The sequence below is a fragment of the Paractinoplanes durhamensis genome, assembly GCF_016862175.1.
Lineage (GTDB): Bacteria > Actinomycetota > Actinomycetes > Mycobacteriales > Micromonosporaceae > Actinoplanes > Actinoplanes durhamensis.
On sequence record NZ_BOML01000066.1, the window covers coordinates 56,476 to 112,226 of the forward strand.

Consider the following 55,751-nt stretch of genomic DNA (forward strand, 5'->3'; position numbering starts at 1 on the left):
TGGCGGTGGCCGCGGCGGTGGCGGGCGGCGTGGGGTACGAGTTCGGCTGGCGCGCCCAGCTGCGCCCGCGGCTGCGCTGGCATGCGGGCGGGGTGGCCGCGCTCGGTTTCCGCGGCCCGGACCGGCAGCCGTGGGCGAACGACAGCGCGGTGGTGCACGACGACGCCGGCACGGTGCTGCTGACCGCGGGCGAGTCGGTGCTGACCGTCCCGGTGCCCCCGCCGTGGCCGAAACCGGCCAGCCAGCGCAGCGCCGACCAGCTGGTGGCGGCCCTGCGGGTGGCCCGCAACCAGTCGTTCGCGATCAGCCCGCTCCCCCCACCCCCGGACGTCGAGGTGCCGAGCAGACCGATCAAGCTCTACGGCGCTTGGTTGCTCTCTGTTGTGCTCACCGTGCTCATCCTCGGGTGAGTGCGAAGATCTGAAACACAATCCGCGTAGCGTACGTGCGTGGATCTGAACACTGTCGCCGAAGTGATCAGCCCCGCCGGACCGGGTCAGTGGCGGCCCGGGGACGCCTGGCTGGGCGGCGGCACGGCGTTGTTCGCCGAGCCACGGCCACACCTGAGCCGGCTGCTCGACCTCACCGCGGCCGGCTGGCCGGCCCTCACGCTGAGCGACGAATCGCTGGAGATCGCGGCCACCTGCACGATCGCCGAGCTGGCCGCGAGCGGCCACGAGATCGCCACGAAGTGCTGCCAGGCGTTCCTGGCCTCGTTCAAGATCTGGAATGTGGCGACGGTCGGCGGGAACCTGTGCGCGGCGCTGCCGGCCGGGCCGATGATCGCGCTCGGAGCCGCCCTCGACGGCACCTGCCTGCTGCTCGGCCCGGGCACCCGCCGCGAGGTGCCGGTGGCCGACTTCGTGACCGGCGACGGCGTCACCGTGCTGGCCGACGGCGAGTTGCTGCGCTCGATCACGGTGCCGGTGGCGGCGCTGACCGCGCGCTTCGCCCTGCGGCAGGGCTCGCTCCACCCGTACGGCCGCTCGGGTGTGCTTTTGATCGGACGGGTGACCGAGACCGGTGGGCTGGTGCTGACCGTGACGGCGGCGACGAAACGGCCGTATGTTCTGCGCTTCCGCGGCATGCCGGACGCCGAGGTCGTGCAGATCGCGCTGAGCGAGCGGATCCCGCACGAGGCCTACATGTCCGACATCCACGGGCTACCGGCCTGGCGGCGCCACATGACCAGGCTTTATGCGGAGGAGATCCGGCGGGAGTTGGCGGCATGACCGAGCGAAGCGAGTGTCATGATCGCGTTTTTGGTCTTCCGCTTTCTCCTCAAGGTAGGGACGCATGAGGATCAACGGGACCGAGCACGAGCAGGCTCCGCGGCCGGGTCAGTGCCTGCGCACCTACCTGCGCGAACAGGGGTGTTTCGGGGTCAAGAAGGGCTGCGACACCGGCGACTGCGGCGCCTGCACGGTGCACGTCGACGGCAAACCGGTGCATTCCTGCGTCTACCCGGCGTTCCGGGCGGCGAGCAGGGCCGTCACCACGGTCGAGGGCCTGGCCGGCGACGACGGCCTGCACCCGGTCCAGCAGGCGTTCCTCGACGCGCAGGGCTTCCAGTGCGGCTTCTGCACGGCCGGTCTGATCATGACGACCGCGGCCCTCACCGACGATCAGCGCGCCGATCTCCCCCGCTCTTTCAAAGGCAACCTCTGCCGGTGTACGGGCTATCGCGCCATCGCCGACGCGGTGGCCGGCGTGGTCAACGTGTGCGAGCCGGCCCCCGGCGCCGCGGTCGGCGCGAACCTCGGGGCGCCGGCCGGCCCGCAGGTGGTCACCGGCACCGCCCGCTACACGTTCGACCTGGACGTGCCGGGCGTGCTGCACCTGAAGGTGCTGCGCTCGACCGTCGCGCACGCCCGGATCGCGGCGATCACCACCGAGGCCGCGCTGTCGGTGCCCGGCGTCGTCGCCGTGTTCACCCACGCCGACGACCCCGGCAAGCTGTTCTCCACCGCCCAGCACGAGACCGCGTCCGAGGACCCGGCCGACACCCGCGTCCTCGACGAGGTGGTCCGCTACCTCGGCCAGCGCGTCGCGGCCGTGGTGGCCACCTCGGAGGCGGCGGCCGAGGCCGGCTGCCGGGCGATCAACGTCGAGTACGAGACGCTGCCGGCGGTGTTCACCGCGGAGGCGGCGATGGCGCCCGGCGCTCCGCTGCTGCACGGCGTCGACCGCAACGTGATCGGTGAGCTGCACGCCGAGATGGGCGACGTCGAGGCCGGGTTCGCCGCGGCCGACGCGGTCTACGAGCAGACCTTCAGCACCGCCCGGGTGCAGCACGCCAGCCTGGAGACGCACGGCGCGGTCGGCTGGCTCGACGACGACGGCCGCCTCGTCCTCCGCAGCAGCACGCAGACCCCGTTCCTGACCCGGCGGGCGGTGGCCGGCCTGTTCGACCTGCCGGCCGAGAAGGTGCGGGTGATCGCCGGGCGGGTCGGCGGCGGTTTCGGCGGCAAGCAGGAGATGCTGGTCGAGGACCTGGTCGCGCTGGCGGTGCTGCGGCTGGGCCGGCCGGTCAAGTGGGAGTACACCCGGGCCGAGCAGTTCATCGGGGCGACCACCCGGCACCCGTTCCGCGTCACTCTCAAGGTCGGGGCCCGGCGGGACGGCACGCTCACCGCGATGCAGATGCGGGTGGTGTCGAACACCGGGGCGTACGGGAATCACGGGCCCTCGGTGATGTTCCACGGCTGCCACGAGTCGGTGGCCGTCTACCAGTGTGCGAACAAGAAGACCGACGCCTATGCGGTCTACACCAACACCGTGCCGGCCGGCGCGTTCCGCGGCTACGGCCTCGGGCAGGTGTCGTTCGCGGTCGAGTCGGCCCTCGACGAGCTGGCCCGGATGCTCGGCCTCGACCCGATCGCGGTGCGCGAACGCAACATCGTGCGGGCCGGCGACCCGCTGCTCGCCCCGGGCGACCACGTCGAGGACCTGTCGATCGCCAGCTACGGCCTGGACCAGTGCCTGGAGCACGTCCGGGCGGCGGCCCGCACCCCGGTGCCGCCGGTGCCGGACGGGTGGCTGGTCGGCGACGGCATGGCGATGGCGATGATCGCGGCCGGGCCGCCCGGCGGGCACTTCGCCGACGCCACCGCCACCCTGCTGCCGGACGGCCGCTTCGAGCTGGCCTTCGGCACCGCCGAGTTCGGCAACGGCAGCACCACCGTGCACGCCCAGATCGCCGCCGACCAGCTGCACACCACCCCGGACCGGATCGTGCTGAAACAGTCCGACACCGACGTGGTCCGGCACGACACCGGCGCGTTCGCCTCCACCGGGGTGGTGGTGGCCGGCAAGGCCGTGCTGCGGGCGGCCGCCGAGCTGCGCGCGGCCATCCTCGACGCGGCCGGCGGCCGCGAACCGGACGAGGCCGCCCTCAAGGAGATCGCGGCCCGGGCCGCGAAGCCGATCACCGGCCAGGGCAGCTTCGACGGCACGCCCCGGTCGGTCGCGTTCAACACCCAGTGGTTCCGGGTCGCGGTCGACCCGCGGACCGGCGAGACGCGCATCCTCGCCAGCGTGCACAGCGCCGACGCCGGCACCGTGCTGAACCCGCTGCAGCTGCGCGGCCAGATCGAGGGCGGGGTCGCGCAGGCACTCGGCGCGACCCTGGCCGAGCACGTCGACATCGACGACGAGGGCCGGGTGACCACGGCCGGGTTCCGGCAGTACCACCTGCCCACGTTCGCCGACACCCCGCGCACCGAGGTGCTGTTCGCCGACACCGCCGACGCGATCGGCCCGCTCGGCGCCAAGTCGATGAGCGAGAGCCCGTTCAACCCGGTGTCGCCGGCCATGGCCAACGCGCTGCGCGACGCCACCGGGGTGCGCTTCACCGACCTGCCGTTCACCCGCGACCGCATCTGGGCCGCGCTGGAGCGGGCAGGGCGGACCTAAGCCGCCTGTTCCACGGCGGTACGCAGGGCGGGCAGCACGATGGTGAAGGTGGAGCCCGCGCCGACCTCGGAGCGGGCCGTGACGGTGCCGCCGTGCTCGGTGACGATGTTGCGCACGATCGCCAGGCCCAGGCCGGTGCCCTGGACCGCCTGGTCCATCGCGTTGGCGGCCCGGTGGAACGGGGTGAACAGGCCGGGCAGGTCGTCGGCCGGGATGCCCATGCCGGTGTCGGTGACGGTGATGACCGCGTCCGGGCCGTCGGCGTGCAGCCGCAGCTCGAACCGGCCGCCGGACGGGGTGAACTTGATCGCGTTGTCGACCAGCTTGCGCAGCGCCCGGGCCAGCTGGACGCCGTCGCCGCGCACCCACGCCTCGTCGACGGTGAGCACCGCGTCCACCCGCTTGGTGCGGGCCGCCGCGGCCAGCTCGCCGTGCACGCCGGTGAGCATCGCGGCCAGGTCGACCGGCACCGCCTCGACGCCGATCTCCTTGTTGTCCCGGTCCAGCAGCAGCAGGTCACCCACGGTCGCCTGCAGCCGGTGCGCGTTGCGCAGGATCGCGGCGAGGCTGCGCTCCTGCATCGGGGTCAGCTCGCCGGACTCGCCGTCGGCGAGCATCTCGGTGTAGCCGAGGATGCTGGTCAGCGGCGTCCGCAGCTCGTGCGTGACGGTCGAGACGAAGACGTCCTTCTGCTCGTCGAGCACCCGCAGCTCGCTGATCAGCCGGGACTGGCGCAGCGCCAGGCGCTGCTGGCGGACCGAGTGGTCGATGTCGCGGCCCAGCCCGGCCACCACCGCCCGTTCGTCCTCGGTCCAGTCCGGCCGCGCCGGACGGCTGAGCAGGATCAGCCCGGGCGGGCAGTCGTCGTCGCCGCTGATCGCCACCGCGATGCCACCGGGCATGCCGGGCACGTCCCGGGCCTTGCCGGGCTGACCGGCCCGGATCCGCCGGATCACCTCCGTGTCCAGCTCGGGCGCATGCTCCGGCCAGCTCACCGCGAAGGTGGCGCCGCGGCCGACGCTGTAGCGGCCGTAGACGGTGTCGGCACCGAGCGTGGTGGCGATCATCCGGGCCAGCCGGCGGCCGTTCTCGGTCGGGTCCTCCCGCTCGGTGCGCAGCTCGGCCGCGACCCGCTGGCGCAGCTCCACCGTGCCGACCCGGGCCTGCTCGGCGTTGAGCAGCCGCTCGATCTCGGCGGCCAGGTCGTTGAGGGTCCCGATCACCGCGCGCATCTCGGCCGGCCCGGTCGGCTCGGCGCGCGCGCTGCGCTCACCGTCGGCGAGGCGGCGCAGCGTGTGCCGGATGTGCTCGACCGGTTGCAGCAGGTGCCGCTGATGCAGGTAGGCGATGCCGAGGCCGGTGATCAGCACGAGCACGGCGAGGGCGGCGAAGAGCAGCTGCACCCGGTTGGTGGTCTGCTGGTCGGCGACCAGCAGTTGCTCGCGCTCGGCGCCGATCGACGCGGTCACCGCCGCGTTGGCGGTGCGGATGTCGTCGAAGAGCGCCTTGCCCCGCGCGGCCCGGTCGGCGTCCACGTCGGCGACCCCGGCGTTGACGATCGGGACGGCGTACGCGTAAAGCCATTCCTGGATCGCCGCGCTCTCCGCGGCCACCAGGCGCTCGATGCCGGCATCATCAGCCCGCACGGAAAGCCGGTCCAGCTCGACCGCGGCGCCGCTGCGGCCGCTGTTGTAGGGAGAGAGGTAGGCGTTGTCGCCGGTGAGCTGAAAACCGCGCACACCGGTCTCGGCGTCGGTCATGAACTGCAGCACCGACCGGTTGGCGTCGAACATCCAGTCGATCCGGGTGGCCCGCTCGGCGTGCCGGGTCTGCAACCGGTCGCCGACCACCAGCTGGAGGGTGACCAGGGCGAGGAACAGCACGCACAGGACGACGAAACCGGCGGCGACCCGCCGCCGCAGGTTCATCGCCGGCCCGCCGCGACCGCCGCGGTGGCCGGCACGGTGAACGTGACGGTGGTGCCGCCGCCCGGGGTGTCGGCGGCCGCGATCCGGCCGCCGTGCCGGTCGGCGATCCGCTGGCAGGTGGACAGGCCGACGCCGTGCCCGGTGCGAGCGGCCGGGTCGACCTGGGCGAACATCTCGAAGACGCGGGTGCGCTGATCGGGCGGGATGCCGCGGCCGTTGTCGGCGATCCGCACCATCCACTCGCCGTCTCGCCGCTCGGCGCCGATCGTGATCCGGCAGGGCCGCTCCGGGTGGCGGTACTTCAGCGAGTTGCCGATCAGGTTCTGCAGCAGCTGCCGGATCAGGGTGGGGTCGCAGTCGAGCTCGGGCAGGTCACCCTCGACCGTGACGACGGCGCCGTCGATCCGCGGGGCCAGGTCGGACAGGGCCAGCTCGACCAGGTCGCCGAGGCGGGCCGGCTCGAACCGGCAGGGGGCGTGGCCGGCCTGGGCGTACGACAGCAGGGACGTGATCAGCCCGGACATCCGGCCGACCGCGCGCCGGCCGGCGCCGATCCACCGGGCCGACTGCTCGTCGGCGGCGTGCCGCTCGCCGAGCACCTCGAGGTAGCCGTTGACCACGCTGAGCGGGGCGGCCAGGTCGTGGCTGACCACGGCCGCGAACTGCTCCAGCTCGGCGTTGGAGCGGCGCAGCTCGCCGTTGGCGGCGGCCAGGTCGGCGTGGGCGCGTTCCAGCTCGGAGTGCTTGGTGCCGAGCTCGACGGCGAGCTCGCCGTTGACCCGGGCCTGCCGGCGGCGCTCGAACAGGGCCACGATGACCAGGGCCAGGTCCTGCAGGCGGGCCACCTGGCCGGCGGTCAGGTCACCGGGCTCGGTGTCGAAGACGCAGAGCGAGCCCAGGGCGTACCCCTGCGGGGTGATCAGCGGCGCCGAGGCGTAGAAGCGCACGTGGCCGAGCTCGCCGGTGACCCACGGGTTGATCCGGAAGAGCGGGTCGATGCTCGCATCCCGGCGGTACACGAACTCGCCCTGCTCGAAGTGCACGGCGCACATCGAGTCGGACCGCGCCGAGATGCCGCCCTCGAAACCGGTCGAGGTGAGCTGGCACTGCCGGTTCTCGTCGATCAGGTTGAGGGTGCCGTTGGGCACCCCGGCCACCTGCGCGGCCACCCGGACGACCGCCTCCAGCTCGTCCCCCGCGGGCAGGTCGAGCAGGCGGTACTCGTGCAGGGCGGCGATCCGCTCCTGCTCGTGGGTGGTCACCTGGATATTTTCGGCAGGTGACCACCCACTACTGAGTTTTCAGCCGCCGAACGCGATCGCACTGCTCGGCGTGGTGAAATCGTCGTAGTCGTCCCCCGACGCCACCCGCAGGGCCTTCGCCACCCCGACGATCACCTGGGCCTGCACCGCGCTGCCCACGTGGTTCGACGGGTCGGCCGGGTCGGCCGCGATGCCGGCCGCCACCGCGGCCCGGGTGAAGCCGACGAACGTCTCGGTGCTGTTGTCCTCGGTGCTGCCGGTCTTCCCGGCCACCGGCCGGCCGTTGAAGATCGAGTTCACCGAGGTGGCGGTGCCGCCGTCGCACTTGCCGAAGCTGCTCTGCTGGCCCACCGGGCAGCGGGCCGCGTCGGTGGCGGCCCGGGCCACGTCGGCGTCGAGCACCTGCTTGCAGTTGCTCGCCACGGTCACCTTCGCGCCGTCCGAGGCGGTGATCGACGAGACCGGCAGCGGCGAGCAGTAGGTGCCCTCCGACGCCACCGTCGCGTACGCCGAGGCCAGTTCGAGCGGGGTGGTGTCGATGACGCCGAGGGTGAACGAGCCCCAGCTGTCGGCGCTGGTCGCGGCCATCTCCGCGTCGCTCTTGGCGGCGAAGCTGATCCCCAGCTTCTTCGCCTCGGCCACCACCGCGGCCGGCCCGATCTGCTCCTCCAGGTGCACGAAGTACGTGTTCACCGACCGGCCGAATGCGTTCCACATGGTGCGGTAGCCGTCCATCCAGCTGGGGTTGGCGTTGCCCGGGCAGTAGTAGCCGTTGCAGTTGCCGGAGCCGCTGTCCGGCCACTCGGTCTGATATTTCGACGGCGAGTCGAAGCCCGAGTTCAGCGGCTGCCCGGCCTCCAGCGCGGCCAGCATGGTGAACATCTTGAAGGTCGACCCGGACGGATAGCCGGTCACCCCGGTCCCGCCGCTGACCAGCGGATTCACCGTGTTCTGGGTGCCCTTCGCGGTCGAGTACCTCCGGTTGACGGCCAGCGCGAGGACCTTGCCGGTGCCCGGCTGCACGACCGCGATCGGCAGGACCTTCTTGCTGTTCAGGCCGTAGACGGCGCGGGACTGCTCGGAGGCGGTCTGCTGCACGTCCGGGTCGAGCGTGGTGACGATCGTGTAGCCGCCGCGGCGCAGCGCGGCGTCCCGCTCGGTGGTGGTCGAGCCGAACTGGGCCTGGGTGTCCCACCAGCGCTGCACGTAGTCGCAGAAGAAGCCCCAGCCGTTGGTCTTGCCGGCCGCGTCCACGCAGCCGTTGGGCTGGGTCTTGCCGGAGTACTTCAGCTTCTCGGCGGTGGCCGCCCGGTGCTGCGCGGCGGTGATCATCCCGGCCTTCTCCATGGCGCTCAGCACGTACTCCTGGCGGACCTTGGCCTTGGTCTGGTCGCCGCTGCTGACCGGGTTGTAGGCGTCCGGCGACTGGGTGATGCCGGCGATCAGCGAGGCCTGGGCCAGGTCGAGCTTGGCCGGGGTGGTGCCGAAGATGCGCCGGGCGGCCGCCTCGATGCCGTACGCGCCGTCGCCGAAATACACGATGTTCAGGTAGTTCTGCAGGATCTGCTGCTTGGAGAGCTTCTGCTCCAGCGCGACCGCGTACTTGATCTCCTTGAGCTTGCGCGCCGGGGTGTCCTCGGTCGCCGCGGCCCGCTCCGCCGCCGTCAGGCTCGGGTCCTCCTTGAGCACGTTCCGCACGTACTGCATGGTCAGCGTGGAGGCGCCCTGCTCGGCGGTGCCCTTGCGGGCGTCGTTGACCAGCGCCCGGGCGACGCCCTTCACGTCGACGCCGCCGTGCTGGAAGAACCGCACGTCCTCGGCGGCCACGATGGCGTTCTGCATGACCGTGGAGATCTGGCCCAGGGCCACGTCGTGCCGGTCCTCGTCGTAGAACGTCGTGATCAGGGTTTTGCCGTCGTTGGCGTAGACCCGGGTGACCTGGGCGCTCGCCGGGCTCAGCAGCTGCTCGGGCAGTTCGTCCTTCTGTTTGTCGGCCCAGTGGGTCCCGGCGAGGACGAGCGTGCCGGTCGGGATGGCCGCCACCCCCACGAGGACGCCGATCAGCGCGAGCACTCCGCTGAACCGCGCCAGGGCGCCTCGGCGACGGCGTCCGGGTGTTCGGTTGGAGGGGTTGGTCATCCGCAAGTTCCTTTCTGACGTACGCCTTTCAGTCGGTAGCACCGGATTCTGAGATCTACCTGGGTTTCGTTACCGATCCGTAACCTCCAGGCACCCCTATACACGTGGTGACCATCACACCGGACACCAAGCATCGATCTGTCCGGATTGGGGATGGAATTCCGACCCCCACGATGATCAACGTCACTCAGCGTGATCAGAATCCAGTGACTTGGGTTACTGACTGGTAGGTCTGCCACTTGTAGTCCGTGAGCTGGGGCGGCAACATTTCCCGCACGTAAACGACGGCATCGACGGACCTCACTGATGGCGGAAGATCGACTGGGTCGCCCGTCGATGCGAGCCCATGCAGGTGGGGACCCGTGCGAGCAGTCTGAATCCATAGGAGGATCCGTGAAGGATGCGCTGAGCGGGCAGGGAGAAGGGCGCACCAACTGGCGCCGCTTCGCCATCGCCGCTGTCATCCCGGGTGCGGTCGCCGGAGCACTGATCGCGGGCGTCGCGTCGGGTGCGCTGGCCGCCAGCTTCTCGGTGTCGGGCACGCAGTTCAAGCTTTCCGCCTCGAAGCTTGAAGGCACCGGCTTCACCCAGTACAGCGGTGCCCTCGGCAAGGCCGACGGCAGCGTGGTTCCGGCAGCGATGTCCGGCATCAAGTCCGCGAAGATCACCAACCTCTGCCAGACCGTGGCGGCGGGGCCGATCGTTCTTCGCATCGAAGCAGGCAAGGCCGACGGCAAGCCTGTCGAGGCCTCCGACCTGCTGATCGGCATGTCCGAGCTCGGTGGTGACGCCACGTTCACCAACATCGACATCGGCCAGGACGCGTCCACGCTCACCAAGGACGGCCGTCCGGCCGCCGAGCACGGCGCGGTTGGCGGCTTCGGCCAGCAGGCCGACGGCGTGACGATCGACAACCTCAAGCAGGTTGCGTACTCGACCTCGGCGTCGACCTTCAAGCTCACCGGTATGAGCCTGAAGCTCTACGTGGGCAACGGTCAGGAATGCTTCAGCTGATCTGACGTGTGGGGCTCGCGGGATGACCCGCGAGCCCCGTTCATGTACGGCCTTTTTCGCACCCCCACATAGCTTTTCGCACCACATATAGCTGGAGGACCTGTGGCGACCGACAACATCTGGGGCAAGTTCCGCCGATGGCGGCGGCACCGCCCGTTCTGGGGCGGTCTGTTCCTCATCCTGTCGGCGGTCGAGCTCTACCTCAGCGCCAACCTGTCCCTCGGGGGCCTCGAGGTGCACCTCGGCCCGCAGGGCTTCCTCTCCTACCTGCTGCCGCTGATCCTGCTGATCGCCGGCATCCTGATCTGGGTCACCCCGCAGCAGCGCCTCTTCTACGCGATCGTCGGGCTGCTCGCCGCGCTCTACTCGTTCATCGGCCTCAACCTCGGCGGCTTCTTCATCGGCATGCTGCTCGGCATCCTCGGCGGCGCGCTGGTGATCGCCTGGGGTCCGCCGAAGTCCCGGCCCGGTGACGGCCTGCAGGGCGCCCCGCCCACCGGTGAGCCCACCGACAAGGACGAGGACGAGCCGCGCGACCACGGCGACGACATCTTCGGCCCGCCGAACGAGGACATCGACCAGACTCAGCGGATCGAGATCGCCGGGCACGACGATCGGCCGCACGAGCACCCGGTCCGGCCGGCCATCCAGTCGTTCGCCGCGGTCCCGGCCGAGGGGCCGCGGGCCGGTCTGAGCCGGCTGAGCGGCAGCCTGACCGGCAACCGCAAGAAGGCGATCGCGCTCAGCTTCGTCCCGGTCGCGGTCATCGCCACCCTGGTCGCCGGCAGCAACCTGACCGCCAGCGCCGCGGAGTGCCCGGAGGGCCTGCCCTCCCGCTCCACCGCCGCCACCACGACCGCCGCCGCAGCCGTGTCGAAGGCCGCCGCCAAGAAGACCACCGCCCCGGCAGCGGCGAAGAAGACCACCACCCCCGCGAAGAAGGCGACCGCCACCGCGACGGCCACCGCCACCGCGACCAGCACGGGCACCGACGAGTCGGCCGCCGACGACAGCAGCGGCAACGTGATCGTCGACGGCATCGGGGACTTCATCGACGGCGTCAGCAACCTGCTCGGCCTCAACGACGAAGAGACGTCGTCCCCGAGCGAGTCGCCGTCACCGTCGGAGTCGGCCACCACCGAGACCAAGGAACCGGAACCGACGGCCACCACCACCACGCCGGCCGACGACGAGACCACCGCGACGGCCGACCCGACCACCACCGCCACCGACGCCACGCCCACGAAGACCACCGGCTCGGCGACGGTCGAGCCGACCGCCACCGGCAGCGAGATCCCCTGCCTCGGCGCCCGGGTCTACGGCAAGGTGGCCAGCGCCGACGACATCCCGAACGTGGCGAAGGAGCCCGGCCTCATGGAGGTCGACTCGCTGACCATGTACAACTCGACCTACGACGGCGTGGTCGACATGCCGAAGGTCGGCGGCGGCACCTACAAGGCGCTGAAGTTCAGCATGGACAAGGCGACCAACAAGCCGTTCACGCTGAGCATCGACGAGCCCAACGGCAGCAAGACGGTCATCACCAGCGCGTCGCTGACCACCACCGACAACGTGAAGTTCTACACCCCGGAATTCAAGGGCAACCTGTTCGGCCTGATCCCGGTGGTCTTCACCCCCGACAACCCGCCGCCGCTGACGCTGCCGATCCTCTGGTTCACCGAGGCCAAGATCAAGCTTGCGTACGTGCGTTGCGACACGCTCACCGGCGACCCCCTGAAGGTCGCGGGCTGATCAGCCCCGGCGCTCCCGCCAGCCCGCGACGACGTCGTCGGCGTCGAGCGGCGGGAGCACCACGGGTGGGCCGGCCGGGCGGCGGATCTTGATGACTTTCCGTTCGTTTCACCCTCGCACTTTCCAAGATCGGCGGGCGGTGACGGTGCTGGCGCCGACCCGCCGTCCACAGCGGCTCGAACCGCCACAAATCGTCGCCTGCAATGGCCCCGGAGGCGCTGAAGCGGCGATCTTGATGACTTGCCGCCCGATTCAGCCACAAACTTTCCAAGATCGGCGAGCAGGCCGGGAACGCCGAACGGCGACGACGACGATCGGGTGCTACGGCAGGTGAAGGTGCGGGCTCCGGCCTCGGCTCGGTCAGCGGGGGTCGCGCGCGGCGAGGGCGTTCGCCTCGGCGTAGGTGATGGCGGGTGCGGCGGCCGGCGTTCCTGCCGCTATTGCCCTGGCGGTGGTCACGGCCGCGGCCAGGGCCGCGCGGAACAGCATTGATCCGGTGCTGATCCGGGCCACGCCCAGGCCGGCCAGATGCGGGACGGTCATGCCGGGCAGAAGCAGGACATTCAGCGGGGCGGCCAGCTCGGTGGTGAGGGTGCGGATCTCGGCGTCGGCGGCAACCGCGGGGACGAAGATGCCGTCGGCGCCGGCCTCCACGTAGGTGCGGGCCCGGGTGAGGGTCTCGGCCAGGTCTGGTGGCGTGGCGCCGGGGAGCCAATGGGTGTCGGTTCGCGCGTTGACGAACAGGGCCGGGGTCCGGGCCTTGATGGCGGCGATCAGTTCGGCCTGGGCGGCCGGCGCGGTCAGGGTGCCGTCGGGGCGGCCGTCCTCGATGTTGATGCCGGCCGCGCCCGCCTCGAACAGGGCCTCGGCCAGGTCGGCCACCTCGTCGGGGCCGCCGCCGAAGCCGGCTTCGATGTCGACCGTCAACGGGATCGGGAGGCGGCCCTTCAAAGCTCTGACCAGGGTCTGGGTTTCCGCGCTTCCCTCGGCCCGGCCGTCGGGCAGGCCCGCCGCGGCGGCCACGCCCAGGCTGGTGGTGCCGATCGCGGCGAAGCCGGCCTCGGCCAGGGCCAGGGCGGACGCCACGTCCCAGGCGTTCGGGAGCAGCAGCGGGGTGCCGGGACGGTGCAGGGCGCGGAAGTCGGTCATGGGGCGAACGGTAGGACCGGGACGCTTCGGTGGCGGGCGAAGCGGCGGGAAAATGTCGTACGCCCGGCGTAGGTTGAGCGAAGTTTCCGCCGCCCCGGGAGGATCAGACGCAATGTGCCGCAACATCCATCAGCTGCACAACTTCGAGCCGCCGGCCACGGCCGACGAGATTCAGGCCGCCGCTCTGCAATATGTGCGGAAGGTCGCGGGTGCCACCCGCCCGTCGCAGGTCAACCAGGCCGCCTTCGACCGCGCGGTGGCCGCGGTCACGGCCGCCACCGCCGAGCTGCTCGCGGAGCTGACCACCAACGCCCCGCCGAAGAACCGCGAGGTGGAGGCGGCCAAGGCCCGGGCCCGAGCCGAGCAGCGCTACGCGTCCTGACCCGGGCCCCCGGACGGCTACCGGCCCTGCTTGCGCAGCCAGGCCAGGCTCGTCTCGGCGACCTCGGCCCAGCCGCTGTCGATCGTCAGGGAGTGGCCGCGGTCGGGGAACTCGATCAGGTCGGTCACCGCGCTGGAGTGGCGGTACTGCTTCTGGGTGGCCTTCGTGATGACCTCGGGGACGGTGTGGTCCTTGCCGCCGGCGATCAGCAGCAGCGGGCCGCGGTCCTCGTTGTCGGTGTTCACCTTGGCCGGGGAGTGCAGGGCGAAGTTGGCCGCGGCCGCCTCGAACAGGGGCTTGCCCGGCGACGGGATCGTCCACTGCTCGAAGAGGGCGTCGGACTCCTCCTCGCTGACCGCGTTGCCGAAGCTGTAGCGGAACTCCTTCGCGGTCAGCGCGACCGACCGGTGGATGTTGGCCGGGTTCTTGAAGACCGGCAGGGTGGCGTGCAGGGCCGACAGCGGCAGCGGGAGCACGCCCTTGATCTGGGCGGCGTCGATGGCGACCGCGGCGGCCGCGTGGCCCAGGCCGAGGATCTTCTCGGCGATCATGCCGCCGAACGAGTGGCCGATCAGGATCGGGGCCTCGTCCAGGGTCTCGATGATGCCGAGGTAATGCTGGGTCACGTCCTCGATGCCGTGGTTGGCGCTCGAGTCGGGGGTCGCCCGGGCCTCGGCGACCGTGGCGGGGGTGCCGGGCCACTCGGGCGCGATGGTCTGGTAACCGGCCGCCTCGAAGTAGTCGCGCCAGGCGGTCCAGGAGGTGGAGTGCAGCCAGAGTCCGTGGATGAAGACGACGGTCGACATGTGGTGCCCCGATTCCGTGTGAAGTGAACACCCGAATCGTCGCGCCGGTGGTCGCCGGGGCGCTTCGGTCGAATGACTGCGCCGCACCCCACGCGATGGTGGCGCAACGGCCCGGTGTTGCACCCGGGCCGCTGCCGTCAACCAGTGGACTCAGCCACGTCGTACTTATCAAAAAGCGTCAGACGGAAACCCTGGTCTCCGCAACCGGGGTTGGTTCCTCGGCCGGCTTGCGGCCGGTGCGCTGCAGGGCCAGCAGGGCGAGGATCAGCGCGAGCAGGCCTGCCACCAGGCCGGCGATGCCGACGGCATCCGGACCGTCATCCGCCGCGGGGGTGCCGGAGTCGGGGGTGAGGGCCGCCGGAGCCGCGGCTGTCGCCGCCGCCAGCTTGAGGACGGGGGCCGGGTGCTCGGGCTCGGAGCCGTCGGTGGTGGGCTCGTCGATCCAGCGGACGATGGTGCCGTCGGAGTACGTCTGGAGCGCCTTGATGATCAGCTGACCGGATTCGGGCAGCGGGCCGAGCGAGACGTCGAATTCCTGGAACTGGCCGGGCTTGACCTCCGAGCCGGCCTGCGCGGTCCAGGTGATCTTGGTGACCGCCTCGGTGATCTCGGTGTCGTGCGCCTTGATCGGGGTGGCCAGTTTCGAGCGCACGGCCTCCGCGGTCCAGCCGGGCAGCGGCTTGAGCGAGACGGACGCGATCGGCTGGTCGACCGGCAGGTTGATCTCGACCTTGGTGGTGTTCGCGGTGTCCGTCTCGTTGGGGACACGGAAGGTGACCTTGGTGTAACCACCGGGAGTGGCGGTGTTCGGGTTCACGGTGACGTGCGCCGAGGCCGGGGCGGCCAGCGCGAGAGTCAGGCCGCCGACTACGGCAGCCACCAGGGCCGAGCGCTTGAGCAGGGACATCGGTGTCGTTGCCTTCCGGGTGGGTCGTCGCCCGGTGCCGGGCACGTCCCGTTGGTCGGCGGTACGCCCCGAAAAGTTCCGGGTTACCTCGGAAGGCGGATGTCCACTTTCAGGCCGGGTTCCGCGTCGCCCAGCGTGACCGTGCCGTGGTGCCGGCGGACCAGCTCGCGGACGATGGCCAGGCCCAGGCCGGAGCCGCCGGCGTCGCGGGCGCGGGCGTCGTCGAGGCGGGTGAAACGGTCGAAGACCCGTTCCCGATCGGCGGCCGGGATGCCGGGGCCGTCGTCGGTGACGGTGATCCGGGCCCAGCCGCCCTCGTCGGCCACCTCGACCTCGATCTTCTCCCGGGCGTGCCGTTCGGCGTTGTCGATGAGGTTGGCCAGGACCCGGCCGATCGCGTCCGGCTCGACGGTGGCGGTCACCTCTTTGCGGACATATCCGACGTTGGCGTAGCGCGAGGCCACGTCGGCGACCAGGACACCCAGGTCGACCTCGGCCATCCGGGCGGCGGCCGAGCGGCCGGGCGGCGCGCCGTCGTCCGAGCGGGCCAGCAGCAGCAGGTCGTCGACCAGGCGGTTGAGCCGGTCGACGTCGGTGAGCAGGTCGGTGGAGAGCGCCTGCCAGTCGGTGTCCGGCAGGCGCTGGGCCACCTCCAGCTCGGTGCGCATGTTGGTGAGCGGGCTGCGCAGCTCGTGCGCGGCGTCCGCGACGAACGCCCGCTGCCGGGCCCGGGCCGCGTCGAGCCGGTGCAGCATGCCGTTGAGCGTCACCGCCAGCCGGTAGATCTCGTCGCGCGACTCGGGCAGCGGCAGCCGGCCCTCCCGGGTGCCGCCGGTGATCTCCTCGGCGCCGGTCCGCAGCGCGGCCACCGGGCGCATCGCGGCGCCCAGGATCCGCCACATGATCACCGCGAGCATGCCGACCAGCAACGGAAAGGCGATCAACAGGGTCACCCGCAGGATGTGTACGCCCTGGTTGAGGTCGTCGGTCGAGCGGGCGACGAGCACCCGGACCGGGTTGGTCGGCGCCCCGGCGATCTTCATGACGACCCGGGCGTCGCCGTCGCCCAGCCCGATCCGGTTGCCCGGGATCTGCTTGACGTCGCCGTCCTTCATGCCGGCCAGCTCGTCGTCGTGCAGCATCGACACGATCCGATCGGCGCCCGCCGACGACGACAGGATCCCGCCGCTGGAGTCGATCACCTGCACCTGCATCGCCGGGTTGACCGAGATCACCTCGACGAGCTGATGCTGGTCGACCAGCTTGACCACGCCGGTGGCGGTCTCCAGGGCCTCCTGGTTGACCGCCCGCAGCAGCGCGAAGTTGAGCACCCCGACCAGCAGGATGCCGCCGGCGGCGAGACCGGCGGTGACCACCAGGACGGTCAGCCACAGCAGCCGCGCCCGCAGGCTGAGCTCGCGTGGCCGGCGCACTAGACCGCCGCCAGCCGGTATCCGGCGCCGCGCACCGTCTCCAGGCGGTCCCGGCCGATCTTGCGGCGAAGGTAGCCGACGTAGACCTCGACCGCATTCGGCGCGGTGTCGACCGCGGCGTCCCACACGTGGTCGAGCAGCTCGATCTTGCTGACCACCTCGCCGGGGTGCCGCATCAGGTATTCCAGCAGGGCGAACTCGCGGGTGGTCAGCACCACCTCGTCGCCGGCCACCAGGACCCGGCGCTCGGCCGGGTCGAGCTCGATGTCGCCGTGGCTGAGCACCGGCGGCCGCTCGTGGGCGCCCCGGCGCAGCAGGGCGCGCAGCCGGGCCAGCAGCACGATGTAGGAGAACGGCTTGGTCAGGTAGTCGTCGGCGCCGCAGTCGAGGCCGTCGGCCTGGTCGTACTCGCCGTCCTTGGCCGACAGCATCAGCACCGGCACCCAGTTGCGCTCGGCCCGCAGCTGCCGCACGATCCGGTAGCCGCTGAGCCGGGGCAGCATCACATCGAGGATCATCGCGTCGTACCCGCCGTGCCGGGCCATCTCGAGCCCGTCCTGGCCGTCGCCCGCCACATCGACCGCGAAGCCCTCGGCCTGCAGGCCACGCTGCAGCGCCGCCGCGAGGCGCGCCTCATCTTCCACCACCAGCAACCGCACATGCATACCTTTACATGGGGGGTGCCACCCTTAGGGGAAGCTCTCAGCGCCGTCACAGCGCTCGCGCCGCACAGTTGGGGGCAGAGAACAACGGGAGGTGGACATCGTGTCCGTGTTCAGCAGGCCGGCTCTGCGCTGGCTGGTACCGTCCGCTGCGGCGGTCGTCGTCATCGGGGGCGGCGCGGTGGCAGGCACGCTCGTGGCGAGCGCGGACTCGTCGCTGCCGGAGCGCAGCGCGGCTCAGTTGCTCGTCGACGTGCAGAACGCCAAGGTCGACGGCTTGTCCGGAACGATCGTGGAGAGCGCCGACCTCGGGCTCGGTGCCCTCGGGAGCCTGGCCCAGAGCAGCGGCGATCTGACCTCGCTGCTGGGCGGCAGCAACACCGCCCGGGTCTGGTATGCCGGGGAGACCAAGGCGCGGCTCGCCCTGATCGGCACGTCGGGTGAGACCGACGTGATCCGCAACGGGCCGGACGTGTACGTGTGGAAGAGCGCCGACAAGACCGCCAGTCACCTGACGATCCCGGCCGGCGCGGCGTCGCACCAGGAGCAGTTGCCGTCGGCGCTGCCGCAGACGCCGCAGGAGGCGGCCGACGCGGCGCTCGCGGCGATCGACGACACCACCGCGGTGAGCACCACCGGCGCGGCGAAGGTGGCCGGCCGGGATGCCTACGAGCTGGTGCTCAGCCCGAAGGACTCGGCGTCGCTGATCGGCCAGGTGCGACTGGCGATCGACGCCGAGAAGCACATCCCGCTGCGGGTGGACGTGTATGCGAAGAACGCGACGAGCCCGGCCGTCCGGGTCGCGTTCCAGCAGATCAGCTTCGCGGTGCCGGACGCCGAGCAGTTCGTCTTCAAGGCCCCGCCGGGCACCAAGGTGACCGAGGGCAGCGTCGCCGACATCGAGAAGCAGCAGAAGGCCGCCGCACAGAAGGCGGAGGCGGCCAAGCCGCAGCTCGCCGAGGGCCCGAAGGTCATCGGCAAGGGCTGGACGTCGATCGTCTCGGCGAAGCTGCCGAAGTCGGACGGCTCGGCCCCGGCCGAGGCTCAGCAGGCCCAGGGCCTGATCGGGATGCTGCCGGCCGCCAGCGGCAGCTGGGGCAAGGGCCACGTCTTCGCCGGGACGCTGTTCAGCGTGCTGGTGACCGATGACGGCCGGGTCTTCGCCGGAGCGGTCACGCCGGAGAAGCTGTACGAGGCAGCCGCCTAAATAGTTCTAGAACTCTCCCCCGCGTTGTGCAACACTGCGGGGGAGAGTTCTATAACTGTTGGAGGTGGCGGGTGTCTCTCATGCCTCATCCGGTCGCGGGTCGCTTCGGCGATTTCGGCGGCCGCTACGTTCCCGAGTCCCTGATCCCGGCCTGTGCGGCGGTGGCCGACGCGTTCACCGAGGCCTGGGCCGACAAGACCTTCCGCGACGAGCTCGACAACCTGCTCGCGGTCTACGCCGGCCGGCCCACCCCGCTCACCCCCGCGCTCAATCTCGGCGCCCAGCTCGGCATCGCGTTGTGGCTCAAGCGCGAGGACCTCGCCCACACCGGCAGCCACAAAATCAACAACGTGCTCGGCCAGGCGCTGCTGGCCCGCCGGATGGGCCGCACCCGGCTGATCGCGGAGACCGGCGCCGGTCAGCACGGCGTGGCCACCGCCACCGCGGCCGCCCTGCTCGGCCTGTCCGCCACCGTCTACATGGGGACCCGGGACATCGAGCGGCAGCGGCTCAACGTGCACCGGATGGAGATGCTCGGCGCCACCGTCGTGCCGGTCACCAGCGGCAGCCGCACCCTCAAGGACGCGACCAACGAGGCGATGCGGGCCTGGGTGGCCGACACCGATCGGGCGCACTTCCTGCTCGGCTCGGTCGGCGGTCCGCACCCGTACCCGTGGATGGTGCGGGAGTTCCAGCGGGTGATCGGCGCCGAGGCCCGCCGCCAGGCGAGTTTCACCCCGGATGTGGTGGTGGCCTGCGTGGGCGGCGGCTCGAACGCGGCCGGCACGTTCGCCGGCTTCGTCGACACCCCGGCCCGGCTGGTCGGCGTGGAAGCGGCCGGCGGGGCCGCGATGTCGAGCGGCGCGCCCGGCGTCGTGCACGGCGCCCGCTCGATGGTCCTGCAGGACGCCGAGGGCCAGGTGGCCGAGGCGGAGTCGATCGCCGCCGGGCTCGACTACCCCGGCATCGGGCCGGAACACGCGCATCTCGGCGCGATCGGGCGCGCGGAGTACCGGACCGCGACCGACGACGAGGTGGTCGCGGCGGTCGGCCGGCTCGCCCGCACCGAGGGCATCATCTGCGCCTTCGAGTCGGCGCACGCGGTGGCCTGGGTGCTACGCGCGGCCGGCACTCCCGACCTGCCGACCGGTTCCGCGGTCGTGCTCACCCTGTCCGGCCGTGGCGACAAGGACATGCGATGAACCTGCTTCCCGGCGTCGCGCGCGGACGCAAGGCCCTCGTCCCCTACCTCACCGGCGGCATCACCGCCGACTGGACCGACTACCTGCACGCGTTCGAGGCGGCCGGCGCGGACGCGATCGAGATCGGCCTGCCGTTCTCCGATCCGATGCTCGACGGGGTCACCATCCAGCAGGCCTCCGACCACGCGCTGGCCCGCGGGGCCACGGTGGCGTCCATCCTGGCCGACCTGGCGGCGACCAGGGTCGGGGTACCGCTGGTCGTGATGACCTACGCGAACCTGGTCGTGCGGGCCGGGCCGGCCGCCTTCTGCGCTCGCCTCGCCGAGGCCGGCGTTTCCGGACTGCTCGTCTCCGACATGCCGGTCGACGAGGTCGCCGAGGTCGAGCAGGCGGCCGCCGACGCCGGGCTGGCGCTGATCCTGCTGGTCGCGCCGGTCACCACCGACGAACGGCTCGCCGAGATCGCCCGCCGCGCCCGCGGCTACCTGTACGCGATCAGCGTGATGGGCACGACCGGCGAGCGCGCCACCCTGGCCGGCTCGGCCGCGACCCTGGCCGCCCGGGCCAAGGCGGTCACCGACCTGCCGGTGCTGGTCGGCTTCGGCATCTCCGGCCCGGCCCAGGCGGCGGAGGCCGGGCAGGTCGCCGACGGGGTGGTGGTCGGGGCGGCCCTGATGCGCCGGATCCTGGACGGTGCCACGCCGGGCGAACTGGGGGTGGACCTCGCCGCGATGCGCGCGGCGCTCGACTAGGGTCGTGGCGCGAGCCATGACCTTGGAGGATCCGCTGACCGCCCCGCGCACGCCGAAGTACCAGACGATCGCCGCCGACCTCGCCGCCAAGATCCGCGGCGGGGAGCTGCCGCCCGGGTCGGCACTGCCACCCCAGAAAGAGCTGAGTTCGGCGTACGGCGTCACCCTCGCCACGCTGCGCCAGGCCCTGCAGCAGCTGGAGAAGGACGGTCTGCTCTCGCAGCAGGCCGGCCGGGGCACGTTCGTGGCCGAGCCGCGGGCCGCCTACCGGCTCGACTCGCTGCGCGGCTTCGCCGAGGACCTGCGCGCCCAGGGGCAGACGGTCAGCACGCTGATCCTCGGCCAGGCGGTCGGCACGCCACCCGCTGCGGTTTCCGCCCAGCTCGGCGACGTGCCGCAGGTGCTTCGACTCGAACGCCTGCGGCTCGTCGCCGGGCGGCCCGCCGTGCACCAGCTGTCCTGGATCCGGGACAACGGCCTGGCCGAGACCGACCTCAGCGGCACCTCGCTCTACGCGGCGCTCGCCGACCGCGGCATCGTCGTGCACCGGGCCACCGAGGCGATCCGGCCCGGCGTCCTCGACGAGGCCACCGGCGAACTGCTCAACCACCCGGCCGGCACGCCGGTCTTCGTCTCCGACCGATTGACGTACGGGCTGGACGACACCCCCCTGGTGTTCGACCGGGCCACCATCCTCGGCACCGCCATGGAGATCCGCACGTCGCGCGCCCTGACCGGGCTGTCCATGCAGTGGAGTCGCCAGCCCTGACCCATCCAGTGGCGCCCCCGCGCCGAATCAGTGCCGGCGTGAAGCGCGTCACTTGGGTTGTTGCCACAGGTTGGCAACAACAAGACTGCTGGATGTGGGGGCAATGAGAGATCCGCGGCGGCACGGTCTTTTCAGCATCGGCGGGATGTCGGCGTTCGTCCTCCTCCTGCACGTGGCCGGTTTCGGCCTGTTGTTCCTGGTCATCGTCCCGGCGCATTACCAGGTCGGGGCGGCCGGGGTCTACGGCGTCGGGCTCGGGGTCACGGCGTACACCCTGGGCATGCGGCACGCGTTCGACGCCGACCACATCGCCGCCATCGACAACACCACCCGGAAGTTGATGGGTGGCGAACGCCGCCCGCTGTCGGTCGGGTTCTGGTTCTCGCTCGGCCACTCCAGCGTCGTGTTCGCCCTGTGCCTGCTGCTCGGCCTGGGGGTGCGGTCGCTGGCCGGCCAGGTCGAGAGCGACTCGTCCCGCCTGCAGCAGGTCACCGGCGTGATCGGGGTCAGCGTCTCCGGCGTCTTCCTCTACGTCATCGGGATCATCAACCTGGTGCTGCTGGTCGGCATCGGGAAGGTGTTCCGCCGGATGCGCCGGGGCGACTTCGACGAGGCCGAGCTGGAGCAGCACCTGAACAACCGCGGCTTCCTCAACCGCATCCTGTCCCGGGCCACCGGCGCGGTCACCAAGCCGTGGCAGATGTACCCGATCGGCCTGCTGTTCGGCCTCGGCTTCGACACCGCCACCGAGATCTCGCTGCTGGTCCTGGCGGGTGGCGCGGCCGCGTTCGCCCTCCCCTGGTACGCCGTGCTCACCCTGCCGATTCTCTTCGCGGCCGGGATGAGCCTGCTCGACACGATCGACGGCGTCTTCATGAATTACGCGTACGGGTGGGCCTTCGCCAAGCCGGTCCGCAAGGTCTACTACAACCTCACCATCACCGGGCTGTCGGTGGCGGTGGCCCTGATCATCGGCACCATCGAGCTCGACTCGATCCTCACCGAGAAGCTCGGCATCACGTCCGGCCCGCTGGCCGCGATCGGCCGCCTCGACCTCAACTACGTGGGCTTCGTGATCGTCGGCCTGTTCGTGGCGACCTGGGTGGTGGCGCTCCTGGTGTGGCGGTTCGGCCGCATCGAGGAGAAGTGGAACGCCACCCTGACGCCCGGCCCCGTCACCCGGTCTGGATAAGGTCCTCCGGCAGGCCCTCCACCTGCACCTCGACCCATCGCATGCGCCAGTCCGCCACCTCGTGGAAGCGGCGCAGCTCGGCCAGGCCGGCGAGCGAGCCCATCCATCCGTCGTACGGCGGCTTGGCCTTGTCGAATCCGCTGTGGACGAAGGTGAGCCGGGTCTTGCCGTCCGAGTCGTCCAGCTCCCACGACTGGACCATCTCGCCCCAGTCGATCGACATCGACCGGCCGGGCTCGATGTCGACGACGTGCGCCGGGTAGCTGTTGGCCTCGAAGCCGCCCATCGCCCAGCGGCCGCCCGGCTCCAGCTCGGCCTCGACCTTGATGCCGGCCCATCGGGAGAACTGCTCCGGCTCGCTCAGCGACGCGTAGACCGCGAGCCGGTCGGCGTCGATCAGCAGCTCCTCGTGCATCTCGGGGGTGGTGAAGTCGCACAGCGCGACCGGTTGCCGCCCCTCGACGTGGTCGGCCAGGTTGGCCAGGGCGAGGGCCCAGTAGGTGTGCATGACGGCGCGGTCACCGGCCGTCGTCAGCATCTCGGGCCAGCCGATGACCTCGGTCTGGGTGAGCGTGACCAGGGTCGACTCGTTTTCCGCTTCCAGTTCGATCGACACGACCGTGGTGACGCCGTCGAGCTCCCACTCGAAGCTCAACGAACTGTCGTCGGCGTACAGCAGGCGCTGGCGCGGCGCCTCGCCGTCCGGGGTGAACCGGCCCCAGAACTCGTACCGGCCGGGCAGCTCCACCTCCGCTCGCTCGGCCAGCCAGATCTGCAACGCTGCCGGGTCGGTGAGGGCGCGGTGGACCGCGGCCGGCGCGGCGGCGATCCGGATGCGCTTCTTCAGGGTGGCCATCAGCCTTCTCCTTCTTCACGTTCTTCGCGGTGGGGATAGCAGGCGACGGCGAGCTTGAACGCATCGCCGTCGGCGCCGCCGTACTTGGTGAAGAGGTCCTGCAGGGCGGACTTGAGGTCGGCCATGAACTCGGGGCGCTGCTCCGGCCGCACCCGGATCGCGCCGGAGACGCCGAGCGACGGCAGGTCCGGCTCCCCCGCGCGGGCGTAGTCGTGCAGGACCGCGACGTCGGACTGCACCTCCTCGGCCAGGTCGAGGAGGTAGCCGAGGCTCGCCTCGTCCCGGCGCTGCGGCAGCCCGATCCGCCCGACGAGCCGCGGCGACAACCAGTAGGCCCGGGCGGCGGCCTGATAGACGCCCTCGTTGATGCCCCGCACCCGGCGCTCAGCCACCTGGGTGACCAGCCCGTGCTCGGTGAGCCGCTTGACGTGGTAGTAGACGCGCTGCTGCGTCTGGTCGAGCCGGGCGGCCACCTCGGTGCAGGAGCGAGGCTCGGCCAGCTGCCGCAGCACTTCGATGCGCTGCGGTTTGAGCAGAGTCTCGGCCTGCTCGACGCGCTCCAGGTAGAGCAGATCCCTCATCACAAAAGGAATCCTGGACGTACAAAACTATTTTGTCAATGAGGTCGGCGCAGCCGGTTCCGGACCGCATCGATGGCCTTGGGCGGGACGCCGATCTGGTGCAGGTAGGGCTCGGGGCCGCCGTAGAGCACGTCGACGTGGGCCAGGGTGCGGGCCATCGCGGCCGGCGAGGTGTCCGGGCTGCGGCCGTAGTCGGCGATGATCGCCTCCTCGGTCACGCCGGCCACCGCCAGGGCCAGGGCGACCAGGCCGCCGGTGCGGTCGCGGCCGCCGTGGCAGTGGATCAGGACGCCGCCCGGCGGTGCGGTGGCCAGGGCGCAGAACGCGCGGGCGATGCGGTCGCCGTTGTGGTCGAGCATCGGGCCGTACGTGTCGTGCGGCGGGTCGTACGAAAGCTCGTCCTCCAGCAGCGGCACGTGCATGTAGGCCGGGTCGCCGGCGAACGGGCTCGGATGCCGTTCGCACTCCCACGGCCAGCGCAGGTCCAGGATGCGGGTGATGCCGGCGGCGCGGATCGCGGTGACGCCGGCCGGGGTCAGCCGGAAGAGGCCGTCGGCGCGGAAGAGAACACCCGACCGGGTGACCGCACCGTCCACCGTGGGGAGTCCGCCGAGGTCGCGAGCGTTGCGGCAGGCGGGCCAGTCGAGCCCGGTCTTGTCGGGACGCCCGGTTTTGTCGGGACGCATAGGGCCACCCGCCTTCCGACTCCACTGGCCACCAGCCTACCCAACGAGTGACCCCTACTTGCTAATGGGAATCATTTCCAACAAGATGGAGCAGCCCGGTTAACTGACCGATTTGAGAGGAACCACCATGTCGCTCAACGTCTCCCCCGACCTGCTGTCCATCGCCGAGCGCGGCGACGTCTCCGACGCCGAGTTCGTGGCCTGCGTGCGCGAATCCCTGCCGTACGCATGGGAGGTCGTCAGCAGGGTGATGACCGATCTGCGGACGACCGGCGGCGACTTCGCCGACCACGAGGTGCCCCCACCGAGCGACACCGAGCGCGGGCAACTGCTGCGCGCCCTGGCCAGCGACGCGATCCGGGGCGGCCTCGAGCGCCACTTCGGCGCGAAGCTCGCCTTCCAGAACTGCCACCGGGTGGCGGCCTTCTCCTTCGACGCCGTCGGCAGCGAGCGCCACCAGGCGTTCGTGTCCCCGCGCGGCCAGCTCCTCAACCAGTCCCCGGAGCTGCGCAACTGCTGACCTGACGAGGGCCCGGGCAGTCGCTCGTCAGCGCGGCTCGCCCGGGCCCGGGGTGTCCGACCAGGCCTCGCGCAGGTCCTTCTTGGTGGTTCGCCACCAGTCGCGGAACTCACCGCCCAGGTCGCGGAACGCCTGCCGGTAGCCGGGGTCGTCGAAGCCGGCCGACAGCAGCTCCAGCCAGCTCAGCACCCACATCACCGGCGCCATCAGCAGGGCGAGCAGCACCCACGCCCACCATCCGGTGACGGCGTGCGCCACCAGGAGGATCACCGCGAGCGCGACCGCCGCGAGACCGCCGATGTTGGCCCGGCGCATCAGCGGGGGCAGCAGCGGCAGGCACCGCCACGGCAGCCGCCCGGCCGGCACCAGCACCCGGGCGGTGAACCCGGCCAGCACCGCGGCGAGCACGGCCGACAGGACCCGGGCGAACAGCGCCGCGTGCGCCCACCAGTGCCCGGCGACCAGCAACAGGCACACCAGCACGGCGCCGACGGCCAGGCCGCGGCGCAGTCCACTGAGCACGCCACGGATCGGCCACGTCATCGAGATCAGGTCGGGGCGGGCCGGATTGTCGCGGGCCACGTCCCGCAGGCCGCGCATCGATCGGCGGACCTGCAGCCGCTCGGCGTCGAGCATGGCGATCAGCCACCGCCCGTACGCGTTCTCCGGGTCGATCGCCAGGGCGGCGCGCGCGGCCGCCGTGGCCGCCTCCCGGTGGCCGGCGTCGCGTTCCACGTCGGCCACCGTGAGCAGCGCCTCGACCGAGCGCGGCGCCATCGACAGGCCGTGCGCGGCGACCCGGCGAGCCTGCTCGTGGTCGCGGGCCGAAGCGAGCGCCCGGGCCAGCACCAGGTGCCCCGACGGGTCCATCGGCGCGAGCCGGACCGCCTCGGTGGCCGCCTCGACCGCCTCCCGCGAACGGATCAGCAGGATCAGGCTCTCCGCCCGCTCGGCGTGCGCGTCCGCCGACTGCGGGTCCGCCTCGATCGCCGCGGACACGGTGGCGAGCGCCGAAGCGTACTCCCGGCGCAGGCGCAACACCGACGCCAGCAGGGTGAGCAGCGGCCCGTCGTGCGGCGCGGCCGCCAGCCCGTGCCGAGCGGTGCGCTCGGCCTCCTCATACCGCCCGACCTGGGCCAGACGCTGCGCCTGCGCGTAGAAGTCGGTCAAGAGCGCTTGCGCTTCTTGAGGTACGCCGCGAGGTCGTCATATTCCCCCGACTCGTTCGCGAACATCGCCACGTTGCGCGCCGTGGCGAACCACGCGTCGGTGGACGGCCGGACCTCGCGGGCGGCCGCCACCATGTCCTGCTGGGAGATCATCCGGATCTCGCCGGTGGCGATCGAGTCGCGCATGGCGAACTCGGCGGCCGTCTCGCAGACGTGCGCGAGGTCGGCGCCGGAGAAGTGCTCGGTCGCCTCGGCGACCTTCCCGAGGTCGACGCCGGCGACCGGGCGGTCCCGCAGGTGATATTCCAGGATCGCGGCCCGGGCCGGCTTGTCCGGCGGCAGGACCAGCAGGGTGCGGTCGAGCCGGCCAGGCCGGCGCAGGGCCGAGTCGATGTCCCACGGCGCGTTCGTCGCGGCCAGCACGAAGACGCCGTCGTTGTTGCCGTCGACCCCGTCGAGCTCGGTCAGCAGTTGGTTGACCACCGTCCGCATCGACGACGAATTCAGCTGGCTGCGCTTGTGGCCGAGCGCGTCGATCTCGTCGAGGAACAGCACGCAGGGCGCATGGCCGCGGGCCGAGTCGAACAGGTCGTGCAGGTTGCGCTCGGAGCTGCCCACCCACATGGCGAGCACGTCGGTGATCGACAGCGAGATGAACGCCGCCCCCATCTCCCCGGCCACCGCCCGGGCCAGGAACGTCTTGCCGCAGCCGGGCGGCCCGTAGAGCAGCAGGCCGCCCCGCAGGCTCTTGCCGAACAGGCTGCGGAGCTTCGGGTTCTTCAGCGGCCCGAGGAACGACACCTCGAGCCGCTTCTTCACCTCCTGCATGCCACCGACGTCGGCCAGCGTGATCGTCGAGGTCTCCACGTCGAACGTGCGGTCGGCATGCCCCTGCACGGCATCGGGATCATCGGCGGCCTTGGCGAACCGCGGCGGCACGATGTCACCGAGATCCTGCTCCATCGCCGCCCAGTCGACGGTCTCGTCCTCCTTCGGCGGCTCGGCCACCGGATTGAGCGCCGACGTCATCAACCGCTGGGCGGTCGCGTTGGCCGGGTCACGGGCCAGGACCTGGGCGGCGTGCCCGATCGCCTCCGGCCCGCGGCCCGCACCCACCAGCAGCTCGGCGAGGTGCAGGCGCAGCGGCAGATCGTCGGGCCGGGCCTCGACGGCGGCGACCAGACTGTCGATCAGGGGCGAGTCGCTCATGACACCGAATTATGCCCGCACCCCCTGACAGGTTTCCGGCGCCGTCAGAGCCCCGCGAAGAAGGCGACGACATCGGCGGCGAGCAGTTCGGGAACCTCCAGCGCGGCGAAATGCCCGCCACGCGAAAATTCAGACCATTGGCGTACGTCGTGACGCTGCTCCACGAGCGGCCGAATCGACTGAACCAGGTCCGCCGGCAGCACCGCGACGGCAAGGGGAGCCGGGCACGGGATCGGGCCGGCGCCCAGCCCACTCTCCTTGATCAGCCGAGATGAGGAGGCGGCCGTGCGGGTCAGCCAGTAGTGCATGACATCGTCGAGGATCGTCTCGTCCGGGATCGCGTGCGCCGGGTCGGCCCACGTGGTGAACTTCTCGGCCAGGAACGCGAGCTGGCCGACGGGCGAGTCGGTCAAGGCGTACGCCAGGGTCTGCGGTGTCTTGGAAAACAGGATCTGATGCGGGTGCCGGTTGGCCGCCAGGGCGCGCGTCTTCTCCAGGCGGGCCTGGTCGATGGGGCTGAGCGGGCCGTCGTAGGGACCGCCGGACGGCAGGTAATTCACGTGTACGCCCACGACGCGCTCGGGAGCGTGGGCGGCCAGCAGGCGCGAGATGCCGGAGCCCCAGTCGCCGCCCTGGGCGCCGTAGCGGTCGTAACCCAGATCGGCCATCAGCGTCGCCCAAGCTTGCGCCACCCGCTGCTGGCCCCAGCCGCGGGAGCGGGTCGGCCCGGAGAAGCTGAAGCCCGGGATAGCCGGGACGACCACCTGGAAGTGCGGCGTGAGCAGCGGAATCAGGTCAAGAAACTCAACCGGCGAACCCGGCCAGCCGTGCGTGAGGATCAGCGGCAACGCATCGGGGTTCGCCGAACGGACGTGGACGAACCAGACGTTCTCCCCGTCGATCGTCGTCGTGAACTGCGGAAAGGCGTTGAGCCGGCGCTCGTGCCGCCGCCAGTCGTACTTCTCCCAGGCGGCGGCAAGGTGCTGGACCCGGTCGAGGGGAATGCCGTAGTCCCAGCCGGAGCCGGGCAGTTCGTCGGGCCAGCGGGTGCGGGAAAGCCGGACCCGCAGGTCGTCAAGGTCAGCTTCGGGAACGTGGACCGCAGATTCGTTCATGCCCCGAACGTTAGTCGCACTAACGTTAGTTCGTCTAACGTTGTGGCAACTAACGTTCGTCACACCAACAAACGTTAGGCAGGCGAACGTCAGGGCGGCTACTGCTAGGTTTTTCGGGTGGAGCAACTGCCCAGCTGGCTTCTTACTCAGACTGCTGCCTTTGCCGGGCGCCTGGTCAGTGAAGGGTTTGCGTCGACCGGTGGGCGCGGCTACCACTACCGCGTGCTCACCTCGCTTCATGTTGACGGGCCCACCAGCCAGGCCGGCCTCGGGCGCCGGACCGGGATCTTTCCGAGTGACATGGTGGCGACGCTCAACGAGCTTCAAGCGCTCGGCTTTACGATGCGGAGCGTCGACAAGTCCGACAAAAGGCGCTATCTGATCTCGATCACGCCCGCGGGGGTCGAGCGGGCCGAGGAGCTCTCGGCGGCGGCGGAAAAGATTCAGGATGCGCTGCTTGCGCCGCTTGATGATGATGAGCGGCATCAACTCACCGCTCTGCTGGGCAAGCTCTACGCGCATCACAGGCAAGGGTTTCCTCCGTTGCCCATGACCTAGAGAGACATTCAAGCTCGTCAAATGATTCGACGAATTGTGCCGGCTCTGCTCGCGGTTGTTGCGGGCATTGCCGTGCCGGCCACCCCGGCGCAAGCGGCCACCGACGCGACCCGTACCCCGGCGACCCCGGCGTACTCGATCAGCCTGACCAGCAACGCCACCGGCGGGGTCTGGACCGGGCACGAGAGCGTCACCTTCACCAACGCCTCCGCCGTCGCGCTCGGCGAGGTCTACCTGCGGTTGTGGGACAACGCGCACGGCACCTGCACCACGCTGCCGATCAAGGTCACCAACGTCACCGGCGGTACCGCGGGCTCCCCCGAGGTCAGCTGCACCGCCCTGAAGATCACCCTGCCGGCGCCGCTGGTCCAGGGGGCGAGCGGCACGATCGGCTTCGACGTGTCGATCACGGTGACCGAGGGAATCGACCGGTTCGGCCACAACGGCAGCTATTACTACATCGGCAATGCCATTCCGGTGCTGGCCGTCCGCGATGCGGCGGGGTGGCATCTCGACCCGTACACCAATAATGGTGAATCTTTTTATGCTCTTGCCTCGGACTACACCGTGAGCCTCGACCACCCGAGCACGCTCTCGGTGCCGGCCACCGGCACGTCGACCGACGTCGCGGGCTCCAGCGGCCGCACGGTAACGACGGCGGTGGGCAAGAAGGTTCGCGAGTTCGCCTGGGCGGCCGGGCCGTTCAAGAAGATCTCCGGGACGACCGCGGGCGGGGTAGCGGTCAACGTCTACTCGGTCAGCTCGATCAGCACCACCAACGCCAACTCGATGCTCAGCACCGCCAAGGCCGCGCTGGACGCGCACTCGGGCCGGTTCGGCGCCTACCCCTACGGCGAGGCCGACGTCGTCCTGGACAACGGCTACTGGTTCGGCGGCATGGAGTATCCGGGGTTCGTGCTCGACGTGATCAGCACGACCGCGCTCGCGCACGAGCTGGCGCACCAGTGGTTCTACGGGATCGTCGGCGACGATGAATACACGACGCCGTGGCTGGACGAGGGCTTCACCGACTACGCCACCGATCTGTATTTCAACAAGACCGGCAGCGGCTGCGGCATCACCTGGCAGTCGACGGCGGAGAAGCTGACCAACTCGATGGCCTACTGGGACGCGCATTCGAGCCGCTACAGCACCGTGGTCTACGGCTACGGCAAGTGCACGCTGCACGATCTGCGCCGCCTGATCGGCACCACGGCAATGACGAACCTGCTCAAGTCGTACGCCGCCGGCCACTGGTACGGAGTCTCCACGGTGGCCGACTTCAAGGCCGCGGCGCAGGCCGCCACCACGACCGATCTGACCTCGTTCTGGACCACGCACCGCGTCGAGGGCTGACAGTAAAAGGGTCGCCCGAGGCAAATCGGGCGACCCTTTTCCGCAAAACAGACCTAGCCTGGCCGCCGATAACCGGCGATCGGGCCTCGTTCGATCGTTGCCATCCGCACATGGTCGCCCGTGTGCGGAGCGTGCACCACCATGCCGCCACCGATGTAGATGGCCACGTGATGGAGACTGCCCGGATAGTAGAAGACCAGGTCACCCGGCTGAAGCTCGTCGCGTGACACCGCCTTGCCCTCGTTCCACTGGTCTTTCGTGTAGTGCTCGAGGGAAACGCCGACACTGGCCCACGCCGCCTGGGTCAGACCCGAGCAGTCGTAACTGTTCGGGCCGTTGGAACCGAAGACGTAAGGCTTACCGATGAGGTCGCAAGCCCGCTGCGCCGCTCGGCCGCCCTTGTCGTTGGAGTAGGTGACGGGGCACGGACCGGTCTTGTACGGACCGTCGGCCTCGCCGGCCGCCCCGTACGCCTGGATCCGCAGCTTCTGCAGGTCGTTGATCTTCTTCTCGATCGCGGCCTTCTTCTTGGCCAGGTCGGCGTCGCGCGCCGCGATCGAGGTGGTCAGCACGTCCAGGTCCGACTTCGTCGCCGTGTACTGGTCACGGAGTTTGGCGACGCCGGCGATCTGGTCCTGCTGGTGACGCGCCAGCTGATCGAGGTAGGTCAGCTTGGCGGTCAGCCCGGTGGGCGACCCGCTGATGAGCATGGCGTTGAACGCGTTGGGCGCACCCTGCATGTACGCGTCCGTCGCCAGGCCACGCACCTGGGACAGGGCAACGTCCACCTGTACCTGGAGCGGGGTGATCTGGGAGGCGAGCTTCTTCTGCTGAGTCTGGTTCTTGAGCAGCTTGCCGTGCACGTCGTTGTACTGCTCGATGACCGGCTCGAGGTCGTTCCACTGCTTGTCGATCTGGGCCTCGACGCTGGCCGGCGACGACGGCGCCGCGTTCGCTACGGACGGTCCGGTGAAGACGATCCCGGCCGCGGCGAGGACGCAGACGAGACTGCGCAGAACTGCGGCGCGGTGCGCCCCAATCCGTTTCACGTAGGTGCGTAGTCCTTTCTTCCCTCGGGCCGCCGACCGGGTTAGCTGACGGGTTCGGGCGGGAAGCGCGCCCGGCCGCAGACTGCACGGCTTCACCCCAACTGCTCGGGTCCCCGGTTCGCTCATGGCGATTGGGCGGTGGCTCGTCAGATCATCCGGACGGACGATGGGGGGCTGCCGAACCGGGGACCACCGTACTCCGGATCAAGTCGTTAACTGAAGCGGCCACCGCGAGGAAACTGCCCGCACGGTCCGCACTACGCACAGTGACTAGAGCGGGAAGGTGTCCAGCGCAACGTCGAGCCAGGGCACCACGAGGATCACGGTGGGTAGTACCAGCAGGCCGAGCGCGGCAGCCGTCACGACGGCGTTGAGGGCGACGGACCGGTGGTGCGGCGTGGCCAGCCGGGCCAGCCGCCGACGCCGGGCATCACCCGTTGGGTCAGGTGCGGCATCCTCCGCAAGGGGGACGGCATCGCCCAGACGTTCGAGCGCGGCCCGCAGCGGCGCCGGGCCGGCGAGGCGACTCGCGGCATCGTCGGCCGCCATCTCCAGCAGCAGGTGTACGGCGTCCAAGGGCGCCCGGCTCCGGAGCGGACGGGGTACCGCGCGGTAGAAGGCGGTGAACGACTCCATCACCACCTCGTGGCGGTGCCGCAGGTGGGTCTGCTCGTGCGCGAGGACCGCGTCGACCTCCGGCCGGTTCAGCACCTTCAGTACGCCGTCGCTGAGCACCACCCGGGCTTCCCGGCCGGGCACGCAGTAGGCGAGCGGCAGCGCCCCCTGCAGCACTCGCAGGTTGTCGACGCCGAGCTCCTCCCGGTGTTCGACCCGGTCGAGCAGGTCGACCAGCATCCGGTGCTTCGCCCGGCGCGCGCGGGACCGCCGGGTGACGCCGTAGAGCGACCAGAGCAGCCGCAGCACGATGACGGCGGCGATCAGCAGGGCCGCGACCAGCGCCGCGGCGGCGACCGGCTGGCCGGACGTGCGGGTCAGCTCCTCGGGGGCGGCGAGCACGACGCCGAGCGCGCAGAGCACGCCGGTCAGCGTGATGGCCTGCCAGAGCAGGACGGCGGCGGCCGGCGCCCGGTCGGGCCAGTCGGCGTGCGCGAGGATGCCGGGCACGACCAGCGAAAGGGTAAGCCCGAGCGCGCCGAGCAGGAGCGCGGTCACCTCTTCTTGGCAGCCTCGATAGCCGCCGCCAGCGCATCCGGCGGGAGCTGGCCGACGAAGTAGGCGAGGGCGGCGTCCTGGTCCTCGGTGGTGCGCAGCGCGTCGAGCATGACCGACGCGGTCATCTCCTCGCGGGTCTGCGCCGGGGTGTAGCGGTAGGCCCGGTCGGCCTTCTGCTGCACGACGACGCCCTTCTTGGCGAGGCGGTCGAGCACGGTCATCACGGTCGTGTAGGCCAGGTCGCGGTCGCGGCTGAGCGCCTCGAACACCTGGCGCACCGTGAGCGGCTCCGGCGCATCCCACAACTGCGTCATGACCTCGCGTTCCAGGTCCCCCAATGCCATGTGGCCCACTCTACTGCACGACGTCGTACTACGCGTCGTAGTATCTACTACGAAACGTCGTAGAGGGGGCCTCATGGACGTGCTGGACCTGACCCGGCTGCAGTTCGCGGTCGTCACGATCTACCACTACTTCTTCGTACCGCTGTCCATCTGCCTGGCCGCGGTCGCCGCCGGACTGGAGATCACCTGGTTGCGTACCCGCCGCTCGGAGATTCTTGATCTGACGAAGTTCGTCGGCAAGCTGCTGATCGTCACGTTCGCGGTCGGCGTGGTCACCGGGCTCGTGCAGGAATTCCAGTTCGGGATGGGCTGGAGCGCGTTCGCGAAGTTCTACGGCGACGTGTTCGGCCCGACCCTCGCCATCGAGGGGATGCTCGCGTTCTTCCTGGAGGCGACGTTCCTGGCGCTCTGGTATTTCGGCTGGGACCGCCTGCCGGCTCTTCTGCACGCCGCGACGATCGTCGTCGTCTCGCTGGGCACGGTGCTGTCCGCCTTCATCATTTTGGCCGCCAACAGCTTCATGCAGAACCCTGTTGCGTACGCCCTGGATCCGGCGACCGGCCGCGCCCGGCTCACGTCCTTCACCGAGCTGCTGCTCAACAAGGTGAACCTGGCGGCGTTCCCGCACACCCTGGCCGGCGCCGCGATGGTCGGCGGCGCGCTGCTGCTCGCGATCGCGGCGTGGCGGATGGCGGCCGAACCGGCCCACCGGATCCTGGCCCGGCTGGGCGCCTGGCTGATGGTGGCCGGCGGTGCCTTCACCGCGCTGACCGGCGACCACCTCGGCAAGGTGATCACCCAGGTGCAGCCGATGAAGATGGCCGCCGCCGAAGCCCTGTACGAGACGACCAGCGGCGCGCCGTTCTCGATCTTCACCACCGGCAAGCCGCTGCCGGACTTCTCGCTGGACATCCCATGGCTGCTGTCGATCCTGGCCAAGGGCAGCCCGACCGCCACCGTGCAGGGCCTCGACGACCTGCAGGCCCAGTACACCGCCCAGTACGGCCCCGGCTCGTACGTGCCGATGATCCCGGTCGCCTTCTGGTCGTTCCGGTTGATGATCGGCGCCGGGATGCTGGCCGCGGTGATTGCCGCGTACTACCTGTGGCGTACCCGCAAGAAGCGCGACGCTCCCGCCTGGCTGCTCCGCTGGTTGCCGTTGATCCCCCTGCTGCCGGCGGCAGCCAACACGCTCGGCTGGATCTTCACCGAGACCGCGCGCCAGCCGTGGATCGCCTTCGGCATCTCGAAGGTCGCCGACGGCATCTCCCCCGGCCTGACCGCTCCTGAGGTTCTCGCCTCGCTCATCGGCTTCGCGGTGATCTACGGCGTGCTCGCCGTCGTGTGGTTCAAGGTGATCCGCCAGATCGCCCGCCAGCCGCTGCGCCCTGCTCCGGTGGCCGCCGAAGCCCCCGAACCCGCGCCCGTCTACTGAGGGGACCCACATCGCCGTGATCACCTTTTGGTTCTGGATCGTCGTACTCGCCTGGGTGCTCTTCTTCGTCCTGGAGGGCTTCGACTTCGGGGTCGGGCTCCTGCAGCCGCTGCTGGGCCGCTCCGACCATGAGCGGGGCGCGATCGTCCGCACGATCGGGCCGTTCTGGGACGGCAACGAGGTGTGGCTGGTCGCCGCGATCGGCGTGACCTTTGCCGCCTTCCCGGCCTGGTACAGCGCCCTGCTCTCCGGCCTCTACCTGCCGATGGCGGTGCTGCTGCTCCTGCTCGCCGTGCGCGGGGTGGCCCTCGAATTCCGCGGCAAGGGCGACGGGGAACGCTGGCGGCGGCGCTGCGACCTGTTCCTGGCCGCCAGCTCGACCGCGATCGTGCTGCTCTGGGGCGCGTTGCTGGCCGTCTTCGTGCAGGGGCTGGCGCTCGGCCCCGATGCCGCGGTCCGCGGCAGCGGCCTCGGTCGCAGCCTCGGCCCGGTGCTGACCCCCGCGGCGGCCGTGGGCGCGGTGGCCGCGCTGTTCGCCGCGGTGCTGCTCGGCGCCACCTTCCTTGCTCTGCGCACCAGCGGGCCGGTCCGCCGCCGGGCCCGCGACCTGGCCCGCCTTCTGGGCACCGGCGGCGCCGCCGTCCTGGTCGTCACCGGCATCGGCGTGTCGTCCCGCCTGGTCCTGGCGGCCGCGGCGCTGTGCCTGGCCGCGGGCCTGCTGGCCCGGCACGGCCGGGAGGCGCTGGCCTTCACCACGACGGCGGCAGCGGTGGCCGGCACGGTGGTAGCGGTGCTGACCGCCCACGGAAACGTGGTTCTGCACAGCACCTTGAACGATTCGTGGTCGCTGACGATGAGCGCAGCCGCCGCAACCCCCTCAACGTTGACCCTGCTGACCCAGTTCGGCGTGATCATCCTGCCCGGGGTCCTCGTCTACCAGGCCTATTCCTACGTGGTCTTCCGCCGCCGGGTAGCCAGCGAACGGGTCCCCTGATGACCAAGGCCCAGCTCCCGCTGCCGACGCCCACCACGTCCGGCGGCCTCAGGTCCCACGGCCTCAGGTCCCGCGGCCGGGCCCAGCGATCGGGCGGCCGGCGGGCCGGGCGCGGGCCGATCGACCCGCGGCTGCTCAGCCATGCCCGCAGCAGCCGGGGTGGTGTTGCCGCGCTGGCGTTGCTCGGTGCCGGGCAGGCGGCGGCGACCATCGCCATCGCCGTGGCGCTCACCCTCATCATCGCGGCACAGCGTGGGTGGGCGGTCGCGCTTTTGGCCGGGGCGTACGCGGTGCGCGCCGCCCTCGCCTGGGCCGAGCAGGTGGTGGCCGTGCACACCGCGGCGAAGGTGACCGACGAGCTGCGCCGCAGCCTGCTGCGCGCCCTGCCGCAGCGCGGGCCGGCCTGGGTGGCGGCCTTCGGCGCCGGCCGGTTGACCGCCGTGCTCACCACCGGACTGGAGTCCCTCCGCCCGTGGTGCAGTGGTTACCTGCCGTCGGTCGTGCTCGGGGTGCTCCTGCCGCCGCTGGTCATCGTCGTGATGGCCGTCGTGGACCCGGCGTCGGCCCTGATCGCGCTGGTCACGCTGCCACTGATCCCGGTGCTGGGCGCCCTGATCGGCTGGGCGACCGAGGCCCGGGCCCGCGCGCGGTGGCAGGCCGACGCCCGCCTGGCCGGGCACTTCCTCGACGTGGTCCGCGGCCTGCCCACACTGCGCATCTTCGGCCGGGCCGACCGCCAGACCGCCACCATCGCCACCCTGACCGACCGGCACCGCACCGCCACCCTGCGGGTCCTGCGGGTGGCGTTCCTGTCGTCCACCGCCCTGGACCTGGTCGGCACCCTGTCGGTCGGCCTGATCGCGGTCGAGGCCGGCCTCCGGGTGGCGGCCGGCCACCTCGACCTGGCCCCGGCGCTGCTGGTGATCCTGCTGGCCCCCGAGGCCTACCGCCCGCTGCGCGAGATGGCCGCCCGCTACCACGCAGCCACCGACGCCACCGCCGTCATCACCGACGTGGACGAGATCCTGACCAGCGCCCCCGCGACCGCCACCCGGCCGCGAGGCACCACCACTGCCGACGCGCTGCGCGCACAGGCCGGCCCGACCCCAACTGAGTTTGCGGCGACCGGCCGACCTGCCGCCGGGGTCCCTATCCGGTTGACCGCCGACATGTTCGGCAGCGAGCGGGCCGCCATGCCGTGGCCAGTCGGGGTCGCCGTGTCCGGGCTTCGCGCCCGCTATCCCGGTTCGGCCTCCGACGCCGTCCAGCTCCCGGCCCTCACCGTCGCGGCCGGCGAGATCGTCGCGCTGACCGGACCGTCCGGGGCCGGGAAGACGACCGCCCTGCGGGTGATCGCCGGTCTGCACCCGGCCATGACCGGCACGGTCACCGCCGGGGAGACGCTCTACCTCCCGCAGCGGCCCACCCTCCCGCACGCCCGGACGGTCGCCGACCTCTTCCCCGCCGGCGCCGCTGCTGCCGCGCTGGCCATGGTCGGGCTGGCGGCGGATCTCACCCCGGATACTCCGCTGGGCGAGCACGGCTCCGGCGTCTCCGCCGGTCAACGGCACCGTCTGGCCCTGGCCGCCCTGCTGCACCGCGCCGCCGACTCCCCGGCGACGCTGCTGGTGGACGAGCCCACCGCCCACCTCGACCCGGAGTTCGAGCAGCAGGTTCTCGCCCAGCTCCGGGCCGCCGCCGACGCCGGCTGCGCCGTCCTCGTGGCCGCCCACCGGCCGGCCTTGATGGCCGCCGCCGACCGCATCATCCTGCTCACCGCCCCAGCGCCGGCAAAACCGGCGCCTGCGCTCCGGACCTCGCCCGACGACCCGGCGGAGCCGCCCGCGCTCCCTTCGTCGGCCCAACCCGTCTCGCAAGCCGGGCCTTCCTCGCAAGCCGGGCCTTCCTCGCAAGCCGGACCCGACCCGCAAGCCGGAGCCGATCTCGGAACCGCCGGCGCCGCACGGCAGCCGCATTCCATCGGCTCGGCAGCGCGTCGCTCTTTCCCGTGGCCGGTGGCGGTCGCCCTCGGCAGTGGCTCCTCGCTCGCCGGGCTGGTGCTGACCGGTGCCGCCGCCTGGCTCCTGGTGCGGGCCGCCACCCTCCCGCCGGTCCTGACGCTCTCGGCCGCCGTCGTGCTGGTGCGCGGCAGTGCCGTCGCCCGCCCGCTGCTGCGCTACCTCGAACGCCTGGTCTCGCACGACATCGCCTTCGCCCGCCTCGGCACCCGGCGGTCCCGCGTCTACGCGACCCTGGTCCCTCGCACCCCGGGCCCGAACCTGCGCCGCCGCGGCGACCTGCTCGACCGGGCGGCCGCCGACGTGGACGCCCGGGTCGACGGTCTGCTCCGCGGCCGGCTACCGGCATGGAGTGCTGCTGCAACCCTGGTCGTAGCACTGCCGGCCGCCGTCGCCATCGCCCCGGCCCTGGCCCTCCCGTTGATCGTCGGCCTGGCGATAGCGGCCGTGCTGGCCCCCGCTCTGGCCGCCCGGCAGACCACCCGCGAGGAGACCGCCACTGCCACGGCCCGCACCCGCCTGCACGACGCGATGGTGGAAACCGTCGACGGCCTGGAGGAACTACCGACCGGCAGCCGCGTGCCCGAGGACCGCAGTCGCACCCTGGCCGTCCTGGAGTCCCGGGCCGCCCGCTCGACCGGCCTGGCCACCGCCACCGCCCACCTGGGCTGGGGTATCGCCGTGGCCGGCACCGCGTGGTCGCTGAGCCGGGCCGCACTCTCCCCGGAGTGGGCAGCCGTCCTCCTGCTGGCCGTCGTAGCACTGGGCGAAACCATCCTGACCCTGCCCGACGCCGCCATCGCCCGCCGCCGCGACGCCGCAGCCGCCACCCGCCTGGCCGCCCTGAGCGCCACCCCCACTCCCGCCACTTTCCCGCCCCGATCCGACGAGGTACTGCCAACCGGCGAAACGACCGCCCGGGACCCGGCCAAGGACGAGGTACCCGCGACCGCCAACGCGGCCGCCCCCGGCCTCACGACCGGCCGAGACCCAGCCCGGGAGGAGGGACCAGCGATCGGCGATCTGTCCGTCCGAGGACTTTCGGCCGGCTGGGATCCGACCCGGGAACCGGTCCTGCGCGGCTTCGACCTTGACCTCCCGACCGGTGCGCACGTTGCGGTGACCGGCCGCTCCGGCTCGGGGAAGTCCACGCTCGGCGCGGTGCTGGCCCGCCTGCTCGACCCGCGGGCCGGGACCATCACCGCCGGAGACGGCCGGGACCTGCGCACCTTCCCCGAGGAGGCGACGCGCGGCCGGATCGTGCTCGTCGGCGACGACACCGGCCACATCTTCGCCTCGACCGTCCGGGAGAACCTGCGTCTGGCCCGCCCGGACGCCACCGACGCCGAGCTGCGTGCGGTCCTCGACCGGGTCAGGCTGGGCGGCTGGCTCGACGGCCTGCCGGACGGCCTCGGCACCTGGCTCGGCACCGGCGGCACCACCATGTCCGGCGGGCAGGCCCGACGGCTGGCCACCGCCCGCGCGCTGCTCGCCGACCCGGAGATCCTGATCCTCGACGAGCCCACCGAGGGCCTGGACGAAGAGCTGGCCGAGGCGTTGATGGCGGACCTGCTGGGCGCGGCCACCGGCCGTACCGTCCTCCTGCTCACCCACCGCCGTGCGGGCCTCGACCGGGTGGACCGGATCGTCGACCTGACCGCATCAGCCCAGCAGCCGGCGGGTCACCCGGTCGACCGTCGCGATCAGGTCCTCGTCGGAGACGGCCGGTGGCAGCGGGCGGGACTCGAGCATGTCGGCGGCCACCACGGCGTGTGAGGCCACCGCCGCGGCCAGCTGGTCCACGTCCCAGACCGCCTGCACCCGGCCGATCCGCTCCTCGGCGTGCAGGAACTGCTCCTGGCGGTCCGAACCGGTCTCGGCCAGCGACCGCCGCCGCGCCACCACGATCGGCACCCCGCCCAGGCGTTGCACGAGGCGGACCGTGCTGCCGGCGTGGGTGATCACGATGTCGGCGTCGGACAACCGGCGGCGCATCTCGTCGAGCGGCACCCAGCGGGCGTGCGGGCACGGCGGCACCACCGGCGACGCGCCGGTCTGGACGAACACGTCGTGGTAGGCGCACAGCGGCTCGACCGCGCGGATCAGCCGGTCGAAGGCCCACGAACCCATGCCGACGGTGACCAGGATGCCCGCCATCAGTACAGCTCGCCCACCAGCACCGCATCCCGGTGGGCCGCGACCCGCTCCGGCCGCTGCACGAGGACGACCCGGGCGAGCCGGGCGTTGACCCGGGCGGTTCCGCACGGCCTGCCGGTCTGGGTGAGCGTCTCCAGCCACACCGTCGGCACCCGGCGCAGCCGCGCGGCCACGAAGAACGGGACGGTGAGCCGCCGCCCGGCCGACACCACGACGTCGGGGCGGGAGTGGCCGAGCAGCCGGAACGCCCGCCAGGCCGCGGCGAACAGGTGCGGCCACGCGGTCGGGTCGGGTTGCCAGGTCACCGGCAGGCCGGCCAGGGCGATCTCGGTGTCGGCGCCGCGCACCGCCACCCACGACGTGTCATGCTGCTGCCACCAGGGGCGCAACGCGAGCGTGTCCAGCAGCACCCCACCGCCGCCGGACACGATCACCACCCGTAGCCCCCCGCTCATACCGGCCGACGCTAGCCCCCGCCGCCGAACCTGTGGATCCACTGTGGAGCGGAGGCGGCGACGCCGTTCAGTTGATGTTCAGTGACTGGCGGAGGAACCGCAGCTGCGGCGTGAGCAGATCCACGTCCGGCCCCATGTGGCCGGCGCCGGGCAGCGGCAGCACGGTGTGCGGCCGGCCGGCGGCGAGCAGGGCCGCGGACAGCCGCATCGTGTGCACCGGATAGACGTTGTCGTCGCGCAGCCCGTGGATCAGCATCAGCGGCCGTTCGAGGCCGGCCGCGTCGTCGATCAGCGACGACTTCCGGTAGGCATCCGGGTCCCGACGCGGATCGCCGAGGAAACGCTCCTGCCAGTGCGTGTCGTAGAGCAGATGATCGGTGACCGGCGCGCCCGCGACCGCCGCGTGGAACACGTCGGGGCGGCGCAGCACGGCCAGCGCCGCCAGGTAGCCGCCGGCCGACCACCCGCGGATCCCGACCCGGGTCAGGTCCAGTTCGTCGTGCTCGGCGGCGACCGCGTGCAGCGCGTCGACCTGGTCCTCCAGCAGCAGGGTGGACCGGTCGCCGCGGATGGCCCGTTCCCACCGCGGTCCTCGGCCCGGGGTCCCTCGTCCGTCCGCGACGATCACGGCGAACCCCTGGTCGGCGAACCACTGCGACACGTAGTAGGCGTCGCGGTCGGCCACCGCCCGCTGCGCGGCCGGGCCACCATAGGGATCCATCAGCACCGGAAGCCGCTCACCCTGCCAGCCGGCCGGAAACAGCACGGCCGTCCGCAACGCACGCTCCCCGGATTTCCGGAGCGACACCGTGGGTACGGTCGGGGACGCGGCCGACAGATCCTTGACCGTACGCCCGGCGACGGTGACCGCGTGCCCGTCCGGGGTCGCCGAGTTGACCACGGTGGTGCCGGCCGCCCGGATGCCGGCGTGCCGCCCGGGCACGGTCGTCACCCGCTCGACGCCGTCGTCCGGGTTCCAGGTCCACAGGTGTCGTTCGGCCGGTTCCTCGGACGCCCCGAACAGGACGGTGTCGCCGTCGCAGCCGTGCACCTCGGCGACCTGCAACCCGGCCGGGGTGACCGGCTCGCCGTCGACGGTCAGGTGGCGGGTGTCGCCCAGGTCGGCGGTGCCGATCAGGGCACCGGAGGCGGTGCGGGCCGGCACGCCCGGGACGATCTGGGTCCAGGCGGCGTCCCGGCTCTCGGCGACGGTCCGCACCTGGCCGGTGCCGGGGTCGACGGCGACGGTGCGCATCACGGTCTGCGGGCGGTTCTGCAGCACGGCGAGGAGGCCGTGTGCGTCCCAGCCGACGGCGACCAGGTATTCGTAGCCGACCCAGCCGAGGTCGACGTCGACCCGGCCGCCGTCCCGGTCGAGAATGTGCAGGCTGACCACGGCGTTCGCGGTGCCGGCGGCCGGGTAGCGATGGGCGACCGGCGGGGTCTCCGGGTGGGTCGGGTCGCTCAGGTACCAGGTGCCGACCGGCGCGTTGTCGACCCGGCACACGGCGAGCCGATCGGAGTCCGGTGACCACCAGTGGCCGCGGCTGCGGTCCATCGACTCGGCGGCCACGTGCTCGGCCAGGCCGTAGGTGACGTCCGGCGACTCCGGTTCGGCCAGGGCCCGGTCGCCGGTACCGTCGGCCCCGATCAGTCGCAGCGCACCGGCGTGCACGTAGGCGACGGCGGTGCCGTCCGGGCTGAGCACGGCGTCGGTCAGCGGCGTACGCGCCGGAATCCGGGCGCCCTCGCCGGTCCACGGATCGACACGATGCAATTCTTGCGCCACCGTGTACGCGACAACCCGTACATCAAGATCGAAGCTGTAATCGACGATGCCGGAACCCTTGTCGCGGGCCCGCTCCCGACGGACCTGTTCTTGCGCCGTCGGCGCGGTTTCCGCCGCGCCCGCCGCGAGCGGGTCGGCGAGCAGGCGTTCCGCCCCGGTCTCCAGGTCGAGTTGCCAGAGCCGGCGCACCGGATCCTCGCCGCCGCGCGAGCGCAGGAAGAGCACCCGCCGCCCGTCCGGGGTGAGGCTGATCCGCTGCGGGCGGCCGAGCCGGAAGCCGTGGGTGCGGGCGAGAAGTTGCGGGTATGTCGGCGACATACCCGCCACTATGTTCTAAAGGTCCAAGCGTTCGATGATCGAAGCGTTCGCCGTGCCACCCGCCTCGCACATGGTCTGTAGTCCATAACGGCCGCCGGTGCGTTCCAGAACTCCCAGCAGCGTGGTGGCGAGCCGGGTGCCGCTGGCCCCGAGCGGATGCCCGATGGCGATGGCGCCGCCGTCCACGTTGACCTTGGCCGGGTCGGCGCCGGTCTCCGCCTGCCAGGCCAGCACGACCGACGCGAACGCCTCGTTGACCTCGAACGCGTCGATGTCACCGAGGCCGAGGCCGGCCCGGGCGAGCACCTTGGCGGTGGCCGGGATGATCCCGGTCAGCATCATGATCGGGTCGTCGCCGGTGACCGTGACGGTGTGGATGCGGGCCCGCGGTCGCCATCCGTGCCGGCGGGCGATCTCACCGGTGGTGACGAGCAGGCCCGCGGCGCCGTCGTTGACCGGGCTGGAGTTACCGGCGGTGACCTTCCAGTCGATCTCCCCGAAGCGTTGCATCCAGCGCGGGTCGGCGAAGGCCGGCTTGAGCCCGGCGAGGATCTCGACGGTGGTGCCCGGCCGGACCGTCTCGTCGGTGGCAAGATCAGTTACCTGCGTGATCTGCGTGTCGAAGTGCCCGTGCTTCCACGCGTCGGCGGCCCGCTGGTGGCTGACCGCCGCGAACTCGTCGAGCCGGGCGCGGCTGAATCCCCACCTCCGGGCGATCAACTCGGCGCTGATCCCCTGCGGAATGAGCCCGCCCGGGTAACGCTGCGCGACGCCCGGCCCGCCGACGTCCGCTCGCTCCCCGTCGACGTAGGCGGAGCTGCCGATCGGCACCCGTGACATCGACTCGGCACCGGACGCAATCGCGATGTCGTAGGAGCCGGCGATCACCCCCTGGGCGGCGAAGCTGAGCGCCTGCTGGCTGCTGCCGCACTGCCGGTCGACGGTGACGCCCGGCACCGACTCGGGAAAGCCGGCCGCGAGAACGGCGAGCCGGGTGGCGTTGGTGCTCTGCTCCCCCACCTGCCCGACGACCCCGCCGATGACGTCGTCGATCTCGGCCGGATCGAGATGGTTGCGCTCGGCGAGCGCGCGCAGCACGTGCGCGTGCTCTACCGCCACTTCCCGAGCAAGGCAGCGCTGACCGCGGCGTACCTGACGCAGGTCCGCACCGAGCGGGAGAGGTCCGCCGCGGTGACAGGCTCACCCGCCGACCGCTTGACCGCCCTGGTGTCCGAGGTGGCCGCCTGGACCCGGCGCGGCGACTACCGGGGCTGCGCCTTCCGCAACTACCTGACCGAGTTCCCGGCCACCGACGACGAGCCCGCCCGGATAGCCCGCGCCTACCTGCACGACACCCGCCAGGAGATCGACGCCCTGGTCACCGAGCTGGGCCGACCACCACTACTGGCCGACCGCCTGTGGCTGTTGATCGACGCTCTCTACGCCGCCACCGGCACCGACCCCGAGGTGGCCGTCGACTGGGCCCGCGAGCTGGTCGGGTGAGACAGGCCGGCCGAAGTGGTAACCCTGCAGGACGTCGAAGCCGGCGGCGGTCAGGATGTCGGCCGTCTCCTGGTCCTCCACGCCCTCGGCGACCAGGGTCAGGTGCAGGCCCTTGGCCATCGCGGCGACCGCCTCCACGATGGCCCGTTCCCGGGCGTGGTGGATGCCGTGCACGAACGCCTGGTCCAGCTTCAGCTCGTCCAGCGGCAGCTGGGTGAGCAGAGCAAGCGAGGTGTAGCCGGTGCCGAAGTCGTCCATCGCGACCCGCACGCCCAGCTCGCGGATCTTGCGCAGGTGGTCGGCGCTGCGGTCCGGGCGGGTCATCACGGCGCTCTCGGTGATCTCCACGATCAGCGCCCAGGCCGGCAGCCGATGCTCGTCGAGCAGGCCGGCGATGACGTCGACGATGCGGTCCTGGGCCAGCACCGGGGCCGGCAGGTTGACCGCGACCGGGACCGGCCAACCGGCCCGGTGCCAGCGGGCGGCCTGGGCGACGGCGTCGGTGAGGACCCGGTCGGTCAGGGCCTGGATGACCTCGGAGCGTTCCGCGCCGGGCAGGAACGCGGCCGGGCCGAGCAGGCCGTGCCGGGGGTGGTCCCAGCGGACCAGGGCCTCCAGGGAGACCACCGCGCCGGTGCGGGCGTCCACCAGCGGCTGGTAGTGCAGCACCAGCTGCCCCTGGTCGATGGCGGTGCGCAGCTCGGCCTGCAGGCGCAGGTCGGTGGAGGCGGCCAGCTCGGGGCGCCACAGCTCGACCGCGGTGCGGTGCTGCTTGGCCGCGTACATCGCGGTGTCCGCGCCGGCCAGCAGGTCGCCGAGGTCACGGCGGCCGGTCGTGGTGCGGGCGATGCCGATCGACGCCTCGACGGTGATCGGGACGCCGGCCACGGTGAACGGGCCCTGGATGGCGTGCAGCAGGCTGCGCCCGGTCTCCTCGAGGTGTTCGGAGTCGTCGGCCAGCAGCACGAACTCGTCACCGCCGAGCCGGAACACGCTGTCGAAGCCGGGCTCGGCGGCCAGCACCGCCGCCACCTGCCGCAGCAGCTCGTCGCCGCGGGTGTGGCCGAGCTCGTCGTTGATCTCCTTGAACCGGTCGAGGTCGAGCAGCAGCAGGGCGAGCTGGCGGCCGGTGCCGGCCAGGAGCGCGCCGGCCACCTCGGTGAGCCGGCGCCGGTTGCCGAGGCCGGTGAGGATGTCCTGCTGGGCGAGGGTCTCGTAGCGGCGGCTCAGGTGTTCGACGAGCGGGCCGACCGGGGCGATGCCGAGCCGGCCGTCGTCGAACCGGACCACGACCGGGTTGGCCTTGGCCGAGTTGGGGCGTTCCAGCACGGCGCGGGCGGCGTCGACCCAGGCGGTGGCGGCCGGCAGGACCAGGGCCGGGCGGCGCAGCAGGTAGCGGGCGGGCCGGCGGAACAGCAATGCCCGGCCGTAGCCGAGCCGCCCGGCGAGAACCGACTCCAGGTAGGCCCGGTCGAGCACATGGAGGATGCCCTGGTCGTCGGCGACCAGGCCGAGGGACTCGGGGTCGGCCCGGATCAACGCCTCGATCTCACCGACGCCCGTGTCGGCGTCGATGACCGTCACCGGGGTGGCGAGGTCACCGAGCACAGGCGCGTCGGACACGCGGAAACCCTACGTCAGGTTCGGAAACGATCTCCAACACGGAACGAAGAATTCATCTCCGCGCTGGTCGGCGGCCCGCGGCGACCAGGCAATGTGGGCGTTAACACCACCGGGTCGCAGCAGCACGTATCGGGACGATCGCCTAGAGTCCGCCCATGGCGACTATCCACCGGGCCACCCTCACTCCGACCAAACTCGAGTTGCTTTCCGCCTGGCTTCCCGGCCGCCACTGGTACCCCGGGGACGATCTGAAGGACCTTCAACGGGTGGGCGCCTGCCGATTCGACGACCCGGACGGCGAGGTCGGGGTGGAGATGTTCCTGGTCCGGGCGGAGGGCGGGCCGATCGTGCACGTGCCGCTCACCTACCGCGCGGCCGCCCTCGACGACGCCGAGCAGCGCCTGATCGGCACCACCGAGCATTCGGTGCTCGGCACCCGCTGGGTCTACGACGCGGTCGCCGACCCGGTCTACCTGGCCACCCTGACGTCCACGATCCGGACCGGCGGGCACGAGGCCGAGGAGATCTTCGAGACCGACGACGGCCCGCAGCGCCGCGACCCGACGATGCGGGTGCGCGGCAGCGGCTGGGCACTGTCGTCGGAGCCGGCCGGGACGGCGGTCCGGGTCGAGGAGGGCGATCCGGCGGTGGTCGTCACCGAGAACATCCGGGTCGAGGTGCGCCGCGTGCTGAGCGACGAACCGCCGGCCGGCCCGCTGTACCTGGCCGGCACCTGGGAGCAGGATTCCACCCCGACGGTGCTGGCCGAGATCTACTGAGCGACCCCGATCGTGTGGCCCACCGTTTCCGGCTGATCGAGGCAGGCGAGCATCTGGTGGGCCACGTCGGCCCGGGAGATGGAGAAGCCACCGCGCACGTTGCGGTCGACCGCCGTCCGGTACCGCCCGCGCAGCGGCCGGTCGGTCAGCTTCGGCGGGCGGCTGATCGTCCAGTCGAGACCGCTCGCCCGCACCACGTCCTCCATCCGGGCCAGGTCGGCGTAGTGCTCGCGGAACGCCCGCCGGGTGAACGGCGCACCGAGGTGCCGCATGAAGAAGCCGTCGCCCGGGTCGTAGCGCGGCGGGTCCGGCCGCTCCGGCGACGGCACCGTGCCGATCGGCGCCGCGCTCACCACGATCAGCCGCCGCACGCCGCCACGCCGGGCCGCCTCGACCAGCGCGGCGGTCCCCCGCCAGGCGACGCCGGCCTCGCCGGTGGTGCGCGCGCCGAGCCCGGACAGGATGGCGTCCGAGCCTTTGACCGCCTCGGTCAGCGCGTCGACGTCGGGATGGGCCAGGTCGGCGTGGACCGAGCGCACCGATTCGGTGATCTTCTCGGGGCTGCGCGCCACCGCGGTCACGTCGTGCCCCGCCGCGAGGGCCTGCCGAAGTAGTTCCCGTCCGATTCCGCCGGTGGCGGCGACAATGGTGAGCCGCATGGCCATCCTCCCCAGGTCATCCAGTTAGTATGGAAACCATAACATCTCCTTTGGGGTTCAAACTATATGAGTTCCGTATCATCTTCGGAGGCGCGTCACCGCCGCCGGCTCACCAACGGCGTCAAGCAGGCGCTGCGCGAGACCACCGTGCGGCTGGCGTCGCTGAACCACCAGGTCAGCGGCAAGTTGGGGCTGCGCGACATCGACTACGACTGCCTCAACCTGCTCAACATGCACGGCCCGATCGGCCCGGGCGCGCTCGCCAAGCTGGCCGGCGTGCACCCGGCGACGATGACCGGCGTCCTGGATCGCCTGGAGAAGGCCGGCTGGGTGGCCCGCGACCGCGATCCGGCCGATCGCCGGGCCACCGTGCTCAGCGTGCGGCGCGAGCGCGGCGCCGAGGTGGTCGCGCTCTACGCGAGCGCGAACGCCGCGATGGACGACATCTGCGACGCCTACACCCCGGAGCAACTCGCGGTGATCACCGACTTCCTGCACCGCGCGGCCGAGGCCGGCCTGAAGGCAACCCAAGAGCTTTAAGACCTTCTTGATGTACGCGTGGCAACTTCCACAACCGCAGCGCGGCAGCTCCCAGCTGCTCATGTACAGGCTGTTAACCTCGCGATCGTGAGCGACGAGAACGACGGAACACGGATCATCGGCGGCCGCAAATTCGATTTCGCCCGCCAGGTCGCGGTGATGGCGATCGTGAACCGGACACCCGACTCGTTCCACGACCGGGGCAGCACGTTCGCCCTCGACCGGGCCCTGGAGCGGGTCGCGCAGGCGTCCGCCGAGGGTGCCGACTGGATCGACATCGGCGGCGTCCCGTTCGCCCCCGGCCCCGAGGTGAGCGCGGCCGAGGAGATCGACCGGGTGCTACCGGTGGTGACCGCGGCCCGCGACCTGGCGGTGGTCTCGGTCGACACGTTCCGCCCCGAGGTGGCCCGCGCGGTGATCGCGGCCGGCGCCGGCGTCATCAACGACACCTCCGGCCTGCGCGACCCGGCGATGGCCGACGCGGTGGCCGGCACCGACGCCCAGCTGGTGATCACGCACAGCCTGGCCGCCCCGCGCACCCCGTGGCCGAGCCCGCAGTATCAGGACGTGACCGCCGAGGTCGGCGCGTTCCTGCGGCAGCGGGTCGAGCTGGCGCTGTCCCGGGGCGTGCGCGCCGACCAGATCATCATCGATCCCGGCCACGACCTGAACAAGAACACCCACCACACCCTCGATGTCACCCGCCGCCTCGACGAGATCGCCGCGATCGGCTATCCGCTGCTGGCCGCGGTGAGCAACAAGGACTTCATCGGCGAGACCCTGGACGCCGCCCAGCAGGACCGCCTGTCCGGCACCCTGGCCGCGGTGGTCTTCTGCATCATGCGCGGCGCCCGCATCGTCCGGGTGCACGACGTGGCCGCATCGGTGGACGCCGTCCGGATGACCGAGGCCATGCTCGGCTGGCGCGAACCCGTCTACACCAGGCACAACATCTAGCCTTTGTGCGCCCAGGTGGCCATCAGGTCGGTCATCCAGGGCTGCTGCGGGACCGGGTCGGGGCCGATCACGTGCATCGCGCCCAGGCAGGTGAGCAGCATGCCGACCGAGAAGAACTCGCGCGCCTCGGTTGAACTGACCCCGGTCACCTCGCGCACGGTCTCGTAGAGCCGCCCGAAACAGGCCCGCACCGGGTCGCCGATCGCCGGGTCGGCCGCGGCGGTGAACCCGTGCAGCAGCAGCACGATCAGCTCCCGCTCGGCCAGCAGCTGGTCGTAGGCGTCGCCGAGCGAGGCCAGGGTCGGCTCGACCGCGGCCGCCTCCCGGAACTTCGCCTCGATCCGGTCGCCGGCATGATTGACCGCCGCGAGGAACAGCTCCTGCTTGGTGCGGAAGATCCGGATCACGTACGGCTGGGAGACACCGGCCAGGCGAGCGACCTGGTCGGTGGTGGTGCCGGCGTAACCGCCGAGGCTGAACGCGGTGACGGCGGCGGTCACGAGCTGCTCGTGCCGTTCCTCCGCGGTGAGACGGGTGCGGGTCATGGTTGACAGGTTATCAGTCGATAACTAACGTGGATCTCGTAGTTATCAGTCGATAACAACTTTCTTGGGGAGCACCCGATGTCCACCACCGCCGTACACCCGAAGGCCGCAACGCCTCCCGCTCAGCGCAAGCCTCGCCCGCTGGCGGCGGTCCTCGCCGCCGTGGGCATCCCGACCTTCATGGTCACCCTCGACAACCTCGTGGTGAGCACGGCGCTGCCGGTGATCAAGGAGGACCTGGGCGCCTCCCTCACCGACCTGCAGTGGTTCGTCAACGCCTACACGCTGCCGTTCGCCGCGTTCCTGCTGACCGCCGCGGCGCTGGGTGACCGGATCGGCCGCCGCCGGATGTTCCTGGCCGGCATCACCGTCTTCACCCTGGCGTCGGCGGCCGCCGGCCTGGCCACCGAGAGCTGGCAGCTGACCCTGGCCCGGGCGATCCAGGGCCTGGGCGGCGCCGCCGTCGCCCCCCTTGCACTGACCCTGCTCGCCCAGGCCGTCCCCGACCGCTTGCGCACCGCGGCGGTCGGCGCGTGGGGCGGCATCAGCGGCCTCGGCGTCGCGGTCGGCCCGGTGGTCGGCGGCGCGGTCGTCGAAGGCCTCGACTGGCACTGGATCTTCTGGCTGAACGTCCCGGTCGGCGTCGTCGCCGTCATCCTGGCCGTCACCGTGCTCGACGAGTCCCGCGGCGGCGCCCGCCGGCTCGACCCGCTCGGCCTGCTCCTGTCGGCCGGCGGCATGCTGCTGCTGATCTGGGGCATCGTCGACGGCCCCGACCACGGCTGGACCTCGGCCCGGGTCCTCGGCATGCTGATCACCGGCGCGGTCCTGATGACGTCGTTCCTGCTCTGGCAGGCCCGCAACACCACCCCGATGCTGCCGCTCAGCCTGTTCCGCACCCGCGGCTTCAGCCTGGTCAACATCGTCACCCTGACCTTCTCGGCCGGCACCTTCGGCGCGGTGTTCCTGCTGGCCCAGTTCTTCCAGGTGGTGCAGGGCCTGAGCCCGCTCGACTCGGGCCTGCGCACCCTGCCGTGGACGATGGCCCCGATGATCGTGGCCCCGCTGGCCGGCATCTTCGGCGACCGCCTAGGCCAGCGAAACCTGATCTTCGCGGGCCAGGTCCTGCTGGCCGGCGCGATCCTCTGGATGGGCCTGGCCACCACCGCCACCGTCAGCTACTCCGACCTGGTGATCGCGTTCGCGATGGCCGGCGTCGGGATGGGCCTGACCTTCGCCCCGATCAGCACGATGGCCCTGGCCAGCGTCACCGAACAGCAGCGCGGCGTGGCATCGGGCGCCAACAACACCATCCGCGAACTGGGCGTCGCGGCCGGCGTGGCCGTCCTGGCCTCGGTCTTCAGCTCCTACGGCGGCTACACCACCCACCAGACCTTCGTCGACGGCCTGCGCCCGGCCGTCTTCGTCGGAGCCGCCATCGTCGCCGCCGGCGCCGTGGCCGCCCTGTGGCTCCCCCGCCGCCCGGCCTGACACCCCACCACCGGAGGAAAACAGCGACGCAGCCACCACCCGGCTGCGTCGCTGCCGCACGTGAAGGATGTTCCGCCGGCTTCGCCCATCAGCGCAGTCACTGCCGCCACCCACGCTGAGCGACGGATACAGCTGGGACGCCATGCCCGCCACCCTGCCCACCCGCCGTCACTGCCACCGCCAAGGCTGGGCGACAGGTCCAGCTGCGACGCCATCCCCGCCCCTGCCCACCCGCCGTCACTGCCACCGCCAAGGCTGGGCGGCAGGCCCAGCTGGGACGCTATGCCCGTCCGTGCCCACCCACGGTTGCTGCCGCCGCCCGCACCCGGGCCGCTCGTGCCCGCGCACTCTGCGCCCGCGCCCGCCAGCCCGGGCCTACGCTGCGCGCCGCGCCTTTCCGTAACCAGCTACCGACCTTGAAGACTTGCTGTTCGGTCCGGACGGCAAGTCCACAAGATCTAGCCGAACCGGGCCGTCGACGCCGGATATATGCGGCATGCCGGTCTATCGGGCGCCGACCCTGGTCACGATGTGGAAGGAATCCCATCATGCAGGCGCCAGTCCACGAGGCTGGACGATGCCCGCGACCCGTCACTGTTCGCATGGCTTCGGCCGAACGTCGCGCAGGTCAGGCGGTTGCTCAAAGATCGGCCGGAGCCGGAGCTACCGACTTCGCGGAAATTGGGGTCTCGCCCCGGCAGCCAGCGGCCGACATCCAGGGAAACGGGCTCTCCTCGCACGCCCAAGGCCCCGACATCAAGAAAATCGAAAATCCTGACCCGCGTGCACAGGCCGCAATCAAGGAAATCGGGCCAGGAAGCCTGCCTCACTTCGGCACGCGATCACCATCGCCACCATCCTCATGAAACATCGCGAATGCGGCTTCCCGAAAGACGCCCTGCGATCCAGCACATCCGGCCCGTCGACATATCGCCTGACAGACGGCATCGGCTGACAGACGGCATCGGCTGACAGACGGCATCAACCCGGCGCAGCAACCAGCTGAACAGTTACGCGACCGGCGACCACTATGCGGAAGGGTGCGCATTGCAGGCGTGCGAAACCGGCGCTCAGAGCTGGAACGGATCCCAGTGCGCCGCATAGCGCAGCAGCGAGCGGGCCAGATCCGGGTGGGCGGCCGCCCAGCGGGTGTCGAACAGGAACCACTGGTCGTACCCGAAGAAGTCGTCGATGTGCCGGGCGACCTGGACGATGTGCGGATCGGCGCTGATCAGCGACCTGGGGTTGTCCTTGCCCAGGTCGGCCGGCGAGGGGTCGTAGCCGGCCAGCCCGGCGTATCGCCGGAGCGCCGACTCCGCATTCGCGTCGCCGGGCGGGGATTCCGGCGGCGGACCGGTTGTCGCCGCACTCGTTGCGGCATGCGTTCGCGACGGCGGCCCGCTCGGAGGTTCGACCAGGGCGCGCAGGAGTCGCGCGTCGGCGACCCTGTGGTCGTCAACACCGCGCAGATACCCGGCGAGCTCCGGCAGCAGACCGGGGAAGACCATGGCCCCGGCCAGGTCCAGGTTGGTCCCGGTTTCGTGATGCGGCCAGGACAGCCGGACCGAATAGACCCGATCCGGCCCGGCCGGAGGCGCGATACGGACCGGCACGCCGGGGTCGAACTCCGCCCCGGCCGGTGCCGCACCGGCCGGCAGCGGCCAGGAGTCGTGCAGCAGGTAGGCGAGCCGGTCGGGCGAGGCGGCGACGGCCTCGTCGTCGATGAAGTAGTAGGCCAGGTCCACCTCGTCGTCGTCGGTGCGCACCCGCAGGGCGTGCTCGCCGAGCCGGATGCAGTCCTCCGGCTCGCCCTCGACCCACAGGTGTTCGTGGAGCAACTCGCGCAGCTCGTCGACGGTGTCCGGCGGCGACAGGCTCTGCTCGCGGGCCTCCTCGAAGATCGAATCGAGGCCGTACACGTCGCCGCCCAGCTCGCTCTCGACCCAGCCCTCCGGATCGTCGAAGTCCCAGCCGCGGCGGAACCAATCGAGCACGGTCGCGTCGGGCAGGGTGACGACCCGTTTGCTGAACGGCGTCTCGTCCCGCCAGCGACACACGAAGCGCATGCGACCGACCCTAGGCCTACGGTGGAGTTCATGACGGCGGATCTCTTCGACGCGGCGGCCATGTACGAGGACGACTATCTGCACTTCTTTGCGAAAGGTGCCGCGCCGACGCACGGGCCGCTGGTCGGCACGGCGCACTCCGATGCCGCCGGGCTCGTCTGGGGGCTGCTCGGGCTGGAGCCCGGGATGAGCGTGCTCGATGTGGGCTGCGGGCACGGTGTCATGGCCCGCGCCCTTGCCGCGCGCGGGTGCCGGGTCACCGGGCTCGACTCGTCGGCGGTGTTCCTCGATCGGGCCGGAAGAGACGGGGCGGCCGACATCGACTACGTCCTCGGGGACATGCGGGCGCTTCCGGACTGGACGGACCGGTTCGATCGGGTGGTCAACTGGAACACCGCGTTCGGCTACTTCGACGACGACACCAACCGGGCGGTGCTGCGGGAGATGGCGCGGGTGCTGCGGCCGGGCGGGCGGATCGCGATGGATCTCGACAATCTGGTGAAGTTCCTGGCGTCGTACACGCCGTCCCGGGTCACCGCGGCCCTCGACAACGGGGACATGCTCGTCGACCGGCACCACCTCGACCCGCTGACCGGGCGCTTCGAGGTCGAGCGCACGGTCATCCGCGATGGGCGTACCCGCACATTGGTCTTTTTGAAGCGGCTCTTCGGTTTTCCCGAGCTGCGCGACTGGTTCGGCGAGGCGGGCTTCGGTGCGGTCGGCGGCTTCGGCGAGGACGGAAAAGGGCTGACCGCGGAGCATCACCGGATGGTGGTGACCGCCGCGTTACAGTGACGGCGTGGCGGTCAGTTCGCGCGAGATCGATCTCTTCGAGCGGTTCCGGCCTCGCCTGGAGGCGATCGCATACCGCCTGCTGGGCTCGGCGGGCGACGCCGAGGATGCCGTGCAGGACACCTTCCTGCGCTGGCAGGCGGCCCGGCGCGAGCACATCGAGGTGCCCGAGGCGTGGCTGACCAAGGCCCTCACCAACGTCTGCCTCAACCAGCTCACCTCGGCGCGGGCCCGGCGCGAGACGTACGTCGGGCAGTGGCTGCCGGAGCCGGTGCTGGCCGGTGACCGGATGCTCGGGCCGGCCGAGACGGCCGAGCAGCGCGAGTCGGTGTCGATCGCCGTGCTCACCCTGATGGAGCGGCTCTCCCCCAACGAGCGCGCGGTGTACGTGCTGCGCGAGGCGTTCGGCTACTCGCACGCCGAGATCGCGGTGCTGCTCGACCTCAGCGAGGCGAACTGCCAGCAGGTCTACCACCGGGCCAAGCAGCACGTCGCCACGGACCGGGCCCATGTCCGGGCCGACGCGGCCGCGGCCCGGAAGATCGTCGAGGAGTTCCTGGCCGCGACGCTCAGCGGCGACGTCGAGCCGCTGCTGAAGCTGCTCACCGACGACGCGGTCAGCATCGCCGACGGCGGCGGCCACGTCCCGGCCCGCACCACCCCGCTGATCGGGGCGCTCGGCATCGCCCGCCTGCTGCGCAAGTTCGTGAAGCCGGAGGTCTTCGGGCGCTTCATCACCGGCGACAGCTACGCCATGCACGCCGCCGAGGTCAACGGCGGCCCGGCGCTGCTGGTCGCCGTCGACGACCGGATCGTCAGCGTCATCTCCCTCGAGGTCGACGGCGACCACATCGCCGGCCTGCTGATCCAGGCCAACCCGGAGAAGCTGGCCCGCTTCAACGAAAGCTGGGCCGCGGAAGAGCGCGGCGAGCCACTCGCCCGGGACTGGTGACCCAGGTCATAGCCGCGCCTGTCAGGAATCGCGCCGCCGTCCGGTTCAAGGACCGAGCGCACCTCACCCGACAGGAGTGACCCATGAAGCACCGCATCGTCGTCCTGGGCGCCGGCTACACCGGCGCCCACGCCGCCGGCCGCCTGGCCCGTCGCCTGCACCCGCACGACGTCGAGATCACCCTGGTCAACGCCGAACCCGACTTCGTCGAGCGGGTCCGCCTGCACCAGCTCGCCACCGGCCAGACCCTGCGGCCCCGCCCGCTGTCCGAGGTCTACGCGGGCACCGGCGTCACCGTCCGCGAGGCCCGGGTGACCGGCCTCGATCCCGACCGCAGGACGGTCCAGCTGAGCGACGGCGAGCTTTCCTACGACACCCTCGTCTACGCCCTGGGCAGCACCGCCGCCGGACCGGAGGACGGCCACCACGTCGCGAGCCGGCCCGCCGCCCTGCGCCTGCGGGACCGGCTGGGTGAGCTGCCCGCCGGCGGGACCGTCCTGGTCGTGGGCGGCGGGCTGACCGGCATCGAGACCGTCACCGAGATCGCCGAGAGCCGGCCGGACCTGCGGGTGTCGATCGCCACCCGGGGCGCCCTCGGCGACTGGCTGAGCGAGAAGGCCCAGCAGCACCTGCGCGGCGCCCTCGCCCGCCTGAACATCACCGTCCACGACGACACCGACATCACCGGCGACGGCGAGATCCGGGCCGACGTCACCGTCCGGACCGGCGGCTTCGCCGTCCACCCGATCGCCGCCGCGACCACCCTGCAGGTCACCGCCACCGGCCAGATCGAGGTGGACGGCACCATGCGCTCGGTCTCGCACCCCGACGTGTACGCGGTGGGCGACGCCGGTTTCGCGATCGGCGTCAACGGCAAGCCGCTGCGGATGGCCTGCGGGTCCGGCATCCCGATGGCGTGGCAGGCCGCCGACGCCCTGGCCGCCCGGCTGACCGGCCGGAAGGTGCCGGAGAGCCCGATCCCCTACTACACGCAGTGCATCAGCCTTGGCCGGCACGACGGCATCATCCAGCCGGTGACCCGCGACGACCGGGCCAAGCCGTCCGCGATCACCGGCGGCCCGGCCGCCCGGATCAAGGAGCTGATCTGCGCCGGCGCGGCCTGGAGCATCGCCCACCCGACGGTCCTGCTGCCGGCCCGCCGCCGGCGACTGACCCCGGCCGCCGCTCAGGCGTCGGCGCAGGCCCCGTCGAGCTTCTGACCGACGGTGACGAAACCACCGTTCACGTAGGACTTCGGGTCGGCGCCCTTGGCGGCGGTGTTCAGGTCCGCGGACACCGCCGACAGGGCCTGCTTCAGGTCGGCGTCGGGGGTGCGGACCGCCTCGGCGTCGAGCTTGGCGGCCATCTCGGTGAAGGTGTCGCGCATGCCGTCCTTCGCCGAGTCGGACGAGCTGCTCAGGTAACCGGCCAGCCGGACCGCGCCGTCGGTGAGGATCTTGTAGGCGGCGGTGCAGACATAGGCCGGGACGCCGGCCGAGGCCGACGGGGTCGGCGCGACGCTGAACGGGACGGGGAGGGACTCGGGCTTCAGCTCGATCGCGCAGCCGGCGGTCAGGCCCGCCGTCGCGAT

At 71.5% G+C, this 55,751-nt stretch carries 51 protein-coding genes and 1 riboswitch (2 of these 52 only partly in view); of the genes, 25 read left to right on the forward strand and 26 right to left on the reverse strand.

Features of this window, described 5'->3' with window-relative positions; translation table 11 throughout:
* From Adu01nite_RS39935 to Adu01nite_RS39945, 3 genes are all read left to right on the forward strand, one after another.
* Positions 1-410, forward strand: partial view of a hypothetical protein gene (locus Adu01nite_RS39935; RefSeq protein ID WP_203734544.1) — the final stretch only. It extends 1,021 nt beyond the left edge of the window; the window shows 410 of its 1,431 coding nt (coding positions 1,022-1,431); the start codon falls outside the window, past its left edge; the stop codon is at positions 408-410.
* A 39-nt stretch (positions 411-449) separates the two neighbouring features.
* A complete protein-coding gene (locus Adu01nite_RS39940) occupies positions 450-1,232 on the forward strand; it encodes an FAD binding domain-containing protein (protein ID WP_203734545.1) in 783 nt (260 codons plus the stop codon).
* A gap of 64 nt (positions 1,233-1,296) precedes the next feature.
* The gene (locus Adu01nite_RS39945) at positions 1,297-3,915 is read left to right on the forward strand and encodes a molybdopterin-dependent oxidoreductase (RefSeq protein ID WP_203734546.1); all 2,619 of its coding nucleotides are present in this window, start codon (positions 1,297-1,299) and stop codon (positions 3,913-3,915) included.
* Here the strand turns inward: Adu01nite_RS39945 and Adu01nite_RS39950 are convergent.
* The 3 genes from Adu01nite_RS39950 to Adu01nite_RS39960 are packed head-to-tail and all read right to left on the reverse strand — an operon-like array spanning position 3,912 to position 9,244.
* Positions 3,912-5,843: an ATP-binding protein gene (locus Adu01nite_RS39950; RefSeq protein WP_203734547.1), complete on the reverse strand. Its 1,932-nt coding sequence runs from the start codon at positions 5,841-5,843 to the stop codon at positions 3,912-3,914. The genes Adu01nite_RS39945 and Adu01nite_RS39950 overlap by 4 nt on opposite strands.
* Positions 5,840-7,105, reverse strand: coding sequence for a sensor histidine kinase (locus Adu01nite_RS39955; RefSeq protein WP_203734548.1), 1,266 nt, complete (start codon positions 7,103-7,105; stop codon positions 5,840-5,842). The genes Adu01nite_RS39950 and Adu01nite_RS39955 overlap by 4 nt, the downstream gene beginning before the upstream one ends.
* A 39-nt stretch (positions 7,106-7,144) precedes the next feature.
* On the reverse strand, positions 7,145-9,244 hold the full coding sequence (locus Adu01nite_RS39960; protein WP_203734549.1) for a transglycosylase domain-containing protein: 2,100 nt from the start codon (positions 9,242-9,244) through the stop codon (positions 7,145-7,147).
* 306 nt (positions 9,245-9,550) lie between these two features.
* Here Adu01nite_RS39960 and Adu01nite_RS39965 point away from each other — a divergent pair, with 306 nt between their 5' ends.
* Entirely contained in the window at positions 9,551-10,258 is a 708-nt protein-coding gene (locus tag Adu01nite_RS39965; RefSeq protein ID WP_438871114.1) for a DUF6230 family protein, read from the forward strand.
* Positions 10,259-10,360: 102 nt separating this feature from the next.
* Positions 10,361-12,010 (forward strand): DUF6114 domain-containing protein, encoded by a 1,650-nt coding sequence (locus tag Adu01nite_RS39970; RefSeq protein WP_203734550.1) that lies wholly within the window; start codon positions 10,361-10,363, stop codon positions 12,008-12,010.
* Between the two features lie 360 nt (positions 12,011-12,370).
* Here the strand turns inward: Adu01nite_RS39970 and Adu01nite_RS39975 are convergent, their stop codons facing one another.
* Positions 12,371-13,159, reverse strand: a complete 789-nt coding sequence (locus Adu01nite_RS39975) for an isocitrate lyase/PEP mutase family protein (RefSeq protein ID WP_203734551.1) — start codon at positions 13,157-13,159, stop codon at positions 12,371-12,373.
* Positions 13,160-13,271: 112 nt separating this feature from the next.
* Between Adu01nite_RS39975 and Adu01nite_RS39980 the strand changes: the two genes are divergently transcribed.
* The gene (locus tag Adu01nite_RS39980; protein ID WP_203734552.1) at positions 13,272-13,541 is read left to right on the forward strand and encodes a DUF2277 domain-containing protein; all 270 of its coding nucleotides are present in this window, start codon (positions 13,272-13,274) and stop codon (positions 13,539-13,541) included.
* Positions 13,542-13,558: 17 nt separating this feature from the next.
* Here the strand turns inward: Adu01nite_RS39980 and Adu01nite_RS39985 are convergent, their stop codons facing one another.
* The 4 genes from Adu01nite_RS39985 to Adu01nite_RS40000 form a co-directional block, all read right to left on the reverse strand.
* Positions 13,559-14,347: an alpha/beta hydrolase gene (locus Adu01nite_RS39985; protein ID WP_203734553.1), complete on the reverse strand. Its 789-nt coding sequence runs from the start codon at positions 14,345-14,347 to the stop codon at positions 13,559-13,561.
* A 178-nt stretch (positions 14,348-14,525) separates the two neighbouring features.
* The gene (locus Adu01nite_RS39990) at positions 14,526-15,254 is read right to left on the reverse strand and encodes a YcnI family copper-binding membrane protein (protein WP_203734554.1); all 729 of its coding nucleotides are present in this window, start codon (positions 15,252-15,254) and stop codon (positions 14,526-14,528) included.
* Between the two features lie 83 nt (positions 15,255-15,337).
* Positions 15,338-16,687: a sensor histidine kinase gene (locus tag Adu01nite_RS39995; protein ID WP_239133068.1), complete on the reverse strand. Its 1,350-nt coding sequence runs from the start codon at positions 16,685-16,687 to the stop codon at positions 15,338-15,340.
* Complete coding sequence (locus tag Adu01nite_RS40000) at positions 16,687-17,346, reverse strand: response regulator transcription factor (RefSeq protein WP_203734555.1); 660 nt, start codon at positions 17,344-17,346, stop codon at positions 16,687-16,689. The genes Adu01nite_RS39995 and Adu01nite_RS40000 overlap by 1 nt, the downstream gene beginning before the upstream one ends.
* Positions 17,347-17,452: 106 nt before the next feature.
* On the opposite strand from Adu01nite_RS40000, the gene Adu01nite_RS40005 reads away from it, so the two are divergent.
* The 5 genes from Adu01nite_RS40005 to nicT all read left to right on the forward strand — a co-directional run bounded on the left by Adu01nite_RS40005 (position 17,453) and on the right by nicT (position 22,471).
* Positions 17,453-18,556, forward strand: a complete 1,104-nt coding sequence (locus Adu01nite_RS40005) for a LolA family protein (protein ID WP_203734556.1) — start codon at positions 17,453-17,455, stop codon at positions 18,554-18,556.
* Between the two features lie 80 nt (positions 18,557-18,636).
* Positions 18,637-19,758, forward strand: coding sequence for a tryptophan synthase subunit beta (gene trpB, locus Adu01nite_RS40010; protein WP_203734557.1), 1,122 nt, complete (start codon positions 18,637-18,639; stop codon positions 19,756-19,758).
* Positions 19,755-20,510: a tryptophan synthase subunit alpha gene (gene trpA / locus Adu01nite_RS40015; protein ID WP_203734558.1), complete on the forward strand. Its 756-nt coding sequence runs from the start codon at positions 19,755-19,757 to the stop codon at positions 20,508-20,510. The genes trpB and trpA overlap by 4 nt, the downstream gene beginning before the upstream one ends.
* Before the next feature lie 16 nt (positions 20,511-20,526).
* Positions 20,527-21,279, forward strand: coding sequence for a GntR family transcriptional regulator (locus Adu01nite_RS40020; protein WP_203734559.1), 753 nt, complete (start codon positions 20,527-20,529; stop codon positions 21,277-21,279).
* Positions 21,280-21,382: 103 nt separating this feature from the next.
* Complete coding sequence (gene nicT / locus Adu01nite_RS40025) at positions 21,383-22,471, forward strand: Nickel transporter NicT (protein WP_203734560.1); 1,089 nt, start codon at positions 21,383-21,385, stop codon at positions 22,469-22,471.
* Here nicT and Adu01nite_RS40030 read toward each other — a convergent pair.
* Genes Adu01nite_RS40030 through Adu01nite_RS40040 form a run of 3 tightly spaced genes read right to left on the reverse strand, consistent with a single transcriptional unit; the run spans position 22,455 to position 24,594 of the window.
* A complete protein-coding gene (locus tag Adu01nite_RS40030) occupies positions 22,455-23,327 on the reverse strand; it encodes an SRPBCC family protein (protein ID WP_203734561.1) in 873 nt (290 codons plus the stop codon). The genes nicT and Adu01nite_RS40030 overlap by 17 nt on opposite strands.
* Positions 23,327-23,908: a winged helix-turn-helix domain-containing protein gene (locus tag Adu01nite_RS40035; protein WP_203734604.1), complete on the reverse strand. Its 582-nt coding sequence runs from the start codon at positions 23,906-23,908 to the stop codon at positions 23,327-23,329. Before Adu01nite_RS40035 ends, Adu01nite_RS40030 begins: the two co-directional genes overlap by 1 nt.
* Before the next feature lie 35 nt (positions 23,909-23,943).
* Positions 23,944-24,594: a tyrosine-protein phosphatase gene (locus tag Adu01nite_RS40040; RefSeq protein ID WP_203734562.1), complete on the reverse strand. Its 651-nt coding sequence runs from the start codon at positions 24,592-24,594 to the stop codon at positions 23,944-23,946.
* 127 nt (positions 24,595-24,721) lie between these two features.
* Between Adu01nite_RS40040 and Adu01nite_RS40045 the strand changes: the two genes are divergently transcribed.
* Positions 24,722-25,114, forward strand: coding sequence for an SCO5389 family protein (locus tag Adu01nite_RS40045; RefSeq protein WP_203734563.1), 393 nt, complete (start codon positions 24,722-24,724; stop codon positions 25,112-25,114).
* A gap of 27 nt (positions 25,115-25,141) precedes the next feature.
* On the opposite strand, the gene Adu01nite_RS40050 is transcribed toward Adu01nite_RS40045, so the two are convergent.
* Genes Adu01nite_RS40050 through Adu01nite_RS40060 form a run of 3 tightly spaced genes read right to left on the reverse strand, consistent with a single transcriptional unit; the run spans position 25,142 to position 28,607 of the window.
* Positions 25,142-26,284: a tetratricopeptide repeat protein gene (locus tag Adu01nite_RS40050; protein ID WP_203734564.1), complete on the reverse strand. Its 1,143-nt coding sequence runs from the start codon at positions 26,282-26,284 to the stop codon at positions 25,142-25,144.
* On the reverse strand, positions 26,281-27,492 hold the full coding sequence (locus Adu01nite_RS40055) for an ATP-binding protein (RefSeq protein ID WP_203734565.1): 1,212 nt from the start codon (positions 27,490-27,492) through the stop codon (positions 26,281-26,283). The genes Adu01nite_RS40050 and Adu01nite_RS40055 overlap by 4 nt, the downstream gene beginning before the upstream one ends.
* A 44-nt stretch (positions 27,493-27,536) precedes the next feature.
* Positions 27,537-28,607 carry an epoxide hydrolase family protein gene (locus Adu01nite_RS40060; RefSeq protein ID WP_203734566.1) on the reverse strand — a complete coding sequence of 357 codons (1,071 nt, stop codon included), beginning with the start codon at positions 28,605-28,607 and terminating at the stop codon, positions 27,537-27,539.
* 117 nt (positions 28,608-28,724) lie between these two features.
* Here Adu01nite_RS40060 and Adu01nite_RS40065 point away from each other — a divergent pair, with 117 nt between their 5' ends.
* Both Adu01nite_RS40065 and Adu01nite_RS40070 read left to right on the forward strand, forming a co-directional pair.
* Positions 28,725-29,165 carry a MarR family winged helix-turn-helix transcriptional regulator gene (locus tag Adu01nite_RS40065; protein WP_203734567.1) on the forward strand — a complete coding sequence of 147 codons (441 nt, stop codon included), beginning with the start codon at positions 28,725-28,727 and terminating at the stop codon, positions 29,163-29,165.
* A 21-nt stretch (positions 29,166-29,186) separates the two neighbouring features.
* Entirely contained in the window at positions 29,187-30,521 is a 1,335-nt protein-coding gene (locus Adu01nite_RS40070; protein WP_203734568.1) for a M1 family metallopeptidase, read from the forward strand.
* A gap of 53 nt (positions 30,522-30,574) precedes the next feature.
* Here Adu01nite_RS40070 and Adu01nite_RS40075 read toward each other — a convergent pair whose 3' ends face one another.
* From Adu01nite_RS40075 to Adu01nite_RS40085, 3 genes are all read right to left on the reverse strand, one after another.
* A complete protein-coding gene (locus tag Adu01nite_RS40075; RefSeq protein WP_203734569.1) occupies positions 30,575-31,570 on the reverse strand; it encodes a C40 family peptidase in 996 nt (331 codons plus the stop codon).
* Between the two features lie 14 nt (positions 31,571-31,584).
* A riboswitch (cyclic di-AMP (ydaO/yuaA leader) is annotated at positions 31,585-31,718 on the reverse strand.
* 122 nt (positions 31,719-31,840) lie between these two features.
* Positions 31,841-32,743, reverse strand: coding sequence for a M56 family metallopeptidase (locus Adu01nite_RS40080; protein WP_203734570.1), 903 nt, complete (start codon positions 32,741-32,743; stop codon positions 31,841-31,843).
* Positions 32,740-33,087, reverse strand: coding sequence for a BlaI/MecI/CopY family transcriptional regulator (locus tag Adu01nite_RS40085; protein ID WP_203734571.1), 348 nt, complete (start codon positions 33,085-33,087; stop codon positions 32,740-32,742). The genes Adu01nite_RS40080 and Adu01nite_RS40085 overlap by 4 nt, the downstream gene beginning before the upstream one ends.
* Before the next feature lie 73 nt (positions 33,088-33,160).
* On the opposite strand from Adu01nite_RS40085, the gene Adu01nite_RS40090 reads away from it, so the two are divergent.
* Genes Adu01nite_RS40090 through cydC form a run of 3 tightly spaced genes read left to right on the forward strand, consistent with a single transcriptional unit; the run spans position 33,161 to position 39,310 of the window.
* Positions 33,161-34,522 (forward strand): cytochrome ubiquinol oxidase subunit I, encoded by a 1,362-nt coding sequence (locus Adu01nite_RS40090; protein WP_203734572.1) that lies wholly within the window; start codon positions 33,161-33,163, stop codon positions 34,520-34,522.
* 16 nt (positions 34,523-34,538) lie between these two features.
* Positions 34,539-35,516: a cytochrome d ubiquinol oxidase subunit II gene (gene cydB, locus Adu01nite_RS40095; protein ID WP_203734573.1), complete on the forward strand. Its 978-nt coding sequence runs from the start codon at positions 34,539-34,541 to the stop codon at positions 35,514-35,516.
* Positions 35,516-39,310 (forward strand): thiol reductant ABC exporter subunit CydC, encoded by a 3,795-nt coding sequence (gene cydC, locus Adu01nite_RS40100; protein ID WP_203734574.1) that lies wholly within the window; start codon positions 35,516-35,518, stop codon positions 39,308-39,310. The genes cydB and cydC overlap by 1 nt, the downstream gene beginning before the upstream one ends.
* Here the strand turns inward: cydC and Adu01nite_RS40105 are convergent.
* From Adu01nite_RS40105 to Adu01nite_RS40120, 4 genes are all read right to left on the reverse strand, one after another.
* A complete protein-coding gene (locus tag Adu01nite_RS40105) occupies positions 39,197-39,691 on the reverse strand; it encodes a hypothetical protein (RefSeq protein WP_203734575.1) in 495 nt (164 codons plus the stop codon). The genes cydC and Adu01nite_RS40105 overlap by 114 nt on opposite strands.
* Positions 39,691-40,146, reverse strand: a complete 456-nt coding sequence (locus Adu01nite_RS40110) for a glycosyltransferase family 28 protein (RefSeq protein WP_203734576.1) — start codon at positions 40,144-40,146, stop codon at positions 39,691-39,693. Before Adu01nite_RS40110 ends, Adu01nite_RS40105 begins: the two co-directional genes overlap by 1 nt.
* 67 nt (positions 40,147-40,213) lie before the next feature.
* Positions 40,214-42,253 (reverse strand): S9 family peptidase, encoded by a 2,040-nt coding sequence (locus Adu01nite_RS40115; RefSeq protein ID WP_203734577.1) that lies wholly within the window; start codon positions 42,251-42,253, stop codon positions 40,214-40,216.
* A gap of 15 nt (positions 42,254-42,268) precedes the next feature.
* Positions 42,269-43,414, reverse strand: a complete 1,146-nt coding sequence (locus tag Adu01nite_RS40120) for a thiolase family protein (protein ID WP_203734605.1) — start codon at positions 43,412-43,414, stop codon at positions 42,269-42,271.
* Between Adu01nite_RS40120 and Adu01nite_RS40125 the strand changes: the two genes are divergently transcribed.
* A complete protein-coding gene (locus tag Adu01nite_RS40125) occupies positions 43,358-43,756 on the forward strand; it encodes a TetR/AcrR family transcriptional regulator (protein WP_203734578.1) in 399 nt (132 codons plus the stop codon). The genes Adu01nite_RS40120 and Adu01nite_RS40125 overlap by 57 nt on opposite strands.
* Here the strand turns inward: Adu01nite_RS40125 and Adu01nite_RS40130 are convergent.
* A complete protein-coding gene (locus Adu01nite_RS40130; protein ID WP_239133071.1) occupies positions 43,655-45,379 on the reverse strand; it encodes a putative bifunctional diguanylate cyclase/phosphodiesterase in 1,725 nt (574 codons plus the stop codon). The genes Adu01nite_RS40125 and Adu01nite_RS40130 overlap by 102 nt on opposite strands.
* A 155-nt stretch (positions 45,380-45,534) precedes the next feature.
* Here Adu01nite_RS40130 and Adu01nite_RS40135 point away from each other — a divergent pair, with 155 nt between their 5' ends.
* A complete protein-coding gene (locus tag Adu01nite_RS40135) occupies positions 45,535-46,158 on the forward strand; it encodes a CG0192-related protein (RefSeq protein ID WP_203734579.1) in 624 nt (207 codons plus the stop codon).
* Here Adu01nite_RS40135 and Adu01nite_RS40140 read toward each other — a convergent pair.
* Entirely contained in the window at positions 46,152-46,817 is a 666-nt protein-coding gene (locus Adu01nite_RS40140) for an NAD(P)-dependent oxidoreductase (protein ID WP_203734580.1), read from the reverse strand. The two genes, Adu01nite_RS40135 and Adu01nite_RS40140, sit on opposite strands and share 7 nt — an antisense overlap.
* 66 nt (positions 46,818-46,883) lie before the next feature.
* Between Adu01nite_RS40140 and Adu01nite_RS40145 the strand changes: the two genes are divergently transcribed.
* Together Adu01nite_RS40145 and folP are read left to right on the forward strand one after the other, a co-directional pair.
* Entirely contained in the window at positions 46,884-47,357 is a 474-nt protein-coding gene (locus Adu01nite_RS40145; RefSeq protein ID WP_203734581.1) for a MarR family transcriptional regulator, read from the forward strand.
* 159 nt (positions 47,358-47,516) lie between these two features.
* Positions 47,517-48,314, forward strand: a complete 798-nt coding sequence (gene folP, locus Adu01nite_RS40150; protein ID WP_203734607.1) for a dihydropteroate synthase — start codon at positions 47,517-47,519, stop codon at positions 48,312-48,314.
* Here the strand turns inward: folP and Adu01nite_RS40155 are convergent.
* Positions 48,311-48,859, reverse strand: coding sequence for a TetR/AcrR family transcriptional regulator (locus Adu01nite_RS40155; protein ID WP_203734582.1), 549 nt, complete (start codon positions 48,857-48,859; stop codon positions 48,311-48,313). The genes folP and Adu01nite_RS40155 overlap by 4 nt on opposite strands.
* A 78-nt stretch (positions 48,860-48,937) precedes the next feature.
* Here Adu01nite_RS40155 and Adu01nite_RS40160 point away from each other — a divergent pair, with 78 nt between their 5' ends.
* Positions 48,938-50,350 (forward strand): DHA2 family efflux MFS transporter permease subunit, encoded by a 1,413-nt coding sequence (locus Adu01nite_RS40160; RefSeq protein WP_203734583.1) that lies wholly within the window; start codon positions 48,938-48,940, stop codon positions 50,348-50,350.
* A gap of 1,070 nt (positions 50,351-51,420) precedes the next feature.
* Here Adu01nite_RS40160 and Adu01nite_RS40165 read toward each other — a convergent pair.
* A complete protein-coding gene (locus Adu01nite_RS40165) occupies positions 51,421-52,416 on the reverse strand; it encodes a hypothetical protein (RefSeq protein WP_203734584.1) in 996 nt (331 codons plus the stop codon).
* 30 nt (positions 52,417-52,446) lie between these two features.
* Between Adu01nite_RS40165 and Adu01nite_RS40170 the strand changes: the two genes are divergently transcribed.
* From Adu01nite_RS40170 to Adu01nite_RS40180, 3 genes are all read left to right on the forward strand, one after another.
* The gene (locus Adu01nite_RS40170) at positions 52,447-53,211 is read left to right on the forward strand and encodes a class I SAM-dependent methyltransferase (RefSeq protein WP_203734585.1); all 765 of its coding nucleotides are present in this window, start codon (positions 52,447-52,449) and stop codon (positions 53,209-53,211) included.
* Positions 53,212-53,215: 4 nt separating this feature from the next.
* On the forward strand, positions 53,216-54,160 hold the full coding sequence (locus Adu01nite_RS40175; protein WP_203734586.1) for an RNA polymerase sigma-70 factor: 945 nt from the start codon (positions 53,216-53,218) through the stop codon (positions 54,158-54,160).
* An 83-nt stretch (positions 54,161-54,243) separates the two neighbouring features.
* Entirely contained in the window at positions 54,244-55,380 is a 1,137-nt protein-coding gene (locus tag Adu01nite_RS40180) for an NAD(P)/FAD-dependent oxidoreductase (protein WP_203734587.1), read from the forward strand.
* Here the strand turns inward: Adu01nite_RS40180 and Adu01nite_RS40185 are convergent.
* Positions 55,347-55,751, reverse strand: partial view of a hypothetical protein gene (locus Adu01nite_RS40185; protein ID WP_239133073.1) — the 3' portion only. It continues 39 nt past the right edge of the window; the window shows 405 of its 444 coding nt (coding positions 40-444); its start codon lies beyond the right edge, outside the window — the gene reads right to left on this strand; it ends in the stop codon at positions 55,347-55,349. The two genes, Adu01nite_RS40180 and Adu01nite_RS40185, sit on opposite strands and share 34 nt — an antisense overlap.

Excerpts from the sequence above, each read along its gene's own strand:
- Adu01nite_RS39945 (WP_203734546.1), top strand. The coding sequence starts at position 1,297 with ATGAGGATCAACGGGACCGAGCACGAGCAGGCTCCGCGGCCGGGTCAG.
- Adu01nite_RS39950 (WP_203734547.1), bottom strand. The coding sequence starts at position 5,843 with ATGAACCTGCGGCGGCGGGTCGCCGCCGGTTTCGTCGTCCTGTGCGTG.
- Adu01nite_RS39960 (WP_203734549.1), bottom strand. The coding sequence starts at position 9,244 with ATGACCAACCCCTCCAACCGAACACCCGGACGCCGTCGCCGAGGCGCC.
- Adu01nite_RS39965 (WP_438871114.1), top strand. The coding sequence starts at position 9,551 with ATGGCGGAAGATCGACTGGGTCGCCCGTCGATGCGAGCCCATGCAGGT.
- Adu01nite_RS39975 (WP_203734551.1), bottom strand. The coding sequence starts at position 13,159 with ATGACCGACTTCCGCGCCCTGCACCGTCCCGGCACCCCGCTGCTGCTC.
- Adu01nite_RS39980 (WP_203734552.1), top strand. The coding sequence starts at position 13,272 with ATGTGCCGCAACATCCATCAGCTGCACAACTTCGAGCCGCCGGCCACG.
- Adu01nite_RS39985 (WP_203734553.1), bottom strand. The coding sequence starts at position 14,347 with ATGTCGACCGTCGTCTTCATCCACGGACTCTGGCTGCACTCCACCTCC.
- Adu01nite_RS39990 (WP_203734554.1), bottom strand. The coding sequence starts at position 15,254 with ATGTCCCTGCTCAAGCGCTCGGCCCTGGTGGCTGCCGTAGTCGGCGGC.
- trpB (WP_203734557.1), top strand. The coding sequence starts at position 18,637 with ATGCCTCATCCGGTCGCGGGTCGCTTCGGCGATTTCGGCGGCCGCTAC.
- trpA (WP_203734558.1), top strand. The coding sequence starts at position 19,755 with ATGAACCTGCTTCCCGGCGTCGCGCGCGGACGCAAGGCCCTCGTCCCC.
- Adu01nite_RS40020 (WP_203734559.1), top strand. The coding sequence starts at position 20,527 with ATGACCTTGGAGGATCCGCTGACCGCCCCGCGCACGCCGAAGTACCAG.
- nicT (WP_203734560.1), top strand. The coding sequence starts at position 21,383 with ATGAGAGATCCGCGGCGGCACGGTCTTTTCAGCATCGGCGGGATGTCG.
- Adu01nite_RS40030 (WP_203734561.1), bottom strand. The coding sequence starts at position 23,327 with ATGGCCACCCTGAAGAAGCGCATCCGGATCGCCGCCGCGCCGGCCGCG.
- Adu01nite_RS40035 (WP_203734604.1), bottom strand. The coding sequence starts at position 23,908 with ATGAGGGATCTGCTCTACCTGGAGCGCGTCGAGCAGGCCGAGACTCTG.
- Adu01nite_RS40040 (WP_203734562.1), bottom strand. The coding sequence starts at position 24,594 with ATGCGTCCCGACAAAACCGGGCGTCCCGACAAGACCGGGCTCGACTGG.
- Adu01nite_RS40045 (WP_203734563.1), top strand. The coding sequence starts at position 24,722 with ATGTCGCTCAACGTCTCCCCCGACCTGCTGTCCATCGCCGAGCGCGGC.
- Adu01nite_RS40055 (WP_203734565.1), bottom strand. The coding sequence starts at position 27,492 with ATGAGCGACTCGCCCCTGATCGACAGTCTGGTCGCCGCCGTCGAGGCC.
- Adu01nite_RS40060 (WP_203734566.1), bottom strand. The coding sequence starts at position 28,607 with ATGAACGAATCTGCGGTCCACGTTCCCGAAGCTGACCTTGACGACCTG.
- Adu01nite_RS40070 (WP_203734568.1), top strand. The coding sequence starts at position 29,187 with ATGATTCGACGAATTGTGCCGGCTCTGCTCGCGGTTGTTGCGGGCATT.
- Adu01nite_RS40085 (WP_203734571.1), bottom strand. The coding sequence starts at position 33,087 with ATGGCATTGGGGGACCTGGAACGCGAGGTCATGACGCAGTTGTGGGAT.
- Adu01nite_RS40090 (WP_203734572.1), top strand. The coding sequence starts at position 33,161 with ATGGACGTGCTGGACCTGACCCGGCTGCAGTTCGCGGTCGTCACGATC.
- cydC (WP_203734574.1), top strand. The coding sequence starts at position 35,516 with ATGACCAAGGCCCAGCTCCCGCTGCCGACGCCCACCACGTCCGGCGGC.
- Adu01nite_RS40105 (WP_203734575.1), bottom strand. The coding sequence starts at position 39,691 with ATGGCGGGCATCCTGGTCACCGTCGGCATGGGTTCGTGGGCCTTCGAC.
- Adu01nite_RS40110 (WP_203734576.1), bottom strand. The coding sequence starts at position 40,146 with ATGAGCGGGGGGCTACGGGTGGTGATCGTGTCCGGCGGCGGTGGGGTG.
- Adu01nite_RS40115 (WP_203734577.1), bottom strand. The coding sequence starts at position 42,253 with ATGTCGCCGACATACCCGCAACTTCTCGCCCGCACCCACGGCTTCCGG.
- Adu01nite_RS40135 (WP_203734579.1), top strand. The coding sequence starts at position 45,535 with ATGGCGACTATCCACCGGGCCACCCTCACTCCGACCAAACTCGAGTTG.
- Adu01nite_RS40140 (WP_203734580.1), bottom strand. The coding sequence starts at position 46,817 with ATGCGGCTCACCATTGTCGCCGCCACCGGCGGAATCGGACGGGAACTA.
- Adu01nite_RS40145 (WP_203734581.1), top strand. The coding sequence starts at position 46,884 with ATGAGTTCCGTATCATCTTCGGAGGCGCGTCACCGCCGCCGGCTCACC.
- folP (WP_203734607.1), top strand. The coding sequence starts at position 47,517 with ATGGCGATCGTGAACCGGACACCCGACTCGTTCCACGACCGGGGCAGC.
- Adu01nite_RS40155 (WP_203734582.1), bottom strand. The coding sequence starts at position 48,859 with ATGACCCGCACCCGTCTCACCGCGGAGGAACGGCACGAGCAGCTCGTG.
- Adu01nite_RS40160 (WP_203734583.1), top strand. The coding sequence starts at position 48,938 with ATGTCCACCACCGCCGTACACCCGAAGGCCGCAACGCCTCCCGCTCAG.
- Adu01nite_RS40165 (WP_203734584.1), bottom strand. The coding sequence starts at position 52,416 with ATGCGCTTCGTGTGTCGCTGGCGGGACGAGACGCCGTTCAGCAAACGG.
- Adu01nite_RS40170 (WP_203734585.1), top strand. The coding sequence starts at position 52,447 with ATGACGGCGGATCTCTTCGACGCGGCGGCCATGTACGAGGACGACTAT.
- Adu01nite_RS40180 (WP_203734587.1), top strand. The coding sequence starts at position 54,244 with ATGAAGCACCGCATCGTCGTCCTGGGCGCCGGCTACACCGGCGCCCAC.